Below are 40,879 nucleotides of genomic sequence, written 5' to 3' on the forward strand. Positions count from 1 at the left end.
GGGAATGGTAATTCCCAATTTATACATAAAAATAGAGAAGGTGATGTCAAATTCGACATCACCTTCTCTATTAAAGGCTGGAATTTTCACTTATGTCCCAGCCTCCTTTTTTAATGAATTAATCATTTTAGCGCTGTTCAAAACTCTAAAAAGGAAAAATCATTTCAATTCTGTACGCGATTAACACTGCATCCACTACAGGATAAGGAGTACTAGAAAGGTAAAACATTAAATTGATGAATCTTACGTTCCCTAATTAACTATAGCCTTTTTGCTCATTTTTCAAACGTCCAGACGGCAAAAATTTCCTTTCTGCGAGCCATTCCGCTACACTGTTAAGTAAGAAACGGAGTGATTTTCATGTGGTCAATCATCTTTATCATTCTTGCAATCCTGTTAGTTATTATTGGCAGTATTCCCGAAAAAATCATGATGCCCTTTGCACAGGCAGATGGTGCTTACTGGCGCATCCATTACACGCGTATTGTCGCACTACTAGGCGCCTTTGCATTACTTATTTTAGCAGTCATTAGTTTTTTCAATTGAATACAAAAAGAGGGACTGGGACAAACACTAACTGACCTAAAAATCTGAGACAACATAAAAAGAAAAAGACACTTTCAAGGGTATACAATCTTTGGAGGGGTTTTTTGATGGGCAAAAAACAAACGGATTCATACGAAACAAAAAGGAAAGCCACTCGAGATAAAGTTGGCAAATGTGCCAGTGAATGAAATGATGAAGGTATGTGAGATTAAAAATAATACACAGATTTATTAATGGGTGAAGTGGTATCAAGATGGAGGGGTGCATCGATTACAACAGCCTCTTGGAAAACAATACAGCTATGGAAAAGGACCATTACAAGAAGATTTAGATGAAGGGATAGCGCATAACAATCCGCAAGCAGTCAAAGAAAAAGGCGTTATCATGAGCATGTCCCGCAAAGGCATGCCCGCTGATAACGCCATCATTGAAACGTTTCACGCCAGTCTAAAGTGCGAAACGTTTTATCTTGAAGGGCTTTTGAGAACGACAAATGACGTTGTCGTTCAAACCGTTCAAGCATACATCAACTACGATAATCATACGCGAATTTTGGCAAAGTTAAACCACCTTTCTCCAGTTGANCACGTCATTTTCTTTTTTTAGCGTTCGCAACGAAAAAACGGAACCGCGCCACAGTGCGATTCCGGTTTTTCGTTGCTCATAAGAGAGGTTGTTACACGTATGTCAAAGCCTCTTTCGTATGTTAATTAAGCTTCTACTAATGAAGCAACTTTGTTTGCTGCTGCTTTAACTGCTGTGAAGCCAGCTTCTTTAATTTCTGCTGCTTGTGCTGCGTTTGCATTGTGACCTTCGATAATTACTTCATCGATGATTTCCATGCCGTATACGCCGCCAATTACATTACGCATGTAGTTAACTGACATTTCCATACCTGCTGTTTCTGGTGTTGAGTAGTAACCGCCACGAGCGTTTAATAATACTGCTTTTTTGTCAGTTAATAATGATACTAATTGACCTTGTTCGTTGTATTTGAATGAGAAGCCTGAAGCGTAAGTGTAATCAATGAAAGTTTGTAACGCTGCAGGAATTGTTAAGTTCCATAATGGGAATGCGAATACAACTACATCTGCGTTTGTTACTGCTTCGCGCGCTTTGTTTTGAGCCGCCATTACACGTGCTTGTACGCCTTCTAATTCGTTACCAGCTTGTAAGTTACCGTAAGCATCAAATACATCTTGACCAAAGTAAGGCATATCTTCAGCAAATACGTCAAATGTTGAAACGTTTACGCCTGCTTTGCCTTCTAATTCATTCATGAATACTTCGTACATTTTTGATGATACACCTTGGTCCGCTGGGCGGTTGTTTGCTTTTACTACTAATACGTTTGTCAAAATAAACTCTCCCTTAACTAATCAATTATTTATCACAAAATTATTTATCTCAAACTTAAGATAAACTAATTCTAATTAATTTCTACAAAATAATCAATAGTTATGCACTCAGACTTTTGACCGATTTTTAAAATTTACAATTATCCCCGTCACAGCTTGCTGAATCGTCACCAAACATTTTTAGTGTTGGTTTTAAGTTTTCCTCTTCTGCAACTTGTTGAATCGCCTTTGTGAAGACGTCATTTGGTTGAGCACCTGAAATCGCATATTTATCATTAATAACGAAAAATGGTACACCACGCACGCCAATTTGTTGCGCTTCTTGCATATCAATTAATGTTTCAGCCGCAAAACGCTCATCTTGTAATGCCGATTTCACAGCATCCTCTTCAAGTCCAACTTCTTTTGCAAGTGCTACTAATACCGTTTCATCACCAATACGCTTGTTCTCTGTGAAATAGGCTTTTAGTAAGCGTTCTGTTAATTCTTTTTCTTTGCCCACTGTTGCTGCATATTTTGCAAGGCGATGTGCCTTAAATGTGTTTTCAGGATGCATGTTATCAAAATGATATTCTAGCCCTACTTCTGCTGCACGCGCAGTAATCCCTTCTGATTGTTGCTTCATCGCTTCAGGAGTGGCACTATATTTTTTCGCTAATGCTTCATGAATCGTTTCAGTTGTTCCTACTGGTGTGTTTGGATCTAGTTGATACGCTTTAAATTCTACCTCTGCTTGACTGGCAAAGCCTGTTTCCTCTAATGCCATTTCTAGCTCACGTTTGCCAATATAGCAAAACGGACATACATAATCTGACCATACTTGAATTTTCATTTCTCTTCACCTCAGCGTAATTGTAGCGACATTTAAAATAGAATGCATCTTTATTGCCTACTAAAAAAGGACCTCCACAAATGTGGAAGCCCTTTTTCCTACTACTTAAGCAAATTGTTCAGTTAACACTGGTACGATTTGTTTTTTACGAGACACAACGCCTGGTAATTTGATTTGACCGTTTTCTACAGTAGCGTTAAATGCTTTTGCAGATTCTTCGATCACTGAACCAGCTGGTACTGCTACAGAATCGTTATTTAAAATATCTGTTACAACGAAGAAGAATAAATCTAAGCCCTTTTCAGCTACTTCTTTGTTTAAAAGATTTGTTAATTCGTCTTGGCGGCTAAGTACGTCGTTTACGTCAACTGCATTCACTTGAGCGATGACAATTTTTTTACCGTTCATATCGAATTCTTTTGCATCAAGGCTTAATAAATCTTCTAATGCTTTATCAGAAAGGTCAGCGCCTGCTTTAAGCATTGCTAAGCCGTATTCGTCTAAGTTTACACCAGCGATTTCTGCAAGTTCTTTTGCAGCTTTCACATCTTGCTCTGTGCAAGTTGGTGATTTTAATAATAATGTATCAGAAACGATAGCAGATACCATTAAACCAGCGATGTTTGCAGGTACTTCGATGCCGTTTTCTTTAAAGATTTTATTTAAGATTGTCGCTGTACAACCTACAGGCTCAGCACGGTAGTAAAGAGGTGCTGCTGTTTCGAAGTTTGCGATACGGTGGTGATCGATTACTTCTGTGATTGTTACATCCGCAATATCATCTGCTGATTGTTGGAATTCATTGTGGTCAACTAGGATTACTTCGTTCGCTTCAGTCGCTACTTTTTCTACAAGGCGAGGTGCTTCAAAGCCGAATTTTTCTAATGCGAATTTTGTTTCGTCATTTGGTTCACCTAAACGTACTGCTTCTGCTTCTACGCCTAGTTGATTTTTAAGGTACGCATAGACTAATGCGGATGTGATTGTATCTGTATCTGGGTTTTTGTGTCCGAAAACAAGAACTTTACTCATGTCAAAAATTCCTCCTAATATTTGCTTTTTACCGACTTCATTTTACCATAATTATTCTTTAAAAAGAACGCCTCTTCATTAAAACAGAGTGACTTACTATTATATGTATTTTTTAACAAACTAAGCATTTTTTTAATGAATTTTGAGAATTTTTTTCATATTTTTACAGCCATTAGTCACAAAAATATGGTACGATTCTGATAGATTGAGCTTTTAAAGTTAAAGAGGTGTCGTTTTGGAACAGCATATTGAAAAGAAATATATTCCATTATCCAACTATTTTCAGTCTACACAGCAGTCGACGATTCAACTGTCATTTACTGAAATTGAAAACATTCTCGGTCAAAAACTGCCAAACGCCTCTTATCTAAATAAGAGCTGGTGGCAAAAAACAAAATCTCCATTAAAACATTTTCTTGCATGGACAATGAATGGTTATCAAGTAACGGCGGTGCAACCGGGCTACTATGTAACATTCCATAAGCCTGTGCAATACGAAAATTCAGGAGAAACGACAGATGATGCAACTGCCTATCCATTTATTATTAGACAAGCTGAACTAGATGATGCGCGTGACATTGTCCTTTTAGGTGAACAATTATCGCTTAAAATGTTCAAGTATCCATACGGGCAGCAACATCAAAAATACTCTGTACAAAGCTTACGCAAAAGTATCGCAGAATGGAAAGTTGCGAACACATCCATCATGCTACTTGCAATCGTACGCGGCGAAATTGGTGGTTATTTATTTTTAGAAGGCTATCATTCTCCGTATTTAAAGCACCGAGCAACCTTAACTATTGGCCTTTTAGACGCTCACACGAATAAAGGCATTGGGACGAGACTAATGGCAGGTGCAGAAGAATGGGCAATCAAAAATAAGCTTCGTCGCTTAGAATTAAACGTTGCTAAAACAAATGAAGCAGCAATTGCCCTATTCAAAAAATTCGATTATGTCGTTGAAGGTGAATGCCATGATGCGATTTTAATTGATGGGCATTTTGAAAACGAATTAATAATGAGCAAAACGTTATAAAAAAAGAGGCAAGGATACGATATCCTCACCTCTTTTTTATTTATCCACAATTCCTGTCATCGTGAAAAAAGTTATCCACAGGCGCTACAACTCTAACTTGCGCTCTGTATATTTATCCAAGCGTTCACGGTTGACCTTATAGCCGATCCCCGGTGCATCCTTCATATGGACATAACCACCCTCTACATCTACGATTGGGTCAATCAAGTCCTCATACCAGTAATGATCTGAGCCTGCCGTATCACCAGGCATCGTAAATCCTTCAAGTGATGTTAATGCGACCGCATGCGCACGCCCGATACCAGACTCAAGCATTCCCCCGCACCACACTTTAATGCCGTGATGTAGACATAAATCATGAATACGACGTACTTCCTCTAGCCCGCCAACACGCGCTTGCTTCACATTAATGACACCACAGCCTCGAAGTTCAATCGCTGTCACAACGTCTTCGTACGAATGAATACTTTCATCTAAACAAATCGGCGTCGTAAGTTCCTTTTGTAGCTTCGCATGATTTAAAATATCATCTGCCCCGAGCGGCTGTTCTATCATCATTAAATGAAAAGCATCTAGCTGACGCAAGGTGTCCATATCGTCTAATGTATAGGCTGAATTGGCATCGGCCATGAGTGGCATATCTGGGTAGCGTTCACGAATCGCGCGAATTAGTTGCACGTCATTACCCGGCTTGATTTTCACTTTAATGCGTCCGTAGCCATCCTCAAGCGCCGCATCAATTTTGTCATATAACTGACTTGTAGTTGGTTGAAGACCAATGCTAACGCCTACCGCGATTTTTTCACGCGTACCACCAAGTACTTTCCATAACGGCTCGCCTAATCGTTTCGCATAAGCATCCCACACCGCACATTCAACAGCCGATTTCGCCATCATATTGCGGCGGATTGGTTTGAAAAACTGTGTCACTTCTCGAGGATGTTCGATATCCCGGTTCAATAAAATTGGTGCTAGAAAGGATTCAATAATATGCCAGCAAGTAGCCGTTGTTTCCTCGGTATACCAAGGTGCTTCAAAAGCTTCTCCCTCACCATAACCACAATTCCCTAATTCATCATATACTTCAACAATTAAAAAGCGCTTCTCCTGAACAGAGCCAAAGCTCGTTGTAAACGGTGCTTTCATCGTCATGTTCATTTCACGTAAAACAATTTTTTCTATGCGCATTATGCTTCACTTCCCTTATACATTCATCGCATTCATTTTCGCATACTGCATCGCATTTATGACGGTATTTGTTAAAATTTCTACGCCATTAATTAATTGCGCATGATCAAACTTCATATGTGGATGATGTAAACCAGGTGACACACCACAACCAAGGCCTAGCATCGCGGCTTTTACATTTGGACGTTTCTTTGTATAGAAGTGGAAATCCTCGCCGCCTGGTGTCACAACAGGCTCTGCTAAATGCTTATCGCCAACAGATTGTACAATCGAACGACGTAAAATCTCTTCAGCCTCTTCATCTACTTCTGCGGCTGGAATATTTAATAACATCTTTGCATTGATTTGCGCATCGTACATTTCGCGAACAGAACGAATGGCGCGCTGAATCCCTGCATCTAGCTGCTCCATTGCCGCATTCGTTTGAGCGCGGGCGTCCATTGTCAGCATAGCCTTACCAGGAATCGTATTCCCATGACCGACACCAGCGGAGAATTTCGTTACTTTTACCGACCATGAAATGCGTGTGTCGACGCGAATTGTTTTTAATGCTTCAATGACACTGCCACCAATCTCAATGGCATTTTTGCCTAAGTGAGGACGTGCTGCATGCGCCTCTTCTCCGTAAATTTCACATTGCATCATCATCGATGCTCCGTGGTATAGTGCGGGTGCATGTTTGCCCACTGGAAGTTCTTGAATTGGTCGTACATGCACACCGAATAAATAATCAACATCATCAATGAGGCCACGTTCAACGATTGATAGGGCCCCATTTCCTTTTTCTTCTGCAGGTTGAAAAATCACACGAATCGTTCCACCTGTTTGAAGTGTGAAATCTTGTGTTTCTTTTAATTTTTTCAGCATGAGCAATACGCCAACCGCCATTGTCATATGCCCATCATGCCCACAAGAGTGATTGGCTTTATGTACACCATCGACCTCCTGGAACAACGAATCAATATCCGTACGCAGTCCAATAACTGGCGCACCGCTCCCAATTTCAACATAAAGTCCTGGTGAATCTTCGAATAAACGCGGCTCATATCCTTCGTCTGCTAATAATTGCGCTAAATATTTTGTCGTTTCCCATTCTTCCCAACTCGGCTCCGGATTTTCATGTAAGTATTCAAAGAGATTCCGTAACCTTGGCTCTAATGCATCTAAGTAGGCTTGCCTAATCATGTTCATCCCATCCTTTTTATATAAAAACTGCTTTTTTACCTGTACCCTTTATCAGTAAATTATAACGTGCTCGTGACGTTCATGAAACAGCAAAAAAGGACAATGACGGAGCGCATCATTGTCCTTTACAGCAAGTTATTTAAATGCTTGTGCAGCTTTCACTGCTTTATGCCAACCTTCAATAAGTTTTGAGACCTCTTTTTTCTCCATCTTAGGCTCAAAATCTTTATCTAGTTTCCAGTACTCTGCAATTTTTTCTTGTGACTCCCAGAAGCCTACAGCAAGACCTGCAAGGTAAGCTGCACCAAGTGCCGTCGTCTCATTAATTTCTGGGCGCTCTACTGGGACATTCAGTAAATCTGATTGGAATTGCATTAAGAAATCATTTTTCACAGCCCCGCCATCGACACGTAAACGCTCAAGTGGAATGCCCGAATCTTCTTCCATCGCATCAAGTACATCATGTGTTTGGTATGCAAGTGATTCAAGTGTAGCACGGATAAAGTGCTCCTTCGTTGTGCCACGTGTTAAACCAAAGAATGCTCCACGTACGTCTGAATCCCAGTACGGTGTACCAAGCCCAACAAATGCTGGTACCATATAGACACCATCTGTTGAATCGACACGTTTTGCGTACTGCTCACTTTCTGCTGAATCTCTAAACATACGTAGACCGTCGCGGAGCCACTGGATTGCGGAGCCGGCCACGAAAATACTACCTTCTAACGCGTACGTTACCTTCCCATCAATGCCCCACGCAAGCGTTGTAAGTAAGCCATGTTCTGAGCGAACTGCCTTTTCACCTGTATTCATTAGCATGAAACAACCTGTGCCGTATGTGTTTTTAACCATTCCTTGCTCAAAGCACGCTTGACCAAATAATGCTGCCTGCTGGTCCCCTGCAATGCCAGCAATCGGTACTTCATGACCGAAGAAATGCTTTGATGCCGTATGACCATATACTTCAGATGAGGGCTTTACTTCTGGCAGCATGGATTTTGGTACTGTTAGAATTTCTAATAACTCATCATCCCACGTTAAATCATAAATATTGTACATCAGTGTACGTGATGCATTGGAATAATCCGTTACATGTACATCACCATTTGTTAGCTTCCAAATAATCCACGTATCGATTGTGCCAAATAGCAAGTCACCCGCTTCCGCCTTTTCACGAGCACCCTCCACATTATCTAAAATCCACTTTACTTTTGTTCCTGAGAAATACGCGTCAATTAACAGCCCCGTCTTATCTCGAAATAAATCGGCATGACCTGCATCACGTAGCTCCTGGCAAATTTCTGCTGTTTGACGTGACTGCCATACAATCGCATTGTAGACAGGCTTGCCGGTATTTTTATCCCAAACGACTGTCGTTTCACGCTGATTTGTAATACCGATTCCTTCAATTTGTGAAGCACTAACATTTTTCTCTGATAATACGCCTGCAATACAAGATAAAATAGAGCTCCAAATTTGTTCAGGATCATGTTCTACCCACCCAGACTTCGGAAAATATTGCTTAAACTCTTGCTGAGAAGTATGAAAGATTTTACCGTCTTCATCAAATAAAATTGCGCGAGAACTTGTTGTTCCTTGATCTAATGCCATAATGTATTTTTTCGTCATAAAATAATTCCCTCCAAGTTTAATAATCTTCTTTTGCGCTCTTAATTGTCATTTGTGCCCCAATTAAAATAATTAAAACAACGACGCCACAAATCCAAAACGCAATTGAGTTTTCACCTTCAAAAATCTGCTTAAAGAATAACGCGCCAAATACACCACCTACAATCGGTCCAACAATCGGCACCCATGCATACCACCAACCAGATGAACCTTTACCTGGAATCGGTAATAATGCATGTACAATACGCGGTCCTAAATCACGTGCTAGATTAATCGCATAACCGGTTGGTCCACCAAGTGCCATACCAATTACGACAATTAGCATACCGACTAAAAATGGATTCAACCCATCTGTAATTTCATTTGTGCCTAACGCAAGAATCCCTAATACAAGCGCAAACGTCCCAATCATCTCAGCTGTTATATTTGATAATGGATGCTTAATTGCAGGCATTGTTGCGAATACACCTAACTTCGCGCCAGGGTCCTCTGTTCCTATCCAATGAGGTAAATATAAGAAGTACACTAATACTGCACCTAAAAAGGCCCCAATCACTTGCGCTAAAATGTATAATGGCACATCTGCCCATGGAAAATTCCCAATACTCGCTAATGCAATCGTAAGTGCTGGATTTAAATGCGCACCACTAACGCCGCCTACTGCATAGGCTGCCATTGCTACTGCTAAGCCCCATGCAAACGTAATGACAACCCAACCGCCACCAAATAAAATCAAAAGCATCGTACCAACTAGCTCTGCTGTAAACGTAGACATCGTATTCCTCCTTTTTGAACAAAGTCAATCCAAATACCCCAATTATGGTTTTTTAAGACATAATTGGTTAAATAAATCAGTCTATTTCATATAAAAAAGAGGCACAGATTTCTCTGGCCTCTCCTCTTAGTCAATTTCTAATTGCTTTGTTTCTTTTCCAAGCACAAGTACGGCAATAACGGCAAGCGCAATCGCAATTGCGAAAATCGTAAAAATTGGTCCGAGTCCATATCCTGCTGCTGTCAGTGAACCAACAACAAGTGGTCCAATAACGCCTCCCACTCGGCCGACACCAGCTGCTAGACCAACACCTGTCCCGCGAATCATCGTCGGATAATTTTCTGGCGTATAAGCATACATTGCACCCCATGCACCTAAATTAAAGAAGGATAGTAGCATGCCAAACATCACAAGCATTGTCGCATCTGTCGCAAAACCAAAAGCCAACGCACTTAATGCTGTTCCTGTTAAATAAACGGCTAATACCCATTTACGCCCCATTTTTTCAATTAACCAAGCTGCTGTAAAATACCCTGGTAGCTGCGCTAATGTCATAATCAACACATATTCAAAGCTTTGAATTAAACTGAAGCCCTTCATGACCATCACACTTGGTAACCAAAGGAACATGCCGTAATAAGAAAACACCACCATAAACCAAAGCACCCACAGCATCGTTGTGGCACGGGCGTATTTTTTCGTCCATACCGTTTTAATGTTTTGCATCACGCTTGTACGTGCTTCTTTTGAAATGGCTTCATATTTCTTTGAGTCCGGCAATTTCACACGTAAATATACCGCGTAAAGTGCTGGTATCGCTGTCAGCACTAATGCCACGCGCCAGCCATATTCAGGAATAATAAAATAAGAAATAACTGCTGCTAAAATCCAGCCTGCTGCCCAAAAGCTTTCTAATAAAACGACGATCCGTCCACGTTCATGTGGCTCAACACTTTCAGATACAAGTGTTGATGCTACCGGCAATTCGCCGCCAAGACCTGCGCCAATAATGAAGCGTAAAATTAAAAAGGCCGTTAATGTCGTTGTGAAGGCAGATAGACCACTTGCTAATGAGAAAATCAAAAGCGTCCACATAAAGACATTTTTTCGGCCGTACTTATCTGCTAAAATCCCACAAAGTACAGCCCCTACTGCCATCCCAATTGAATTGACACTACCAATCCAACCCATTTGAGTTGGTGTCAAATTCCAGTCAACGGCAAGCGCTGCTACAACGAACGATAAAATACCGACATCGAGCGCATCAAAAAGCCAACCGACACCCGCTGTTGCTAATAAACGATTGCGCGTCATTGGCTTTGTTGCTGTTTCATTTTTTGTTGTCATGTCACTCTTCCACCTGTCTTGTCACTAGTATACGCATAATATACACTTATTTTATTTTCGTGACAACATTTATTTTTTTCGAATTGTTCGGAAAATTTGTGCTATTCTAGAGGAATATAAAAGAATCTATTGAATCTATAGTTAATTAACGGTAAAATGTCTTTTATAGAAAAACAACTGTTTATTCAGTGCGAACAAAAAGGAGATTATTGCATATGTGGAAAGGCTTATTAGACAATTACAAAGAATACTTACCAATCACAGAAAATACACCAGCTCTAACACTTCACGAAGGTAACACACCTTTAATTCATTTAGAAACACTTTCTAAAGAGCTAGGTATTGAACTACATGTAAAATTCGAAGGCCTAAACCCAACAGGCTCATTCAAAGACCGCGGGATGGTTATGGCAGTAGCAAAAGCTATTGAAGAAGGTAGCAAATGCGTCATTTGTGCATCTACTGGTAATACATCTGCTGCGGCTGCTGCATATGCTGCTCGCGCTGGTATCCAAGCGCTTGTTGTTATTCCAAAAGGCAAAGTTGCTGCTGGTAAACTAGCACAAGCTTATATGTACGGCGCAAAAATTATTGAAATCGACGGGAACTTTGACGAAGCGCTACAAGCGGTTCGTGATATTAGTGAAACAACGGATGTTGCACTTGTAAACTCAGTTAATCCATACCGTCTTGAAGGTCAAAAAACAGCAGCCTTTGAAGTATGTGATCAATTAGGTGATGCACCAGAAATCCTAGCAATTCCTGTAGGGAATGCTGGTAACATCAGCGCTTACTGGAAAGGCTTCAAAGAATATAATGAGAAAAAAGGTACTCGTTTACCAAAAATGTTCGGCTTCGAAGCGGAAGGTGCTGCGGCAATCGTTCAAGGCGCACCAATCGCTAATCCTGAAACAATCGCAACAGCTATTCGTATCGGGAATCCAGCAAGCTGGAAACTAGCAGAAGCTGCACGCGATGAATCAAACGGTAAAATCGGTTCAGTTACAGATGAAGAAATCTTAAATGCTTATCGTCAAATCGCCGCAAAAGAGGGCGTATTTGCAGAGCCAGGCTCAGCCGCTTCAATTGCTGGTGTTATCCAATCTGTTGAAAATGGCTCAATTCCAAAAGGCAGCCAAGTCGTAGCAGTGCTGACTGGTAACGGCTTAAAAGACCCAGACACAGCAGTAAAAGCTTCTACAGTAGAAATGGTTTCACTTCCAAATGACGAAGATGAAATCCGTAAGTATATCGAGAGTGTACTGTAATATGGCAAAGACTTGGTCAATTACCGTACCTGGTAGTACAGCGAATCTAGGCCCTGGTTTTGACTCTATTGGTTTAGCACTTGGCCTTTATTTGAAATTAGAAGTGACGTTGCAAGATGAATGGGAATTTGAACATCATTCGGTGCATCTTCCTGAGAAATTCACTGTAGAAGAGCATCTTGTGTACACGGTCGCAAAGGAAGTTGCTGAACGCTTTGATGTCGAGCTACCGGGCTGTAAAATTGTTATGACAAGTGAATTACCACTTGCGCGTGGACTTGGTAGTTCAGCTTCTGCAATTGTTGCAGGAATTGAAGTAGCAAATCAAGTATGTGAGCTGAATTTAACACTTGAGCAAAAATATACATTAGCTTCTCGCATTGAGGGCCATCCAGACAATGCTTCTGCCTCTGTTTGTGGAGGTCTTACGATCGGTGCAAGCTTACCAAACGGTGATCTTGAGTTAATTCATACACAGGATGTTCAAGCAGCATTCGCTGTTTTCATTCCAAACGTAGAATTAAAAACAGCGGAGGCACGTAAAGTATTACCGGCTCAGTATGATAAAGCATACGCAGTTCATGCTAGCGCCAACGCCAATATGCTAACGGCTGCACTATTAACAAAGGATTATAAGCGCGCTGGTAAGTTTATGGAACATGATTTATTCCATGAACCATTCCGTGCAAACTTAATTCCAAATTACCATGAGATTCGTCAAACAGCGAAAGATGCAGGCGCCTACGGTACAGCGATTAGCGGTGCTGGTCCGACTGTGATTTCTCTGTTACCGATTGAAAAAGTAACAGCTTTCGTTGAAAAAATGAAGCCGCTATTCCCTACTTATGATATCCAGGCTGTTCGCGTGGATACAAAGGGTGTTCAAGTAGAAATTCATGAAACGATCAATTAAATTTTGAATTGACGACAGGTTGCTATGATGCAATTTGTCGTCTTTTTTATTTGTGCAAAATTTTTATAGTTGACTTTTCATTTTAGTTGTAACTATAATGGTTACATCAAATAAATGTGGTGGTGAAAAACGATGGTGAACAGTCGTTTTGCCGTTGCAATTCATATTTTATCATTGATTGCTACTACTTCTGATAAAGCTCTTTTAACGTCAGATTTTATTGCTGGTAGCGTCAATACAAACCCTGTTGTGGTCCGCAGAATTAGCAGCCTTTTAAAAAAGGCAGGTTTAATTTCATCAAGGAAGGGAATTTCTGGTTATGAGCTTACTAAAAAAACTGAAGACATTTCCTTATATGATATTTACCGTGCTGTAGAAGAGCCTAAAGAATTATTCGCTATTCATCAGGCACCTAATCCAGCTTGCTCAGTTGGTAGACAAATTGGTACAACCTTAACGGATGTTTTCGGTTCAGTACAACAGGCGATGGAAAATGAATTGCGCTCGCAAACTTTACAGAGCATATTAGATCGCCTGAAATAATGCGATCTTTATTTTCACCCCACCTGTAACTGAAATGATTACAACTTATATTAGGAGGAATTTTATTATGAAAATCGGTGTTATTGGCGCAACAGGTAAAGCAGGAAACAAAATTTTAAAAGAGGCAAATAAACGTAACCATGATGTCACAGCAATCGTGCGTGATGCATCTAAATTAAAACAAAAAGATATTCCGGCAATCGTTGGCGATGTATTCGACTTAACAACAGAAGATGTAAAAGACTTTGATGTTGTCATCAATGCATTTGGTGCACCATTCGGTAAAGAAGAATTACACGTTACTGCTGGTCGTCATTTAATCGATATTTTCTCACCAATTGATACACGCTTAATCGTTGTTGGTGGTGCAGGTAGTCTCTATGTTGATGACGAGCAAACGACAAAATTAATCGATACACCTGAATTCCCGAAAGAATTCGTTCCAACAGCTGCTAATCAAGCTCAAAACTTAGAAGATTTAAAAGCATCTACTGTAAACTATACATTTGTCAGCCCTTCTGCTGTATTTGACCCAGACGGTAACCGTACAGGCAACTATATTTTAGGTACAGATAAATTACTAGTGAACAATGATGGTGATAGCTATGTATCCTATGCAGACTTCGCTGTGGCACTTTTAGATGAGGTTGAAACACCAGCATTTGAAAAACAACGCTTCACAGTCGCATCAGATAAAGGCGTGTCAATTCCAAATCCTCTATAATTACTAGCGATCAACAGACAGGTTTAGCTAAAATAAATGAACAAATAAAAAAGGAATCGTGTTTTTGGCACGATTCCTTTTTTATTTAAGCTAGTAACAATAAACTTACAGCCATAACCGCCATACCGAGTACGACGCCATAAATCGATGTATGTGTCTCGTCATATTCGCGTGCGGCGGGTAATAATTCATCTAATGAAATAAAGACCATAATCCCTGCGACACCGGCAAAAATCACGCCAAACATCGTATCTGTTAAAAATGGCATTAAAATTAAATAGGCAACAATTGCCCCTAATGGCTCTGATAAACCGGATAGGAAGGATAAATTAAAGGCGCGTTTGCGGTCCCCTGTCGCATAGTACAACGGTACAGCAACGGCAATCCCCTCTGGAATATTATGAATGGCAACGGCAATCGCGATTGCAAAGCCAAGTTGTGGATCTTCAAGCGCTGACATAAACGTCGCGATTCCTTCAGGGAAGTTATGAATCGCAATCGCTAGTGCTGTGAAGACACCCATCTTTTTAAGCTTCGTAAATTCTGCAGCAGATGGCTCACGCTGTAAATCCTCTACTTTTTTAACTTCATGCGGATTTTCCGCATTCGGGATTAATCGGTCAATTAACGCGATCAATAGCATACCACCAAAGAAGCCCATAACGGTATACGCATATCCCTGTGTCTCACCTACTGCAGCTGTTAATGAATCTTTTGCCTTCACAAAAATTTCTACAAGAGATACATAAATCATAACCCCTGCTGAAAAACCAAGGGCAAATGATAAGAATTTTGTATTTGTGCGAGACGTAAAAAACGCCACTAAACTACCTAATCCAGTCGCCAAACCTGCAAATAACGTTAATGCAAGGGCGTATAAAACGGCTGAATCCACTTCATCACCTCTTCTTATTAAACTTTATTGTTTTCAGTATACCAAAAAAGTTTCTTTAAGGAAACTTTAATTTATGCAAAATCTGCATTAAATCCATAAAAATGATTCGTTGTTTTTATTTTTTAAAACGGCTTACAATAAAAGGACACCTGATTAAAGGAGTTTTTATATGGCCTATATACAAAAAGGAACGAAAGCATTTCGCAATGCTAACCTTGCATTATTCGCGGGAGCATTTAGTACGTATGCAAATCTTTATATGACACAGCCTATCTTACCTGCACTCTCCAAACAATTTGGTGTTTCACCAACGATTGCAAGTTTGTCGCTATCGTTAACAACGTTGACACTTGCGATTGCAATGCTTTTAACGGGTTCCTTATCAGAAGCATGGGGTCGAAAACCAATTATGACGTTTTCGATGATTGCGGTCGGTATTTTATCACTCGCCATTGGCTTCGCACCAAATTTTGAATCTTTACTCGTACTACGCGTCATTCAAGGGGTCGTCTTTGCTGGACTTCCCGCAATTGCGATGGCGTATTTAGCAGAGGAAATGGAGCCGTCGAGCCTCGGTGCTGCGATGGGCTTATATATTAGTGGCAATTCCATCGGTGGCTTGTCGGGCCGAGTCATTATGGGCTCGATGACAGACGTATTTAACTGGCATATTGCGATGGTTTCCATTGGCGTTGTCAGTATTTTACTCGCTATCGCATTTTATTTTTTATTACCAAAATCACAACACTTTATTCCACAAAAACTTGCCTTTAAACCATTATTCAAATCGATGATGGCACATTTAAAAGACCGCGCATTACTCATGTTATTTGCGCTCGGCTTCTTATTAATGGGTGCATTTGTCACCTTATATAACTATGTGGGCTTCCAATTAATCGAGCCACCGTATTCGCTTAGCCAAACGGTTGTCGGCTTTATATTTCTACTTTATTTAGTTGGGACTTTTAGCTCGACTTTTATGGGGAAACTTGCGGATTCACATGGCCGCTTTTCGATTATTTTAATTGCCTTTAGCCTAATGATTGCTGGCGCATTGCTAACATTAAACGGCTGGCTCATTATTAAAATTTTAGGCATCGCCCTTTTCACATTCGGTTTCTTCGGAGGGCATTCTATCGCAAGTGGCTGGGTTGGTGCGCGTGCTACGCATGATAAAGCACAGGCATCCTCACTATATTTATTTTTCTATTATGTCGGTTCTAGCATTGGTGGTACAGTTGGTGGCTTATTTTTCACTGGCTTTGGCTGGAGTGGTGTCATCAGTATGATTATGGTGTTCTTACTAATCGGCATGCTCATTACTATCTTTTTAAATCGCTATACGACTAATTAAAAAAGAGGTTGGGACAAAACACGCCATTTTCCTTTTTTAGCGTTCGCAACGAAAAACTGGAACCGCGCCACCGCGCGATTCCGGTTTTTCTTATGCTCATAGGAGCGGTCGTTTTTACACGTATGTCTCAGCCTCTTTTTTTACGCTTTTTTTCTTGTGCGCATGTACCAATAAACAACGAGCATAAAGAACGCAAAGCCAAGTGACCAGCCGCCGAGTACATCACTCATAAAATGACGTGACCCTGCAACACGAGATAACCCCACAAGGAATGTGCCAAGCTCCGCAACAAAAAAGGCGATACGTTTTTTCGTCTTAGACATACCTGATGTAATTAAAAATGCGGTCGTCATCATATAGAGCATCGACAGCATCGAATGGCCTGACGGGAAACTGTATGATGTCAATTGATCCGGAATAATTGGACGTGGGCGTTCTATAAGAAATTTGAACCCTTGGTTAATAATTGTGCCACCAATAAAAGTGAACAGCACAAACGTCATTTTACGATAGCGTTTTTTCGCTATAAAATAGGCAACTAATATAACCCCGACTATAACAACAAACCAAGTCTCCCCTAGGTAATGAAAAAATTCTAAAAAGGAATTACCCCCAAATAGCTGCTCTCCAAAAGAATCGATATTTCGAATCGCTTCCGTATCAAGCGCAATCCAAATACTTATAAAAACAACTAAAGCGATAAACGCTAAAATATTATAAATAATCAATTTGATTCCTCCTTTATCCTATTGTCTAATTTTCAGAATTCATTGTAAACTAATAAAAAGGGGTGTTTAGGATGCATTATGATGTAATTGTGATAGGAGCAGGTTCAATGGGCATGGCTGCAGGCTATCAATTAGCGAAGGCCGGCAAGCATGTTTTAGTCATAGACCGCTATAACCCACCACATGACCAGGCGAGCCATCACGGCGAAACACGTATTATTCGCTATGCATATGGTGAAGGAGAAAACTATGTACCGCTACTACTTCGTGCGCGCGAATTATGGGCCGAGCTTGAAAAAGAAGTACATAAGGAATTACTCGTACAAGTTGGGACAATTAATGTGAGTCGTAAAGAGAGTACCTTTATGCAAAATGTCATCAAAAGTGCCGAGCAGTACGCATTACCACTCGAAATTCTTACGGCCGATCAAACGATGAAACGCTTCCCAGGCATGTATGTGCCAGAAGATTTCGTTAGTTGCTTCGAGCCTACTGCTGGCTTTTTACGTGTGGAAGATTGTGTGCAGGCATATCGTGACCGAGCTGTTCATTATGGTGCTACAGTACTTGTCAATACACCAGTCGTACGCATTGTACCACAGGAACAGCACATAGAAGTGCACACCAAGTCGTCTGTCCACACCGCAAATCAAATTATTATTACAACGGGTGCTTGGGCAAAAGAAGTGCTACAAGAAGTAGACGTAGACTTACCGGTGACACCAACGCGTAAAACCTTTGCTTGGTACGAGGCAGATGACGCCCTTTACGGCAATGCGCATTATCCGACATTTGGCTATGAATTAGACGATGCCTTTTATTATGGCTTCCCTAGTGACAACGGTGCCGGCTTAAAGGTTGGCCGTCACGATGGCGGCGATGCACTAGACCCAAATGGTGTGCGCGAGGAATTTAATGATGCGGATGCAGCAGATTTAACACGCTTTTTAGATCATTATATGCCACAGCACGGACCGCTAAAATTCGGCAAAACATGTATGTATGCGATGACACCAGATGAAGATTTTATTATCGATCAGCATCCGGATGATGCAAGGATTCATATTGCTGCCGGATTTTCAGGCCATGGCTTTAAATTTGCCTCTGTTGTCGGTGAAATATTAAAGGACTTCGTTGTGAACGGGAAAAGTGACTTGAATTTAACCGACTTCTCCTTACAACGCTTCAAATAAAAAGAGGCTTGGGAATACGCCCAAGCCTCTTTTTTTCATTCAAAATACAGAATGCCTAATGAAACTATAACATGGTTTCTCTAGTTGATAGAACGATAGAGATCGATAATATACTTATACAACAGTCATTTTTAGCGTTGCTTACCTATGCCACTAAGCAAGCAAATTACTCGAAATAACTATGATTAGAACATTTCATAAATGAGACAATTCTGCCTTCTAAAATTAAAATTACTCTTTTATTATGCACACGAAAAAATACGAAAGTCAATGATAATTGATAATGACTATCAATAGATACCTATAAAAAAGAAGCGCGGCATGTGCCACACTTTTTTGAAATTTTTTATTTAATTGTTCCCATTTTGCGAGAAATCCATGGGCTTAATACAAGCATGACAACGAATAATACGATTGCTGTACCGCCAAGGTAACCGAAGTATTGCACTTCAGAAACTTTATCAAATACTTTTGCAAACTGTGCGTTAAGAGCTTGTGCGACAGTACTTGTTAAAAACCATAGTGACATTGCTTGTGCAGCAAATGCTTCTGGCGCAAGTTTTGTTGTAGCTGATAATCCAACTGGTGACATTAATAACTCACCAACTACTACTAAGAAGAATGATGCTACTAACCACCAAGGGCTTACTAGCGCTGTACCACCTGAAGTAATCGCTGGAATAATCATGATTAAGAATGATGCCCCTGCAAATAATAAGGAGAATGAGAATTTAACAGGCGTTGATGGACCTTTTTCCCCTAATTTCATCCAAAGAGCAGCCATAATTGGCGCCATAATGATAATGAATAATGGGTTTAAAGATTGGAATGTTGCTGCAGGAATATCGAATGAACCAATTGAAAGATCTGTACGAGTATCTGCATATCTTGCTAAAATTGTTGAACCTTGCTCTTGAATAACCCAGAACATTGTACCAGTAATAAATAATGGAATGTATGCAAGTAAATGTGATCTTTCTTCTGCTTTTGTTTTCTTTGATGTGAACATCCAGAAGAATACACTAATTGGTGCAAGAACACCGATAACAGTAAAGAAGTTAATTACGTTATTGATTGTAATTAAATCTAAGAAGTATGCAATAACAATTAAGATTGCCACAATAACTAATGTAACAGTGATTTTCTTAAGAATACTTTGTAACTCATGTGGCGCTAATGGGTTTGTCGGTTGCGCACCGGCAAGACCAAGATTTTTCTTTTCAGTAACTTTATACATAATCAAACCGATTGCCATACCGATTGCGGCGATAGAGAAACCTGCGTGGTAGTTAAATTCTTTTTGAACAGCACCAACGATTAAAGGCGCTAAGAATGAACCAAGGTTGATACCCATGTAGAAAATACTGAAGCCTGAGTCACGACGAGGGTCATTTGTAGAATAAATATCCCCTACAACTGATGATACATTTGGTTTTAATAAACCTGTACCTAATATGATGAAGACCATTGAAATAAATAGGAATGTGATACCACCAGGGAGTGCTAAGCAAATATGCCCTAGCATGATTAAAATACCACCCCAAAAAATAGTACGTCTTGTTCCTAAAATACGGTCAGCAATCCAACCACCGATAATACCAGACATGTAAACTAACGAACCATACATCGACATAATTGAAGCTGCTGTTGTTTTGTCGATTCCTAAACCACCGTTAGCAACGGTGTCGTACATAAAGTAAAGTAAAATTGCTCGCATACCGTAGTATGAGAAGCGCTCCCAGAATTCAGTGAAGAATAGGCTGAACAAACCTTTTGGATGTCCAAAGAAGCCTTTCTGAGGGACTGATTTGACAATCTCTTCTTTTGTTGCCATATAGATTTACCTCTTTCTCTTTGCAATATAAAAAATAATCTAACAATTCAAAACGTTTAGTTTGTGTCAGAAAAACGTATGTCCATTATACCTATACATTTTTATTATGTCAAAAATTATTATTATATAGAATTTTCTGATATATGATTGTATAATTCTAGCAAAAAGATGCTTAAAGTACGGAATTTTCTTTATTTTTCGGTATTTCTTAAATTAGCAGAATAATTTTGATATTTAAGTATTCTTTTCTAGAAAAACATTTGTATTTTTTGGAAGCGCCTATTCACCTTTACCAATTTCCTATTTCTAAAAAACTAGTGCATTAAAAAAACGCCCTACCAATGGAGGAGGCGTTTTTCTTTTGCGTTTAAATTAAATGAAAAAAGGTCGCATACGATTTACATCTGCTACTTTTAAATCGACTTTTAATACCGTACCTGCTTCGTCATAATCTGTTGATAAAATATTGGCATGTTCATTTAAATACGACACTAGATCTCCGCGGTCATATGGAATGCATACCGTATGGATTTCATAATCAGAGAAAATTTCTTTTTTAATCATCTCTAATAACTCATCTAGCCCTTGACCGTCTTTCGCAGATAAATAAATTTGATTTTGGTTTACATATGGATACGCAATATTTGCGCGGTCCGCTTTATTGTAAACAAAAATCGTTGGTACATCCCCGACACCTACATCAGATAAAGTATTGTTTGTAATTTCCACCATATACGCATTTTCAGCGTTCGACGTATCGACTACATGCAACAGTAAATCCGCTTCACGTGCTTCCTCTAATGTTGAACGGAACGCTTTGACTAAATGGTGAGGCAGCTTACTAACAAAACCAACTGTGTCTGTTAATAGGAAACGCTTATTATCTTCTAATTCAATTTGTCGTACTGACGTATCAAGTGTCGCAAACAACATATCTTTTTCAAATACTTGTTTTTCTTCGTCTGGATTTGTACGTGCAAGCAGTTGATTCATAATCGTTGATTTGCCGGCATTTGTATACCCAACAAGTGAGACGACTGGAATCGCATTTTTTTGACGCTTTTTACGCTGCGTTGAGCGCTGTGCTTGAATTTCATCTAATTCACGTCGAATTTTAGAAATTTGTTTTTCGATTTTACGACGGTCGAGTTCAAGCTTTGTTTCACCTGACCCTTTATTTTGGAAACCGCCGCCTGTGCCACCACCTTGACGAGAAAGAGAGGCATTCATACCAACTAGGCGTGGCATTAAATATTGTAACTGCGCAATTTCAACCTGTAGCTGTGCTTCACGCGTTTTCGCACGGCGGGCAAAAATATCGAGTACAAGTGTTGTACGGTCGATTACTTTTGCATCGATGTCATGCTCTAAATTGCGTAGCTGTGCTGGTGATAATTCATCATCAAAAATAATGACATTCGCATCAAGTGCATCATATAACTCTCGAATTTCTAAAATTTTACCTGTTCCTACATAGTGAGATGGTGTGACACGCTCTAAATTTTGTGTAATCACACCCACTACCTCAACGTCTAATGCTTCCGCTAGATTGCCAAGTTCTTCTATTGAATAGTCGAAGTGTCGATCATTGCGGATATTGACGCCGACTAATATTGCTCGTTCTTTGATGTTTTCTTCCATCAAAAGCACCCCCGTAACTTAAAAAAGGGAGAGCGACTAGCATGTCTGCTCCCCCTACAGATAAATTTATCGTAACATGCCTAATTGTCCTTGGCAATTTCAATCGCCTGCAAGCGCTCAACCGTATCTTTGCTTTGACGGAACTCAAACACCGTATTCCCAAGCTTTAACTGATTTCCTTTAATAGGTAATGACAGCAAGCGTGACCAATGCGTCATCTTACGATTCACATCTTGCACATCGAAAATACATTTTGTAATGGTTAGCTTTTCATTTTCCGGCTGAATCGTACCGTCCTCACGCAGCATTGCGTAGCGCTCATCATCTGCATTTTCCCATTGAATGAAAAATGGATATGGTAGCTTTTTATCGATTTTATGCTCAATAAACAGCATCTTCCATTTACGTACTGCCCCGTTTTTCGTTTTACGCTCCGATTCTAAAAGCCCGCTCGTCCGATAGCCTAGCTTTTGAAAATAACGATTTTGTTCCTCTAAGTTTTCAGAACGTAAGCACACAGAGCCAAAGCCTTCGCGAAATGCTAAATCGTTCATTAACTGCTGCGTGAGTGGATGTGTTGACGTCGTTGTAATGTCTTCGTTCTCTACTGCTAAATATTCGATATAGCTGTTTTTCGTATATAAAAGCGCATTATGCGTTCCCCATTGTAAATGTTGGCCACCTTCGACGGGATGAATACCTTCAACAGATACCTCTTGTGCAATTTCCGTCGGTGATTTTTTCGTAAAATATACAACATGATCTAATTCAAACATAACTTCATCCCTTTCAACGGCGTAATATCCTAAGTCCTTTTTATATTATCATAAAATTTAGATAATTAACGACCGAAACGGCATAATTTCATATTATTTCCATTTAAATAAAAAGAAATCAAGCAAATGCTTTGCCCGATTTCTTTTTCTAGTTAAGGAATCATAAACGATAAAACATTGCTTTGTAGAAATGTTAAAATGCAGACCATTAATAATAAAATAATGCTGTATTTAATTGTAAAGCGTAGTAATTCAGACTCTCTTCCCATCAAGCCTACTGCGGCGGCCGCTACTGCAATCGATTGTGGCGAAATCATTTTCCCTGTAACACCACCAGATGAATTCGCTGCAAGCGCTAGGACTGGATCCATGCCCACTGAATTTGCGGTTACTTGCTGAAGCTTCGCAAATAAGACGTTGGCAGATGTATCAGACCCCGTAATAAAGACGCCAATCCAGCCTAAAATTGGTGAGAAGAATGGGAATAATGCGCCAGTCTTTGCCAAAATAAGCCCTAGTGTCGTCGTCATGCCGGCAGCATTTACTACATAGGCATACGCAACAACTGCACAAATCGTAAGAAGTGGGTACTTGATTTCATTAGCAGTCTGCCCCAAAATAGCAAACCACTCTTTCCATGACACGTTGAAAATAAATTTTGTCACAATAGCTGCTAATAAAATCGCCGTCCCTGCAGCGCCTAGCACTTCTAACTTATACACTGCTGCAATCGGTACATTCGTCATACCATCAAGAATTTTTTCATGCACGAGCGGTACTTCTGGTGTAAATGTTAGCCATTGCCCTAACTTATTCATGACGGTAAGCGCTAGATTCGTTCCTTCATAATGTCCTGTTAAGGCAGATTTAATTGTCGGAATACCCCAAACAGAAATAAATGCTGTCAAAATAATAAATGGTGACCAGGCTTTAAAAATTTGACCACCTGTGTAAGATGTATTCTTTTGATTTATCGTCAATTGCTCATCTTTGAAACGATAAATCGTTTTAGGTTTCCAAAATTTCATAAAGATTGCGAGTGCGAGTAAAGACACAAGTGCCGATAAAACATCCGGTAATTCTGGTCCTAAAAAATTAGATGATAAAAATTGTGTTATCGCAAATGTGATACCTGATACTAAAATCGCTGGCAATACTTCCCATGTTTTTTTGAAGCCTACCATAATCCATACTAATAAGAACGGAATAAAAATAGATAATAACGGTAATTGACGTCCAACCATTTTCGAGATTTCAAGCGCTGGAATACCTGTAGGACCTTCCATCGCTGTAATCGGAATGCCAATCGCACCAAATGCAACTGGTGCTGTATTGGCAATCATACATAAACCTGCCGCATAAAGTGGATTAAAGCCTAAACCAACTAATAATGCTGCAGAAATTGCAACTGGTGCACCAAAGCCGGCCGCGCCTTCTAAAAATGCACCGAATGAGAAGGCCACTAATAACGCTTGAATACGACGGTCCTCTGTAATCGATAATACAGAATGGCGAATGATTTCAAATTGTCCTGTACGAACCGTTACATTGTACAAAAATACGGATGTTATAATAATCCAACCAATTGGTAATAAGCCATATACTGCACCTTGTGATGCAGCCATAATAGCTGTACCAACTGGCATCTTAAAGAATAGAATGGCTAATAATAATGCGACAATAAGTGTCGTCAATCCTGCAACATAACCTTTCATTTTTTTAAACATTAACGCCCAAATAAAGTAAATGATTGGAATGACGGCAATAAGTGCAGACCAACCAAGACTGTCCGCAACAGCCGTATAATTTTGTGTAAACATGTCTTCCCCCCTAGAAATTATGTAATGTACTTATCAACACTCCCCAATGTGAATAAGTTAAAGTCATCAGATGACCTCATGTATTAAATTATATTTTCAATTTTCTTACAATTCAATAGATTTCTTTTTCAAATTAGCTTTTCCGCTATATGAGAGAGCATATCCATGTATAATAAAGCTATATCACTCTAGGGAGGCTCTGGAATGCAGTATCAAAAAATCCAGTCCAAAAAAATTTATGAAAAAGTAGCAGATGCACTTGAAACAAGTATTTTAGATGGCTCCTTGCAGCCAGGAGATCGTCTAGATTCCGTTGAAAAATTAGCACAAAATTTTTCTGTTAGTCGCTCTGCCGTTCGCGAAGCTCTTTCTGCATTAAAAGCAAAAGGACTTTTAGATATTCGTCAAGGGGAAGGGTCATTTGTAAATCATTTTGATGCATCGCAAATCATCTTTCCAATTACACAATCAATCCTTATGAAAAAAGAAGATGTTCAACATCTACTAGAAATGCGTCAAATTATTGAAGTCGGCTCTGCGGGGTCTGCAGCAATCCATCGTACAGATGAAGATATTTTAGCTCTTCAAGAAATTTTAAATACAATGAAGGAATCCCTTACACATAGTGGCTTTGGAGAAATGAATGATTTAGCTTTCCATGCTGCCGTCGCACAAGCATCACATAATCCCTTACTTACAACTTTTTTAAATCAAGTTTCAGAATTGATGCTCGAAACAATTCGTGATACACGAAAACTTTATCTTTATACAAAAAAAGAAACGCTTCAAACACTTTATGATGAGCATTTAATGATTTTTGAGGCCATTGTTGCACAGGATTTTTCAAAGGCTCAGCAAGCAATGAAAATTCATTTAGATAATGTGGAAGCGCTATTAGCAGAGGCTTTTCTATAATATTCTTAAAAGACATGATTTATTTCTTGGATTATGTCTTTTTTCTATACCTTTTTAAAGAAAAGCATTGACTATTGCCGCATACATGCTAGAATTCTTTATAGCTTCACCGCGTTGAAGCAAAAAAGTTTTAACAGGAGGCGCAACACAGCATGTTTCACTCAGATTCAGCCTTAAAACCAACATTTTTTGAGGCCTGTATTATTTTAATTCTTATGATTGCAATCATGGCCGTTTCATTATTAGGCTTTGGTGCAAAACCACATATTCCCGTTCTTTTCGTCATCATTATGCTGCTTTGCTATGGTGCCTTAAAAAAAGTAGCATATCGCACGATGGAACAAGGATTAGTCGACGGTGCTAAATCTGGTTTAGCCGCGATTTTTATTTTCTTTTTTATTGGTATCTTAATTAGCACATTTATGATGAGCGGTACGATTCCAACGATGATCTACTATGGCTTCGAATTGATTTCTGGTCAATTTTTCTATGCGATTGTCTTCATCGTCGCATGTATTATTGGCGTCGCTGTCGGGAGCTCGCTCACAACGACGGCAACAATTGGCGTTGCCTTTATTGGCATGGCTCATGCGATGGATTTATCGCTAGCGATTACAGCTGGTGCTATCGTATCCGGTGCATTTTTCGGTGATAAAATGTCCCCTCTTTCAGATACAACAAACTTAGCGTCATCAATTATGAATGTTGACCTATTTGAACATATTAAAAATATGGCGTGGACAACGGTTCCTGCCTTCGTTATTTCATTCATTATTTACGGTGTATTATCTCCATCAGGCAAAGAACTAGCAAACTCAGGTGTTGGTGAATTTCAGCAAGCACTCGTTGCGACCGATTTAATTCACTGGTATACCCTACTGCCTGTCGTATTATTAGTTGTCTTTGCGCTCAAAAAAATACCGGCAATTCCGACACTTATTATCGGTTCCGTATTTGCCATTGCATTATCCTACTTCCACCACACATACAGCGGTAGCCAAGTGTTGACGATGTTATTTGAGGGTTATAAATCAACGACGGGTGTTAAAGAAATTGATTCCCTTTTAACACGTGGCGGTATTAGTAGCATGTTCTTCACAATTAGCTTAGTGATTTTAGCACTTGGTATGGGTGGCTTATTATTTAAGCTCGGTATCATTCAAGTCGTTCTACAAAAAATTGAGCATCTCTTTAAAACTGTGGGCTCAACGATTACTGGGGCTGCGGCAACCGCAATCGGCGTAAACGTCTTTATCGGTGAACAATATTTATCGATTTTACTGCCAGCTGAAACATTCCAAAAGCAGTTTGAAAAAGTAGGACTCGCTTCTAAAAACTTAGCGCGTACCGTTGAAGATGCAGGTACGGTCGTCAATCCGTTAATTCCTTGGAGTGTTTGTGGTATTTTCATCACAACAGTTTTAGATGTTAGCACACTTGAATACGCACCATTCGCGTTATTCTGTATCCTGTCTCCTATCCTCACAATTCTTTTTGGATGGACAGGCAAAACATTAACGTACTTAAAGAAATAATTAGGCGGAGGCTTCGGAATCAACGAAGCCTCTTTTTTTATGCTACACTAATGCGTATCGGATAATTTACGGGAGGATTTTTACATGGAATTCCAAGAAATGAAGCAGGCGCTAATCGAGCGTCTTTTAAATAAACAGCTTGTCAGTGCGACAATTAGCCAGCCACGTATGAAATCAAATGAAGTAAAGCGTGTGAAATTAAAACCTATCGAATTAAAGGGTACTTACCATATTCAGCTAGAATATCAGTACGAACGTATTTTAAAACACGACAATATTGAGCTCCATTTAATAGAAGCAAAAATTAATGAGTTATTTGAGGATTTCCGTCAATTCCAAGGAGACTTCGAAACAGAAAGTGTGCAAGTACAGCTTTCTAAAAAGAATAAAGTACTTATTAAAACTACAGCCAATGCGACGGCTAAAAAAGCCAATCTTTCACATAATCGCAAAAAGAATTATTTATTGGACCCGGAAACACCGTATCCATTTTTAATTCGTTTAGGTGTACAATCGCCTGACGGAAAAGTGAAAAAGCAAAAATATGATAAATTTAAACAAATTAATCGCTTCATCGAATTTATTCATGATTCACTAGAATACTTACCAAAAGACCGCACAATCCGTATTTTAGATTTCGGCTCTGGTAAATCGTATTTAACATTTGCGCTATATCACTACTTAAAAGTTGAGCAAGGCTTAGATATTCGCGTGACGGGTCTTGATTTGAAAAAAGAGGTTATCGAGGAATGTGCGCAAATCGCCGCGGACTTACAGTATGATTCACTAGAATTTTTAGTTGGTGATATTAATGATTACAATGATGAATCAAGCGTTGATATGGTCGTCACACTTCATGCCTGTGACGTAGCGACGGATATGGCATTATCACGTGCCGTAAAATGGGGTGCAAAAGTTATTTTAAGCGTTCCTTGCTGTCAGCATGAGCTGAATAATCAAATCAACAGCTCACCGCTTGATATTATGCTACAGCATGGCTTAATTAAAGAACGCTTCTCCGCCCTTGCAACGGACTCGATTCGTGCAGAGATTTTAAGCTTAGTTGGCTATGATGCGCAGCTGATGGAATTTATCGATATGTCGCATACCCCAAAGAACATCTTGATTCGGGCGTACTATACCGGCAAAAAGCCAGCTGACGAGCAATTAGCGCGCTATCATGCGTTTACAAATTTCTTATCTGCTACACCATTTTTAGAAAAGGAATTACATCATTTATTCTAATACACAAGGGAAAGTGCTCGTAAAAACGGGCACTTTCTCTTTTTTGTATGTAGGCGATTATTTTACGATAAATCAAAGCATTTCCGCTTAAAAATGCGATACAATTTATTGGCAATATTACATTGGGTTGTAGTAAAATAGCACTTTTGTTTAAAATTCTATTGACTTATCATTGATAATGATTATCATTGTCTTAGCAGTATATAGAAAAACTCACTTAGGGAAAGAAGGATTTTATACAATGAAAGCAAAATCATTATTAGCAATTTTAGTAGCAGGCGGTGTCGTTATGGGTGGATGCGGTAACTCAGACGATACAAAAAAATCTGATACAAAAACAGAACAAACAGCAACAGATACAAAAGAAGTTTCACTTGATGCAGAAACAAAAGCATACAAAGAATTTGCTTTAGACCAACTGGACCAATTCACAAAAGCAACAGAAGAATTTGTGACAGCATTTAAAGATGGCGATATGGATAAAGCAAAAGAACTTTACCCTACAGCTCGTATGTTCTTTGAACGTTCTGAACCAATCGCTGAAAGCTTTGGCGACCTTGACCCAGCAATCGATGCTCGTTTAGCTGACTTAGAAGCAGAAGGTCAAACGAAAGATGACTGGACTGGTTACCACAAATTAGAGTACGCACTATGGGAAGATGGTAAAACAAAAGGGTACGAAGAAGTAGCTGATAAATTACTAGCTGACACAAAAGAATTACGTGCGCGCGTAGAAACAGTTGAAGTAACACCTGACATGATGATCAATGGTGCTGTTGACTTATTAAACGAAGTATCAACTTCTAAAATTTCAGGTGAAGAAGACATCTTCTCTCATACAGACCTTTATGACTTCAAAGCAAACATTGAAGGTGCTGAAAAAATCTTCGAAATCCTAGAACCAAAAATCAAAGAAAAAGATGCAGCTTTAGCTGAAAACTTAACAGATAAATTCAAAAACGTGAACGATTTATTAGCAAACTATGAAACAAAAGATGGTGGCTACGTGTCTTATACTAAGTTAACAGACAAAGATACAAAAGCTTTAGCTGATGCAATTAACCAATTAGGTGAACCATTAAGCCAAATGGGTACAATCTTAGAGTAATTTTGGAGTGATGAAACATGACTGAATCAAATAAAGAGACCTTTATGGATAAGAAGCTCTCTCGTCGACGAATGCTAAAAATGACTGGCGCTGGCGCTGCTGGTGTGGCCATTGGAGCATCTGGACTAGGTGGCGTATTAAAAGCGTTCGGAGTGCCAGATTTTTTAGAAGATGACACTTCTGTAGAAAATAAAGTAAATTTTTATGGGAAGCATCAATCAGGTATTGCGACAGAAGTACAAACACATGTCTATTTTGCCTCTTTATCTGTTTTAGTTAAGTCCAAAGCGGAGCTACAAGAGCTCTTTAAAATGTGGACCCCTATGACAGTAAGCCTCATGAATGGCAAGCCAATCGGAGAAACAAAAAATAGTTACGTACCGCCTGTTGATACAGGGGAAGCAATCGGTGTCGATGCAAAAAATTTATCGATTACCTTTGGTGTCGGGCCGTCACTATTTAAAAATAAAAGTCTTGGCTTGAGTCATCTCAAACCAAAAGAATTAAATGACTTACCTCACTTCCCTAAAGATCAGCTTGAAGAAGCTTATACAGGTGGCGATCTTTGTATCCAAGCCTGTGCAGATGACCCACAAGTCGCTTTCCATGCCGTACGTAATTTAGTACGTGCAGCGAGTGGCAAAGTATCGATTAACTGGACACAAGCTGGCTTCAATTCAATTCCTGTCAACAAAGAAGGAAAACGTGAAACACCACGTAATTTATTTGCCTTTAAAGATGGTACGGAAAATCCACGTAGTGAAAAAGCAATGAATGACGTTGTTTGGGTCCAAAAGGGAGAGTCAAAACCTTGGATGACAAATGGCTCGTACTTAGTTGTACGTCGCATTCAAATGCATTTAGAAACTTGGGATCGTACATCATTACAAGCGCAGGAGGATACATTTGGCCGCTACCGTCATAACGGTGCGCCTTACGGGAAAGAAAATGAATTTGATGCTGTGGACGAGGACCGTAAAGACGAAAATGGCAATTATGTATTGCCTGAAACGTCTCATGTCTTCTTAGCACGTCAAGTAAAGGCTCGTATTATGCGCCGTGCCTTTTCATACTCATCTGGGGTGATAGACCATACAGGTGCGTATGATGCCGGTTTACTATTTATCTCATTCCAGAAAAATCCGCAACAATTTACGGATATTCAAAATGCGCTTGGTCGCTTAGATAAAATGAATGAATACATTACCCATCGAGGCAGCGGTGTTTTCGCTTGCTTCCCTGGCATTAAAAAAGGGAGTTATATAGGTGAAGCACTTTTTAACGCGTAGCAGTCAGTTTATGATTATCGCGCTGCTAGTAATGTTGACGATCCTTCGCCCAATGCCACAAGCACTGGCGGCGGATTCATCATCTTACAGCGGCCTGTACATTTCAATTAGTGACGCTATTATGGATATTCGTAATGGTGAAGGAAATGATGCTGAAAAAGCATTGAAGGAATTCGATCAAGCATGGCAACAAAAAGAAGTAGCAGATGACCATGCAGCAGAGAAAAAAGCGGTTGATGCAGCATATGACAAAGCTTTTTCTGAAAAAGATAAGGATGCGCGTCTAGCAGCACTTACTGAATTATCAAAAGCACTTACTGCTTTAGAAAAAGCAGAAAATCCAGTTGATGAAAAGAAAGAACGTAAACAGTTCATGACGACAATCACACCGGCTTTAACTAACTTAGAAAAAGCGATTAACAGTGGTGACCTTGATAAAATCAATGAACAATATAAAACGTTCAATAGCTTTTGGAATTTAAAAGAAAAGCCTGTACGTGAATTTGACATGGGTGCCTACGGTCAAATCGAAACACAAATGTCCTTCATACGTATGGAGCTTGCTAATGACAAGCCAAATGTTGAATCATTAAAAGATACATTTAAAACATTAAAACAAAGCATTACTGACTTTGGAGACAATAAGAAAGTTGGCGCTGTCAAAAAAGGCTACACACTTCAAACGCTCGTTGATTTAATTGATGATGCAACGGGCTCAATTGATGATGCGGAGTACGAAAAGGCCTCTGCGAGTGTAAAAAAATTCATTACAACATGGCCAAATGTCGAAAGTGACATTAGTACACGTAATGGTTCTCTTTATACATCAATTGAGAGTGACATGCCGATTATCGCTAGTAACTTACTAAAAGATGCGAGCGATAAAGACAAGCTGAAAAAGCAATTAACAGATTTCAAAAAAGAAATTCAATTATTACAAGATGATGATGGTTATACGTTCTGGGATTCTGCGTTAATCCTTCTTCGTGAAGGTTTAGAAGCTATTTTAATTATCATGGCCTTAGTAGCTTTCCTTAAAAAATCAGAGCAAACACATATGACCAAATACATTTACTATGGTGCTGCTGGCGGTATTGGTGTGAGTGCGGTGATGGCGATTTTCATGTCGGTATTCTTCAACTCAGATTCAATGAATTCAAGCCGTGAGCTTATCGAAGGGTATGTCGGTCTCATTGCTGCGGCAATGATGATTGGTGTCGGTGTCTGGCTTCATAGTAAGTCGAATATTAAAGCGTGGAATGCCTATATTGCGAAGCAAATGAATCATGCGATGTCTCGCGGTTCTGTGTGGGCAATGGCCTTAATCAGTTTCCTTTCTGTCTTCCGTGAAGGTGCGGAAACACTGATTTTCTACGCAGGAATTGCACCGAAAATGGAAACAAGCCAATTTGCATTCGGGATTGTCATTGCGATTGTTATTTTAGCAATCGTCGCCTTCTTAATTGTCAAAGTGAGCGCACGTATTCCTATTCACCGTTTCTTCGCTGTCGCGACCATTTTAATTTACTTATTAGCGTTTAAAATTATCGGTGTCTCAACACATAAACTGCAATTAATGGGCGATATCCCAACGAATGTAGTCGATAATCTACCGGTAATCGCAAGCATTGGCTTCTACCCAACTGTCGAAACAATGATTGGACAAGGTATTTTAGTTGTCTTAATCATCGCAACGATTATTTGGAAGCGCCGAAACGAAAAAAACGCATAAATTTTAATAGATTCCTAAAGAAAAGAAGAGGCTGGGACAAAACACGTCATTTTCCTTTTTTTAGCGTTCGCAACGAAAAACCGGAACCGCGCCACAGCGCGATTCCGGTTTTTCTTATGCTCCTACGAGAGGGGATTTCTACACGTATGTCAAAGCCTCTTCTTTTTTTATTTAAATTGCTTTAATTGCTGTAAGACCCCGGTCGTTGTTGTTTCAACATCTCGAATGACTTGCTGTAAGCGGTCCACCACTTGCTGCTGCGTTAATGCCGCATCACTCGTTTCATTCGTAAAGTCTGCTGTAGCACGTAATCGCTCATTCATTTCATTCATCGAAGCGAGTACTTCCTCTGAAGCGGCTGACATCTCTTCAATAACAGCTGACTCTTCTTGAATGCTTGCATTGACCTCCACAACGGTCGTATTAATCGCGCGTAGTTGGCCACCAATCGAAGCAACAGCTTCATTGCCTGCAAGCATTTGCGCTTTACTATCCGCAATTTGCGCATGTGTACGCTCAGACACTGTCTCGAAGCCTTTTAATTCATTTAAAATATCATGTGCGGCTTTTCCTGACGATTCTGCGAGCTTACGAACTTCATTTGCCACCACTGCAAAGCCTTTCCCTGCTTCACCAGCGCGCGCCGCCTCAATGGCCGCATTCAGCGCTAATAAATTTGTCTGATCGGCAATTTTCGTAATGATTTTCACCATATCCTGCACGCTCGCAAATTTCGTCGTCATCTCTTCTACATTCGTCGCAGTCTGCATCACCGTCGATTCAACGTGCTGCATTTGCGTCACGACCTGCTCCGTCTGCTTTACCCCTTCGCTTACGAGGTTCGTCATATCATTTGAGGCACTCGCAACATCCGATGTCATATCGGCCATACGCTGAATGCCGACTGTCATTTCATCCATTGCAATGATGACTTCTCCGTTGCTCTCTGTCTGTTGAGTACTTTGCTGCGCAACTTGTGCTACATTCGTTGTAATTTGGTTATTCGATTGCTCAAATGTTTGTGAAGAGCCTGTAAGCTTCTCCGTTATTTGCTGTAGCTCGTCTGCGCGCTTTTGGAATGTTTCAAACGTTTGTTTAAGCGATGTTAAAGACGTACCGAAATGCGTAGCGAATGTCGCAATTTCTGTTTTACCCTTCATCTCTATACCTTTCACAATCTTCTCACCCGCTGTTAAATCTCCTTCTGCCATTTTGCTTGCCGCCTGATTTAGCGCTTGTAGTGGCTTCAATTGGCGATTAACATACAGATACATGCATAGACCCGCTATAATTATTGAAATAATGAAGAAAATTGTGACGCCTGGAAGCACACTCCAAAATGTATTTTTTTGTACAGCTGTTACTTGATCTGCATCAATATCGACGCCTAAATAAGCAATTGTTTTGCCGGCATCATTTTTAATTGGAACAGTACCTGATACATACTGTCCAAACGAGCTTTCTAAAATACTTGATGTATAACTTCCTTTTTTATCGACCTTTTTTAAATCATTTACCGTTGTTGAGGCGGAGGTTGTTTGGATTTTCCCCACATCTTCTGCCTTAGCATCACGAGGTTGGCCGTCTACTAAAAATTGAACTTCATCCTTTTGTGGTACTGCAAATGTGTACGCATATAGCACATTTTTTTGTTCGCGTAATTCATTTAGTTCTTCACGTAATGTCCAATACGTATCATTTTCAGTAGGATTTTTTGTGAGTGTTTCATAACTTGAAGCATCTACTTTTTCAGCTAAATCTTGTGCAATTGATACAGCATTTTGCGCAACTGATTTTTCAGCTACTTTTTTCGCTGTGTAATCGATTGTTAGCATAAAGAAGATTAGTAACAAGCCAAATACAAGTGTAAACATTGTCATAATCTTCGTGCTCAGTTTTCCTTGTTTCATTTGTATTCCCCCCTATATATCTAAAGTAAATGAAAAATGTTACATGAATCTACTTTAGTATAGCAGAGCACAAAAAATATGTCTAAATACTCAGTTATTTTTTATTAAAAAGACTTTTTACATAGGTCTTACATAATGATTTACATAAAATGTAATATTTTTTCTAAAAAAATGCACAAAAAAGAGGCTGGTTTATACCAAGCCTCTTTTCGTAGAGCTTACTAGAATTTGATCATTTTTGAAGGAACAACCCATTCGTCGAATTGTTCTTCTGTTAATAAACCAGATTTTAGTGCGCCTTCTTTTAATGTTAAGCCTTCTTTATGTGCTAGTTTTGCGATTTTCGCAGCGTTTTCATAACCGATGTATGGGTTAAGTGCTGTAACTAACATTAAAGAGTTGTTTAAGAAGTGTTCTAATTTATCTTCATTTGCAGTGATACCAGCTAGACAGTGTTCGTCGAAGCTACGTACAACATCAGCTAATAATTCAACTGATTGCATGAAGTTGTGAAGGATAACTGGTTTGAATACGTTTAATTCAAAGTTACCTTGTGATGCAGCAAAGCCGATTGTTGTATCGTTACCCATAACTTGAACAGCAACCATTGTTACTGCTTCACATTGTGTAGGGTTTACTTTACCTGGCATGATTGATGAACCTGGTTCGTTTTCTGGAATTGAAATTTCACCGAAACCAGAACGAGGACCAGAAGCTAACCAACGTACATCATTGGCGATTTTCATTAAGTCAGCTGCTAATGCTTTTAGCGCACCATGTGTTGTTGTAATTTGGTCATGTGATGTTAATGCATGGAATTTATTTGGTGATGGAACGAAGTCTAAGCCTGTTTCTTTAGAGATTTCAGCGACAACTTTCTCGTCAAAACCGTCTGGTGTGTTAAGACCTGTACCTACTGCAGTACCACCGATTGCAAGTTCACGCATGTTTAATGCTGCTTCTTTAATCATTTTTTCAGAAGCTTCGATCATGTATAACCAACCGCTGATTTCTTGACCTAAAGTAAGTGGTGTTGCATCTTGTAAATGCGTACGACCAATTTTGATTAGGTTCATGAATTCTTCTGATTTCGCTTTAAGTGTCGCTTTAATTTGTTCTAATGCAGGAACAAGATTGCGTTCTACAGCGATTGAAGTTGCGATGTGCATAGCTGTTGGGAATGAGTCATTTGAAGATTGAGATTTGTTTACATCATCATTTGGGTGAAGACGTTCTTCAGAACCTTTTGCTTCAAGGTATTCATTACCAATATGAGCGATTACTTCATTCACGTTCATGTTTGTTTGAGTACCAGAACCTGTTTGGTAAATTACTAGTGGGAATTGATCGTCCCATTTTCCTTCTACGATTTCGTCTGCAGCGTGCGCAATAGCTTCTGCTTTTACTGATGATAGTGTACCTAATTCAACACAAACTTTTGCTACTGATTTCTTTAAGATTGCATAACCATGAATGAAATCGATTGGCATATGATCAGACCCAATACGGAAGTTTTGTGTACTACGTTGAGTTTGAGCACCCCATTTTTTGTCTGCAGGTACTTTAATTTCTCCCATAGAGTCATGTTCGATACGGTATTCCAAGACATTCATCTCCATTTCGTTTTTATAAAATTTAAAATTCATTCTTTCCACTATAATGATAGCGTTTCTCAATGAAAATGTCTTTAAAAGTGGATTATTTCCTTCTAAAAGTTGCTCGAAACAGTCAACTATTCACTTTTTTGCGTTTTTTAATAAAAATTTCTGTAATTTGTCACATTTTATGATTATATTTACGTCTTTATGAAAAAAGAAATTTCCGGGTGTTTAAAAGGCTCTGTCAAGTTAATTTTTTGTAAATGAAATGCCCGCTCAATCCTATATTTTCTACAAAATACTGTGTTATTCACTTATTAATTAGTCGTTTTTACTCGATAATTGTCGAAATCGATTGTTACACGATTGTAAATTTTGCGTAATTTTATGTAAATTGAATATGGTTTTTTCAGCTAATTTGTTATTATAGGAAGTGCGTTTAAAATGAATACGCGGTTTATTATTTAGGAGGACTTACATGTTTAGCTCAAAAAAACCCGACCCGTTCTTCAATGCCCTTTACGATATTGCAGTTAACTGCAACAAAGCGGCTCACTATGCAGAAGAATTTAAAATTACAAGCATTGCTGATTTAAAAGAGCTTAGCGTTACATTAAAAAAATATGAAACAGATGGTGACACATTAATTCATAATCTGATTCAAATGTTAAACAAATCATTTATGACACCAATTGAACGTGAAGACATCTTAGAATTAGCTGTCCGCATGGATGATATTTTAGATGGTATCGAGGGCTGTATCGCTCACTTTGAAATGTTCTCATTAACAGAAGTGGATGACAATATGCGCGATTTCTTAAAATACATCGTCTTAAGTTCAGATGAAATCATGAAAGCGATGACGCACTTAACAAACAAAAAACTGGTGAATATGCGCGAACATGCCATTCTAATTAAAGATTATGAACGTAAATGTGATGAAGTATTACGTACGTCAATTAAACAATTATTCTTACATGAACAAGATCCAATTCGTATCATCCAGTTCAAAGACATTTATGAGCAACTTGAAGAAGTAGCGGATTACTGTCAAAACGTTGCGAATTCAATGGATACTATTATTATGCGAAACGCGTAGGAGCTATCAAAATGGAGAGTATAATTATTCTGACCGTTTTAGTCGTTTTCTTTGCTTTAGCATTCGACTTTATTAACGGATTTCACGATACGGCAAACGCGATTGCTACAGCCGTATCCACTCGTGCATTACCACCGCGTGTTGCTGTATTAATGGCCGCTACGATGAACTTCATCGGTGCCATTACCTTCACAGGTGTTGCCCAAGCTTTAGCGAAAGATATCGTCGATCCATTTGCACTTGAAAATGGTGTAGTTATTATTTTGGCGGCGTTAATTTCAGCGATTATTTGGAACTTAGCTACATGGTATTTTGGTATTCCTTCAAGCTCTTCTCACGCATTAATCGGTTCTCTAGCTGGTGCTGCTGCAATGGCAGCCGGCTTCAGTGCCATTAACTGGGAAGGCTTTACAAAAATTATTAAAGCGTTAATCTTATCTCCATTTATCGCGATTGTTATTGGTTTCTTAATGATGACATTATTTAAAGTCATTTTCTCTGGCTTTAGTCTCTACAAAACAAATAATGGTTTCCGTAAAGTACAAATCTTTACTGCAGCTGTTCAATCGTTTACACATGGTACAAATGATGCGCAAAAATCAATGGGTATTATCACAATGGCATTGATGGCTGGTGGCCTACTTGGTCAAGGTTCTGAAATTCCATTATGGGTGCGTATTTCATGTGCGCTTGCAATGGGTCTTGGTACATCTGTTGGTGGTTATAAAATCATTAAAACAGTCGGTAGTAAAATTATGAAAATTCGTCCTGTTAATGGTGTAGCAGCAGATATGTCTTCTGCTTTAATCATCTTTGGGGCAACGCAACTTCACTTACCTGTTTCAACAACTCATGTTATTTCTTCAGCAATCATGGGTGTTGGTGCAGCTCAAAATGCAAAAGGGGTAAAATGGGGTGTCGCACGTAATATCGTTATTACATGGGTCATTACGTTACCACTTGCAGGTCTAATGGGTGGCGGGATTTTCTTATTGCTTAATTTATTCTTATAATGAACCGCAACGAAGCTGGTGCTTGCCAGCTTCTTTTTTTATGGTGCTGACACATAAAACGTAGACTTTCTTTCAGTTGAATTTGACGGACGCTTTCCTGAGGCATGGCGGAAGCCTCCTCGCTCGCAAGCTCACTGCGGGGTCTTCCGCTCATGCTATTCCTCTAGGAGTCGCCGTCAAATTCTTGGTTCATCCTCTTTCTTAGGTGTACAGCTAGCGTTTAACTTTGTCCATAAAAAAAACACTTTCAAAGATGTACCTTTGAAAGTGTCGATTTGTGTTATTTAAAATTTTTATTATACCAAGCCTTCGCATCATTCACTTCATCCATCGTTAATTGATGACCGTGCTGATGCCAAAATACATCGACTGTGGCGCCGTGTTGCTCAAGATATTTTTGTAGGCCTGTTGAATGTTCTACAGGTGTCATCTGGTCATTTTCACCAGCACCAATCCATACGTTTAAGCCTGTTAAATCCGGTATCTCTACATCCTCACGTGGAATCATCGGATGGTGTAAGATCGCACCCTTCACAATATTCCCCACTTCAAAGAATAAGTTCGCCGCGATATTCGCACCATTTGAATAGCCAACCACAATGACATTATCGCGGTCAAAGCCATACTGCGCCGCCGCTTCATCAATAAATGCCGCAAGCTCCTTCGTACGCTCCGATAAGTTATCTAGATCAAACACACCCATGCCTAGACGACGGAAGAATCGTGGCATACCGTTTTCCACTTCACTTCCGCGCACACCAAGCAGTGATGCCTCGCTATCGTATTCACGTCCAAGTCCTAATAAATCTTGTTCATTCCCGCCCGTGCCATGTAGTAATAAAAATGTCGGTGCTGCGTCATTTGTTCCTTTTACAAAAACATGTTCCAATATATCCGCCTCCGTTTATCTTGAATTCGAGATAATTATAAAATAAAAAAACAGAAGAGTCAAAAGTTAACTCTTCTGCTCCTGCTTACTTCTCTTTTTTAAAGCCTTCTGCAGCTAAATATTCTTCTGCATCCTCACGTGTACCAAAGCTTTCTTCTAAGTTAAAGCCATGTGATACATTCCAGAATGCGCCGTCGAATGATAGTAATAATTGATCGCCTGAGCGATTGCGGAATGATTCCTCAATCGTTACCTCCTCTACAACATCATCTACTTCTGTTAAATACGTGATTGAATCTTCAATGGCATCGCGTAGCTCTTGTTCAGAGAAATCACGAATATTCACAAGACCGCGGTCGTCTGCTTTATACGCTAATAAATCGCCAACGTATACGAAGCCATTACCGTTTGGATGTAATTTTTCAACAACGATTTTCTTTTCATATTGGCTTCCTGGATAATGGTAATTTAATCGATTCATTGAAATCGGTTTTTCGACAAGCTCATCGAATGAGTCGATAATGGCCTTTTTTTCTTCAAATGATAACATTTTTTTCGCTCCCTAGTTTGGACTTAAATTTAGTATACAAGAAAAAAAGCCGTCCTCCTAGTGGACAGCTCTTTTTCATCATATATCTTCTTTCGCGTAGCTTCTAATTTTTTTACGACGATTATAAATGCTAATCACCACGACCTTAATGACCGCATAGATTGGCACACCAAGTAAAATACCAACGAAACCGGCAATATTACCCGCTGCTAAAATAACCGTAATAACTGTCAGTGGATGCACATCAAGTGATTTACTCATGACATTTGGCGTCACAAAGTTACTATCAATTTGGTTTACGACTAATGTAATCACACATACCCAAAGTGCTTGCATCGGATCATTTACAAGTCCAATGAAGAACGCTGGTAAAAAGGCTAGCCATGGTCCGATAAACGGTACCATATTTAAAAAGAATGCCAGTATACATAATAATAACGCGTAATCTAAGCCAATAATGCTGTAGCCAATAAACATCAATGTTGCTAAAATCGCACTAACGAGCATTTGACCTTGCACATAACCACGTAATACATCATTCACATCTTCTAATGTTTCCTTCACCCATTCACGTGTTTCACCAGAGAAGATGCCATATACTTTTGGACGGAATTTTTCGTGATCCTTCAACATAAAAATATAGAAGAACGGAATTAAAATTAAGAGTAATGCGCCGTTAATTAAAGCACTAATGAAATCAACGACAAACTTACTCGTAAATACAGCAACATCTTGTAGAGAAGCTAAGAAGTCATTAATAGCTTTCGTCACTTGGTCTGGGAAATTTTCACGATTTTTCAAGACGTAATTTACCTTGTCCTCAATCTCATTAAATAACCACGGAATGTTTTGAATTAGCAATGTGATCTGCTTCGTTAAGTACGGTGCTACCCACGAGACAGCCGCAAAAACAACTGCAGCTAACACGAAAATAATCGCTAAAATACTGCCCCAGCGCGGGAAGCGAAGTTTCTTTTCAAGTAAACGTTGTAGCGGCTCGGTAATGTAGAATAAAATCCCACCCGCTAAAAGCGGTACGAAAATCGCGCCTAAAATAATACCAATCGGCTTAAATAAATGGTCGATTTCCAAGAAAAATTTAACGATTAAAATCGCAATAAGCACGCCGATGCCTAGCTGAAACCAGCGCTTATTTAGCATGTGTCCACTTCCTTTTCTGTCATTTTTTTAAGTATACCAAAAGATTTCCAAAAACCACGCGTAATTACTGTATACAAAAAAACAGGGACTCAAATGAATCCCTGTTTTTTATCAGACGAATTGTAATATTAAGTGCACCACTCAAAATAAATAAAAAAAGACCCATTCAATATGAGCCTGTATAATTAAAGTTCCTACACCAAAATCAACAGGGGGCC

35 protein-coding genes and 1 pseudogene are annotated in these 40,879 nt (G+C 39.4%); 17 read left to right on the plus strand and 19 right to left on the minus strand.

The window, feature by feature from the left end; genetic code table 11:
• The first annotated feature begins 360 nt into the window (after positions 1 to 360).
• Both ACFSY7_RS06400 and ACFSY7_RS20310 read left to right on the plus strand, forming a co-directional pair.
• Positions 361 to 546 carry a hypothetical protein gene (locus ACFSY7_RS06400; protein WP_126991427.1) on the plus strand — a complete coding sequence of 62 codons (186 nt, stop codon included), beginning with the start codon at positions 361 to 363 and terminating at the stop codon, positions 544 to 546.
• 357 nt (positions 547 to 903) lie between these two features.
• Positions 904 to 1,152, plus strand: a pseudogene (locus ACFSY7_RS20310) (IS3 family transposase); the annotation flags it as partial.
• Between the two features lie 104 nt (positions 1,153 to 1,256).
• Here the strand turns inward: ACFSY7_RS20310 and ACFSY7_RS06410 are convergent.
• The 3 genes from ACFSY7_RS06410 to ACFSY7_RS06420 form a co-directional block, all read right to left on the minus strand.
• Entirely contained in the window at positions 1,257 to 1,904 is a 648-nt protein-coding gene (locus ACFSY7_RS06410; RefSeq protein WP_126991428.1) for an FMN-dependent NADH-azoreductase, read from the minus strand.
• A 127-nt stretch (positions 1,905 to 2,031) separates the two neighbouring features.
• Positions 2,032 to 2,736, minus strand: a complete 705-nt coding sequence (locus ACFSY7_RS06415) for a DsbA family oxidoreductase (RefSeq protein WP_380147251.1) — start codon at positions 2,734 to 2,736, stop codon at positions 2,032 to 2,034.
• 105 nt (positions 2,737 to 2,841) lie between these two features.
• Complete coding sequence (locus ACFSY7_RS06420) at positions 2,842 to 3,768, minus strand: manganese-dependent inorganic pyrophosphatase (RefSeq protein WP_126991430.1); 927 nt, start codon at positions 3,766 to 3,768, stop codon at positions 2,842 to 2,844.
• Between the two features lie 235 nt (positions 3,769 to 4,003).
• Between ACFSY7_RS06420 and ACFSY7_RS06425 the strand changes: the two genes are divergently transcribed.
• On the plus strand, positions 4,004 to 4,804 hold the full coding sequence (locus tag ACFSY7_RS06425) for a GNAT family N-acetyltransferase (RefSeq protein WP_126991431.1): 801 nt from the start codon (positions 4,004 to 4,006) through the stop codon (positions 4,802 to 4,804).
• 84 nt (positions 4,805 to 4,888) lie between these two features.
• Here the strand turns inward: ACFSY7_RS06425 and menC are convergent, their stop codons facing one another.
• The 5 genes from menC to ACFSY7_RS06450 form a co-directional block, all read right to left on the minus strand.
• Entirely contained in the window at positions 4,889 to 5,992 is a 1,104-nt protein-coding gene (gene menC / locus ACFSY7_RS06430; protein ID WP_380147252.1) for an o-succinylbenzoate synthase, read from the minus strand.
• Positions 5,993 to 6,007: 15 nt separating this feature from the next.
• Positions 6,008 to 7,177, minus strand: a complete 1,170-nt coding sequence (locus tag ACFSY7_RS06435) for an amidohydrolase (RefSeq protein ID WP_380147253.1) — start codon at positions 7,175 to 7,177, stop codon at positions 6,008 to 6,010.
• Between the two features lie 135 nt (positions 7,178 to 7,312).
• Positions 7,313 to 8,806, minus strand: coding sequence for a glycerol kinase GlpK (gene glpK / locus ACFSY7_RS06440; RefSeq protein WP_380147254.1), 1,494 nt, complete (start codon positions 8,804 to 8,806; stop codon positions 7,313 to 7,315).
• Positions 8,807 to 8,825: 19 nt separating this feature from the next.
• Positions 8,826 to 9,581 (minus strand): MIP/aquaporin family protein, encoded by a 756-nt coding sequence (locus ACFSY7_RS06445; protein WP_380147255.1) that lies wholly within the window; start codon positions 9,579 to 9,581, stop codon positions 8,826 to 8,828.
• A gap of 126 nt (positions 9,582 to 9,707) precedes the next feature.
• On the minus strand, positions 9,708 to 10,928 hold the full coding sequence (locus ACFSY7_RS06450; protein WP_126991435.1) for an MFS transporter: 1,221 nt from the start codon (positions 10,926 to 10,928) through the stop codon (positions 9,708 to 9,710).
• Positions 10,929 to 11,143: 215 nt separating this feature from the next.
• Here ACFSY7_RS06450 and thrC point away from each other — a divergent pair, with 215 nt between their 5' ends.
• The 4 genes from thrC (at position 11,144) to ACFSY7_RS06470 (ending at position 14,376) form a co-directional block, all read left to right on the plus strand.
• Positions 11,144 to 12,196 (plus strand): threonine synthase, encoded by a 1,053-nt coding sequence (gene thrC / locus ACFSY7_RS06455; protein WP_126991436.1) that lies wholly within the window; start codon positions 11,144 to 11,146, stop codon positions 12,194 to 12,196.
• A gap of 1 nt (position 12,197) precedes the next feature.
• Positions 12,198 to 13,109 carry a homoserine kinase gene (gene thrB / locus ACFSY7_RS06460; RefSeq protein WP_139995751.1) on the plus strand — a complete coding sequence of 304 codons (912 nt, stop codon included), beginning with the start codon at positions 12,198 to 12,200 and terminating at the stop codon, positions 13,107 to 13,109.
• 132 nt (positions 13,110 to 13,241) lie between these two features.
• Positions 13,242 to 13,652, plus strand: coding sequence for an Rrf2 family transcriptional regulator (locus ACFSY7_RS06465; protein ID WP_380147256.1), 411 nt, complete (start codon positions 13,242 to 13,244; stop codon positions 13,650 to 13,652).
• A 67-nt stretch (positions 13,653 to 13,719) separates the two neighbouring features.
• A complete protein-coding gene (locus ACFSY7_RS06470; protein ID WP_380147257.1) occupies positions 13,720 to 14,376 on the plus strand; it encodes an NAD(P)-dependent oxidoreductase in 657 nt (218 codons plus the stop codon).
• Between the two features lie 85 nt (positions 14,377 to 14,461).
• On the opposite strand, the gene zupT is transcribed toward ACFSY7_RS06470, so the two are convergent.
• Complete coding sequence (zupT, locus tag ACFSY7_RS06475; RefSeq protein WP_126991440.1) at positions 14,462 to 15,271, minus strand: zinc transporter ZupT; 810 nt, start codon at positions 15,269 to 15,271, stop codon at positions 14,462 to 14,464.
• Positions 15,272 to 15,440: 169 nt separating this feature from the next.
• Here zupT and ACFSY7_RS06480 point away from each other — a divergent pair, with 169 nt between their 5' ends.
• A complete protein-coding gene (locus ACFSY7_RS06480; RefSeq protein ID WP_380147258.1) occupies positions 15,441 to 16,625 on the plus strand; it encodes an MFS transporter in 1,185 nt (394 codons plus the stop codon).
• Between the two features lie 140 nt (positions 16,626 to 16,765).
• Here ACFSY7_RS06480 and ACFSY7_RS06485 read toward each other — a convergent pair whose 3' ends face one another.
• Entirely contained in the window at positions 16,766 to 17,353 is a 588-nt protein-coding gene (locus ACFSY7_RS06485; protein WP_380147259.1) for a phosphatase PAP2 family protein, read from the minus strand.
• Positions 17,354 to 17,424: 71 nt separating this feature from the next.
• On the opposite strand from ACFSY7_RS06485, the gene solA reads away from it, so the two are divergent.
• Positions 17,425 to 18,546: an N-methyl-L-tryptophan oxidase gene (solA, locus tag ACFSY7_RS06490; protein WP_380147260.1), complete on the plus strand. Its 1,122-nt coding sequence runs from the start codon at positions 17,425 to 17,427 to the stop codon at positions 18,544 to 18,546.
• Between the two features lie 346 nt (positions 18,547 to 18,892).
• Here solA and ACFSY7_RS06495 read toward each other — a convergent pair whose 3' ends face one another.
• The 4 genes from ACFSY7_RS06495 to ACFSY7_RS06510 all read right to left on the minus strand — a co-directional run bounded on the left by ACFSY7_RS06495 (position 18,893) and on the right by ACFSY7_RS06510 (position 24,617).
• Positions 18,893 to 20,380 (minus strand): peptide MFS transporter, encoded by a 1,488-nt coding sequence (locus ACFSY7_RS06495; protein ID WP_380147261.1) that lies wholly within the window; start codon positions 20,378 to 20,380, stop codon positions 18,893 to 18,895.
• A gap of 372 nt (positions 20,381 to 20,752) precedes the next feature.
• Positions 20,753 to 22,021, minus strand: a complete 1,269-nt coding sequence (gene hflX, locus ACFSY7_RS06500) for a GTPase HflX (RefSeq protein WP_126991445.1) — start codon at positions 22,019 to 22,021, stop codon at positions 20,753 to 20,755.
• Positions 22,022 to 22,101: 80 nt separating this feature from the next.
• Entirely contained in the window at positions 22,102 to 22,797 is a 696-nt protein-coding gene (locus ACFSY7_RS06505; RefSeq protein ID WP_126991446.1) for a VOC family protein, read from the minus strand.
• 152 nt (positions 22,798 to 22,949) lie between these two features.
• On the minus strand, positions 22,950 to 24,617 hold the full coding sequence (locus ACFSY7_RS06510; protein WP_380147262.1) for an L-lactate permease: 1,668 nt from the start codon (positions 24,615 to 24,617) through the stop codon (positions 22,950 to 22,952).
• 204 nt (positions 24,618 to 24,821) lie between these two features.
• On the opposite strand from ACFSY7_RS06510, the gene ACFSY7_RS06515 reads away from it, so the two are divergent.
• From ACFSY7_RS06515 to ACFSY7_RS06540, 6 genes are all read left to right on the plus strand, one after another.
• Complete coding sequence (locus tag ACFSY7_RS06515) at positions 24,822 to 25,532, plus strand: FadR/GntR family transcriptional regulator (protein ID WP_126991448.1); 711 nt, start codon at positions 24,822 to 24,824, stop codon at positions 25,530 to 25,532.
• Positions 25,533 to 25,684: 152 nt separating this feature from the next.
• Positions 25,685 to 27,067: a Na+/H+ antiporter NhaC gene (gene nhaC, locus ACFSY7_RS06520; protein WP_380147263.1), complete on the plus strand. Its 1,383-nt coding sequence runs from the start codon at positions 25,685 to 25,687 to the stop codon at positions 27,065 to 27,067.
• 84 nt (positions 27,068 to 27,151) lie between these two features.
• Complete coding sequence (locus ACFSY7_RS06525) at positions 27,152 to 28,312, plus strand: class I SAM-dependent methyltransferase (protein ID WP_380147264.1); 1,161 nt, start codon at positions 27,152 to 27,154, stop codon at positions 28,310 to 28,312.
• Between the two features lie 241 nt (positions 28,313 to 28,553).
• Positions 28,554 to 29,420, plus strand: a complete 867-nt coding sequence (gene efeO / locus ACFSY7_RS06530) for an iron uptake system protein EfeO (protein WP_139995733.1) — start codon at positions 28,554 to 28,556, stop codon at positions 29,418 to 29,420.
• Between the two features lie 17 nt (positions 29,421 to 29,437).
• Entirely contained in the window at positions 29,438 to 30,709 is a 1,272-nt protein-coding gene (gene efeB / locus ACFSY7_RS06535; RefSeq protein ID WP_380147265.1) for an iron uptake transporter deferrochelatase/peroxidase subunit, read from the plus strand.
• On the plus strand, positions 30,687 to 32,441 hold the full coding sequence (locus ACFSY7_RS06540) for an FTR1 family iron permease (protein ID WP_380147266.1): 1,755 nt from the start codon (positions 30,687 to 30,689) through the stop codon (positions 32,439 to 32,441). Before efeB ends, ACFSY7_RS06540 begins: the two co-directional genes overlap by 23 nt.
• A gap of 167 nt (positions 32,442 to 32,608) precedes the next feature.
• Here ACFSY7_RS06540 and ACFSY7_RS06545 read toward each other — a convergent pair whose 3' ends face one another.
• Positions 32,609 to 34,351, minus strand: a complete 1,743-nt coding sequence (locus ACFSY7_RS06545) for a methyl-accepting chemotaxis protein (protein ID WP_380147267.1) — start codon at positions 34,349 to 34,351, stop codon at positions 32,609 to 32,611.
• A 221-nt stretch (positions 34,352 to 34,572) separates the two neighbouring features.
• Positions 34,573 to 35,955 (minus strand): class II fumarate hydratase, encoded by a 1,383-nt coding sequence (gene fumC, locus ACFSY7_RS06550; protein WP_126991456.1) that lies wholly within the window; start codon positions 35,953 to 35,955, stop codon positions 34,573 to 34,575.
• A 472-nt stretch (positions 35,956 to 36,427) separates the two neighbouring features.
• Here fumC and ACFSY7_RS06555 point away from each other — a divergent pair, with 472 nt between their 5' ends.
• Positions 36,428 to 37,048 carry a DUF47 domain-containing protein gene (locus tag ACFSY7_RS06555; RefSeq protein WP_380147268.1) on the plus strand — a complete coding sequence of 207 codons (621 nt, stop codon included), beginning with the start codon at positions 36,428 to 36,430 and terminating at the stop codon, positions 37,046 to 37,048.
• A gap of 11 nt (positions 37,049 to 37,059) precedes the next feature.
• Entirely contained in the window at positions 37,060 to 38,061 is a 1,002-nt protein-coding gene (locus ACFSY7_RS06560) for an inorganic phosphate transporter (protein WP_126991458.1), read from the plus strand.
• 280 nt (positions 38,062 to 38,341) lie between these two features.
• Here the strand turns inward: ACFSY7_RS06560 and ACFSY7_RS06565 are convergent, their stop codons facing one another.
• The 3 genes from ACFSY7_RS06565 to ACFSY7_RS06575 all read right to left on the minus strand — a co-directional run bounded on the left by ACFSY7_RS06565 (position 38,342) and on the right by ACFSY7_RS06575 (position 40,661).
• Entirely contained in the window at positions 38,342 to 38,950 is a 609-nt protein-coding gene (locus ACFSY7_RS06565) for an alpha/beta hydrolase (RefSeq protein ID WP_126991459.1), read from the minus strand.
• A gap of 85 nt (positions 38,951 to 39,035) precedes the next feature.
• Entirely contained in the window at positions 39,036 to 39,500 is a 465-nt protein-coding gene (locus ACFSY7_RS06570) for a hypothetical protein (RefSeq protein WP_126991460.1), read from the minus strand.
• Positions 39,501 to 39,578: 78 nt separating this feature from the next.
• Positions 39,579 to 40,661 (minus strand): AI-2E family transporter, encoded by a 1,083-nt coding sequence (locus tag ACFSY7_RS06575; protein ID WP_380147270.1) that lies wholly within the window; start codon positions 40,659 to 40,661, stop codon positions 39,579 to 39,581.
• Positions 40,662 to 40,879: the final 218 nt, after the last annotated feature.

Source organism: Kurthia populi, from assembly GCF_042686175.1.
Taxonomy (GTDB): domain Bacteria; phylum Bacillota; class Bacilli; order Bacillales_A; family Planococcaceae; genus Kurthia; species Kurthia populi.

Coding starts and splice junctions, on each gene's coding strand:
- ACFSY7_RS06400 (WP_126991427.1), top strand. CDS start 361: ATGTGGTCAATCATCTTTATCATTCTTGCAATCCTGTTAGTTATTATT.
- ACFSY7_RS06415 (WP_380147251.1), bottom strand. CDS start 2,736: ATGAAAATTCAAGTATGGTCAGATTATGTATGTCCGTTTTGCTATATT.
- ACFSY7_RS06420 (WP_126991430.1), bottom strand. CDS start 3,768: ATGAGTAAAGTTCTTGTTTTCGGACACAAAAACCCAGATACAGATACA.
- menC (WP_380147252.1), bottom strand. CDS start 5,992: ATGCGCATAGAAAAAATTGTTTTACGTGAAATGAACATGACGATGAAA.
- ACFSY7_RS06435 (WP_380147253.1), bottom strand. CDS start 7,177: ATGATTAGGCAAGCCTACTTAGATGCATTAGAGCCAAGGTTACGGAAT.
- glpK (WP_380147254.1), bottom strand. CDS start 8,806: ATGACGAAAAAATACATTATGGCATTAGATCAAGGAACAACAAGTTCT.
- ACFSY7_RS06445 (WP_380147255.1), bottom strand. CDS start 9,581: ATGTCTACGTTTACAGCAGAGCTAGTTGGTACGATGCTTTTGATTTTA.
- ACFSY7_RS06450 (WP_126991435.1), bottom strand. CDS start 10,928: ATGACAACAAAAAATGAAACAGCAACAAAGCCAATGACGCGCAATCGT.
- thrC (WP_126991436.1), top strand. CDS start 11,144: ATGTGGAAAGGCTTATTAGACAATTACAAAGAATACTTACCAATCACA.
- thrB (WP_139995751.1), top strand. CDS start 12,198: ATGGCAAAGACTTGGTCAATTACCGTACCTGGTAGTACAGCGAATCTA.
- ACFSY7_RS06465 (WP_380147256.1), top strand. CDS start 13,242: ATGGTGAACAGTCGTTTTGCCGTTGCAATTCATATTTTATCATTGATT.
- ACFSY7_RS06470 (WP_380147257.1), top strand. CDS start 13,720: ATGAAAATCGGTGTTATTGGCGCAACAGGTAAAGCAGGAAACAAAATT.
- ACFSY7_RS06480 (WP_380147258.1), top strand. CDS start 15,441: ATGGCCTATATACAAAAAGGAACGAAAGCATTTCGCAATGCTAACCTT.
- solA (WP_380147260.1), top strand. CDS start 17,425: ATGCATTATGATGTAATTGTGATAGGAGCAGGTTCAATGGGCATGGCT.
- ACFSY7_RS06495 (WP_380147261.1), bottom strand. CDS start 20,380: ATGGCAACAAAAGAAGAGATTGTCAAATCAGTCCCTCAGAAAGGCTTC.
- hflX (WP_126991445.1), bottom strand. CDS start 22,021: ATGGAAGAAAACATCAAAGAACGAGCAATATTAGTCGGCGTCAATATC.
- ACFSY7_RS06505 (WP_126991446.1), bottom strand. CDS start 22,797: ATGTTTGAATTAGATCATGTTGTATATTTTACGAAAAAATCACCGACG.
- ACFSY7_RS06510 (WP_380147262.1), bottom strand. CDS start 24,617: ATGTTTACACAAAATTATACGGCTGTTGCGGACAGTCTTGGTTGGTCT.
- ACFSY7_RS06515 (WP_126991448.1), top strand. CDS start 24,822: ATGCAGTATCAAAAAATCCAGTCCAAAAAAATTTATGAAAAAGTAGCA.
- nhaC (WP_380147263.1), top strand. CDS start 25,685: ATGTTTCACTCAGATTCAGCCTTAAAACCAACATTTTTTGAGGCCTGT.
- ACFSY7_RS06525 (WP_380147264.1), top strand. CDS start 27,152: ATGGAATTCCAAGAAATGAAGCAGGCGCTAATCGAGCGTCTTTTAAAT.
- efeO (WP_139995733.1), top strand. CDS start 28,554: ATGAAAGCAAAATCATTATTAGCAATTTTAGTAGCAGGCGGTGTCGTT.
- efeB (WP_380147265.1), top strand. CDS start 29,438: ATGACTGAATCAAATAAAGAGACCTTTATGGATAAGAAGCTCTCTCGT.
- ACFSY7_RS06545 (WP_380147267.1), bottom strand. CDS start 34,351: ATGAAACAAGGAAAACTGAGCACGAAGATTATGACAATGTTTACACTT.
- ACFSY7_RS06555 (WP_380147268.1), top strand. CDS start 36,428: ATGTTTAGCTCAAAAAAACCCGACCCGTTCTTCAATGCCCTTTACGAT.
- ACFSY7_RS06560 (WP_126991458.1), top strand. CDS start 37,060: ATGGAGAGTATAATTATTCTGACCGTTTTAGTCGTTTTCTTTGCTTTA.
- ACFSY7_RS06570 (WP_126991460.1), bottom strand. CDS start 39,500: ATGTTATCATTTGAAGAAAAAAAGGCCATTATCGACTCATTCGATGAG.
- ACFSY7_RS06575 (WP_380147270.1), bottom strand. CDS start 40,661: ATGCTAAATAAGCGCTGGTTTCAGCTAGGCATCGGCGTGCTTATTGCG.